The organism is Bacillus sp. RE35, assembly GCF_052146655.1.
GTDB classification, from domain to species: Bacteria; Bacillota; Bacilli; order Bacillales; family Bacillaceae_G; genus Bacillus_A; species Bacillus_A cereus.
The window spans coordinates 1,150,020-1,207,690 of record NZ_CP197377.1 but is presented as its reverse complement, the minus strand read 5'-3'; the positions used below and the strand labels follow the sequence as shown (position 1 = coordinate 1,207,690).

Genomic DNA, 57,671 nt, shown 5'->3' with positions numbered 1-57,671 from the left:
AAAACCTTTTCAAGTGAAAAAGGTAAATGAGCGCATCGATTTTATTAAGTTTATTAAAGAATTAGAACCGAAAAAAGCATTAAAAGAAATCATTCATGGTAAAGGAAAATATTTAGAGTACTTACAAAGTAACGATCGTTCTTCCTTTACGATGCATAAAGACATACAAGAAGAAATGTTGGAAGAATTACTGGAGTCTGCAACTCGTTTCACCGATATTCCAGCTTATTTACAATTTATTGACGAGGCGATTCAAGGTCAAAAAGAAATGGAAGCATTAAAAACAATGCCGCAAAAAGATGCCGTTTCACTTATGTCAATCCATAACGCAAAAGGCCTTGAATTTCCATGTGTCTTTTTACTTGGAGCGAGTGATGGAATCCTGCCCCACACTTCTTCTTTAAAAGATGCAAATGATCGTGTTACGGAAACTTCTGAAGCGTTAGAAGAAGAACGCCGATTACTGTATGTCGCCATTACACGTGCGAAAGAAGAACTTTATATTTCTTCTCCGCAATTTTTCAGAGGAAAGAAATTAGATATATCTCGTTTTTTATATACTGTGCGAAAAGATTTACCTGAAAAGACATCCACTAAATAAGGATGTCTTTTTTTTATATCACGTTATGTACATCCCTCCTATATAAATTCCTTGTTTTTATCGTGAGAATTAACGTAATATCAGCCATATTCCACTCATATTGTAATAGTGTATGTCAGAACTCACGAGAAGGAGTGAACATAATGAGCTGCAATTGTAATGAAGATCATCAACATGAGTGTGATTTCAACTGTGTATCGAATGTTGTTCGTTTTATACATGAACTACAAGAATGTGCAACGACAACATGTGGATCTGGTTGCGAAGTTCCATTTTTAGGTGCACATAACAATGCATCAGTAGCGAATACACGTCCTTTTATTTTATACACAAAAACTGGAGAACCTTTTGAAGCATTTGCACCATCTTCAAGCCTTACTAGCTGCAGATCTCCCATTTTCCGCGTAGAAAGTATAGATGATGATGACTGTGCTGTATTGCGTGTATTAACTGTAGTTTTAGGTGATGGTACCGCTGTACCACCTGGTGACGACCCAATCTGTACGTTTTTAGCTGTACCAAATGCAAGACTAATATCAACCTCCACTTGCATTACTGTTGATTTAAGTTGCTTCTGCGCTATTCAATGCTTACGCGATGTTTCTATTTAAAACTAAATAATGAGTTAAGCATGGATTGGGTGGCAGATAATTCTGCCACCCAATCCATGCTTAAAGAGTATTCTTATGTAAATTTCTTAAAATTGGGAACTTGTCTAGAACATAGAACCTGTCCTTTTCATTAACTGAAAGTAGAAACAGATAAAGGAGTGAAAAACATGTTCTCTTCTGATTGCGAATTTACTAAAATCGATTGCGAGGCGAAGCCAGCTAGTACACTACCTGCCTTTGGTTTTGCTTTCAACGCGTCTGCACCTCAGTTTGCTTCACTATTTACACCACTATTATTACCTAGCGTAAGTCCAAACCCAAATATTACTGTTCCTGTAATAAATGATACAGTAAGTGTCGGAGATGGCATTCGAATTCTACGAGCTGGTATTTATCAAATCAGTTATACATTAACAATTAGTCTTGATAACTCACCTGTTGCACCAGAAGCTGGTCGTTTCTTCTTATCATTAAATACACCAGCTAACATTATTCCTGGATCAGGTACAGCAGTTCGTTCTAACGTTATTGGTACTGGTGAAGTAGACGTATCCAGCGGTGTTATTCTTATTAACTTAAATCCTGGTGACTTAATTCAAATTGTGCCAGTTCAGTTAATTGGAACTGTAGACATTCGTGCTGCAGCATTAACAGTTGCACAAATTAGCTAGTAAAAAGCGGTATTTCTAATACAGAAATACCGCTTTTTATATATAATAAAAAACACTCATAGTAGCATGAGTGTTTCATTCTTCATATTGTTTTATTGTGTTCTTCTTTTTCCCACAATTGCATCCCTTTTTCTTCACAAATCCTTGTTGTTGTAATTGTTCTTGATATGCCTGTTGTTGTGCTTGGTGTTGTTGCTGTATATGATACCACTGCTGCAGGTCATATGAATTTTGCCTTGGATTATTGCTCACAGCAAACATCTCCTCTACTGTCAATTCTGTCTATTTACTATATGAACAACTCTTTATTTCCGTTCCCTCATTCTTTTAAACTCCGCTTTTTCTCGTATTATGAAAATATATTATTCTCCCATAAAATATCCTGTAATCGTTTCAATGATTGCTGCTGCTCCTGCAATAGCTAATAATGCAAGTAACGGTTCTGCAACGATAGGAATCCAATTATATAAGACTAATAAAAAAGCACTAACCCATACACCTGTACACCAATAACAGCTTAACAATTCGCCAATCCACTTTCTTAATCCTTTACCTTTCACTTTTGTAAACGTTGATACACTTCCATCCGGCTCCGTAATCTCTAATTCATCAATAAATGGTCTTCGCAAAAAGGCTGTAATTTTATCATAAACAATTAAACGAGTGAGCCTAAAAGCAGCTAACGCAAAAATAAAAAATAAAAGCCAGCTTGTAAACAGCATGATTCCACCTTCCCTTATCCTCTTTCGCCTATTTAAAAAAAAAGGTCTTGAGATTGTGACCAAATCTCCTCGACTCCAATATCTTATTAATGTAAATACAAACAAGAAGATAAGGAGTGACATTAATGAGTTGTAACGAAAATAAACACCATGGCTCTTCTCATTGTGTAGTTGACGTTGTAAAATTCATCAATGAATTACAAGATTGTTCTACAACAACATGTGGATCTGGTTGTGAAATCCCATTCTTAGGTGCACACAATACTGCATCAGTAGCTAATACACGCCCTTTTATTTTATACACAAAAACTGGAGAACCTTTTGAAGCATTTGCACCATCATCAAGCCTTACTAGCTGCCGTTCTCCAATTTTCCGTGTGGAAAGTGTAGATGACGATAGCTGTGCTGTACTACGTGTATTAACTGTAGTTTTAGGTGACAGTTCTCCGGTACCACCTGGTGACGATCCAATTTGTACGTTTTTAGCTGTACCAAATGCAAGATTAATATCTACAACTACTTGCATTACTGTTGATTTAAGCTGTTTCTGTGCGATTCAATGCTTACGCGACGTTTCTATCGTAAAGTAAACTAAAAAACTATTGGGGTGGTAGAAGCTTTCTACCACCTTTACATATTTAAAAACCGGCCATACTAATCGATTGGATATCATCTATAGACAGCCTAATATCTCTCATACTATTTTGCGGCATAATAGATACAATACCATTTCGATACGATATGATCGATCCAACATATGAGACTGTAGCTGTTTTTATTCTGCACCTTACTTTCGGAATGTAATGAGGGCGGTTTAGTAAAAAATGAATTTTTTCATCATTATTCATATCCTTAAATGATTTATTATACGGGACAGTTCTTACTGGTTCTGGTTCTTGCTCTTCTTGCTCTTCTTGTTCTTCTTGTTCTTCTATTTTTTCTTCCACTTGCTGCTCTTCTTGTTGTTCTTGTTCTATTACCTCTTCCACAGCACTACTTACAATATTTTCTTGTCTATTACTTTTCTCTTTTTGATCTTCATTTTCAAAGTTTGTCAGGATAATCCTTTTTATTTTCGGTGCAGCAAGTTCTAAACTTACTTGCGTGATATATAACAACGGTTTTCCAACTGTTGAACTTTTATTTTTATTCTTCACACTCGTCCCTCCCACTTCCATACGTAGCTAAATAAATCGTGTACTATTATAGTTATATTCATCACGTGGTAAGAACTTTCGTTAAAAATCGTTCTTTCTCAGAACAAATAAAAAGGACAATCTCAGCATTTAGAGATTGTCCTTTAAAAATTAATATTATATTTATCCTAGGATATGATACCCTGAATCAACATGAATGTTTTCTCCTGTTACACCGCGTGCTAAATCACTGAATAGGAATACTGCTGTATCGCCAACTTCTTCTTGCGTTGTTGTACGACGAAGTGGTGCGCGCTCCTCAATTTCTCTTAAGATTGAGTTGAAATCGCCTACACCTTTTGCAGATAACGTACGAATTGGTCCTGCAGAAATAGCGTTAACACGAATACCGTGTTGACCTAAATCGTTCGCTAAATATTTCACGCTCGCTTCTAATGAAGCTTTCGCAACACCCATAACGTTATAATTTTTCACAACGCGCTCGCCGCCAAGGTATGTTAACGTTAAAATATTTCCGCCTTCTGTCATTACTTTTTTTGCTTCTCTTGCTACAGCTGTTAAAGAGAATGCACTAATATTTTGTGCAAGTAAAAATCCATCGCGAGAAGTATCTACAAATTCACCTTTTAAGTCATCGCGATTTGCAAAAGCAATACAATGTGCTACACCGTGAATAGTACCTACTTCTTGTTTAATTGTTTCAAAGCAAGCTGTAAGTTCCTCATCATTCGTTACATCACAAGGTAATACAAGTGATTCTTGTCCTTCTAATGTGTCCGCTAATTCACGAACGTTTCTTTCTAAACGTTCTCCTGCATATGTGAATATTAATTTTGCACCTGCATTATGCAAAGAGCGAGCTATTCCCCATGCAATACTTCTTTGGTTCGCAACGCCCATAACAACAAATGTTTTCCCTTGTAATAGTTCCATGATATATCCTCCCAGAAATACTTATACTTGTTATTAGTACCTGATACTATAATTATAGTACCATAAAACCGCTTAAAGGCAAACAAAAAAGTCATTAACAGAAATTTGTTAATGACTTTTGGTTTCTATAAAAAACCGCTCTAATCCTTCTTCCCAAGACGGCATTTGTGAAAAACCATTTAATCTTAGCATGTTATGTTGAAAAATAGAATATTTGGGCCTCGCAGCCGCAGCCCCGAATTCTTCCGTTGAAACAGGTAATACATTCACTTTCATATTGGCGTACGAAAATATCTTTTGTGCAAATTCAAACCAAGAGCATGAGCCTCTGTTTGATACGTGGTATGTACCGTATAAAGAAGTATGAATGAGCTTATTAATAACCATATTCAAATCCGCCACATACGTAGGAGAGCCAACTTGATCCGCTACAACAGATATTTCATCTCTTTCTTTTCCTAATCGCATCATCGTTTTCACGAAATTATTCCCATATTTACCATATAGCCACGATGTGCGAACGATAAAATATTTATTATGTAACTCTTTGACGAACTGCTCCCCCGCATACTTAGAGGCCCCATATATATTTATCGGCGCTGGACTATGAAATTCGTCGTATCCATCTGGTCTGGCGCCTTGAAATACATAATCAGTACTAAGATAAACTAGCTTCGCCCCTACTAATTGTGAAGCAACCGCTACATTTCGAGCTCCGATTGCATTTATTCTATATGCAAGATCCTGTTCTTTCTCCGCATGATCTACTTTCGTATAGGCAGCACAATGAATAATTATATGTGGTTTTATTTCTTGTACCACTTGTTGTATTCGGGATATATTTGTCACATCTAATAACTTTTTATCAAATGGATATATATCATATTCTTCAGAGTCTAACTCTTCAAATAGTTGCTTTCCTAATTGACCGTTTGCTCCTGTTATGATAACCCTCTCTTTCATTTAACATGCCCCTTACTGGTCTTTTAGTGGTTTCCACCATTCCTTATTCTTTTCATACCATTTCACCGTCTCTTGTAATCCTTGTTCAAACGTATATTTCGGTTCCCAATCAAATTCATTCTTCATTTTCTCTGCATCAATCGCATAACGACGATCGTGCCCTAAACGATCTGTAACATATTCAATGTCTTTTTTTGTTTTTCCTAAAAGAGTAATAATTTGTTCCACAACTTCTACATTTGTTTTTTCATTATTTCCACCTATATTATATACTTCTCCTACACGTCCCTTATGCAAAACAACGTCAATCGCACTGCAATGATCCGTTACATGTAACCAATCTCTTACATTTAACCCATCACCATATAACGGTAGTTTTTTTCCTTCCAGTGCATTCGTAACCATTAACGGAATTAATTTTTCGGGATACTGGTACGGCCCATAATTGTTAGAACAACGCGTTACTATAACCGGTAATTGATATGTTTTATAGTAAGATAGAGCTATCATGTCCGCGCTCGCCTTACTTGAAGAATATGGACTATTTGGAGCTAACGGCGTTTTCTCTGTGAACTTCCCTGTTTTTCCTAAAGAGCCATACACTTCATCCGTTGATACTTGCACAAGTTTTATATGCGAATATTTTTTAACTAGTTCTAATAAAGTGACCGTCCCAATTACATTTGTATCATAAAAAGGAATCGGATTTTCAATACTACGGTCCACATGTGATTCAGCTGCAAAATTTACAATCACTTGTACATCCCGCTCTTTTATAACGTGTTCTAATAGCTCTCCATTTTGAATTTCTCCCTTTACAAAAGAGTAATTCGGGTGATCCTGAAGAGATTTTACGTTATTTAAATTCCCGCTATATGTTAATGCATCGTAATTAATAATTTTATACGTTTCATAACTTTGTAGCATGTAATGAACGAAATTACTTCCAATAAATCCAGCCCCACCTGTTACTAATATATTCATAAACAACGCTCCTACTTAAAAACTATCTTCATATTCCTCTAATAATGGTAATATCTGATCCTTATCGGACAATATAGGATCGGTTACTGGCCAAGGAATTGCTAAATCTTTATCTTCCCAAAGTAATCCTGAGTCATGCTCTGCGCTATAATATTCATCTACTTTATACATAACGATAGTATGCGGAACAAGCGTGCAAAATCCATGCGCAAACCCTTTTGGCACTAGTAATTGCCGATGGTTATCTGCACTTAAAATATATCCTTTCCATTGTTTAAATGTTGGTGATTTTTTTCGTAAATCAACGATAACATCATAAATTGCCCCTTGCATAACTTGAATGAGTTTCGTTTGTGCTTTCGGTTTTTTTTGAAAGTGTAGTCCCCGAATCGTTCCTGCCTTAGCCGAATAAGATACGTTATCCTGTACAAATGAATACGTTATCCCTAATGTTTCTAGCACCTGCTTATTATAACTCTCTGAAAAAAAGCCACGCTCGTCTCCAAACAACCTCGGTTCTAACAATTTTGCATCGGTAAAATTTGTTTCTACAACTTTCATATTCTCACCTATTCTCCGTTAAACTGTTTCCCAAAATTAATATCACGCGCTAACGTATTCGCCTTTTGAAGCGAAGCATGAGTTCCCGCATCAGTCCACCAGCCGTTCATTTCATTATAAGTAAGTACCCCTCGTTTTAAATACCAATTATTTATATCTGTAATTTCAAGTTCTCCCCGTGCAGAAGGTTTTAATTCTTTAATATAAGAAAAGACTTTCGAATCATACAAATAAATTCCCGTAACCGCATAAGAACTTTTCGGCTCTTTCGGCTTTTCTTCAATTTCAACTATTTTTCGGTTTTGAATATGTGCTACGCCAAATCTTTCGGGATCTTCTACAGATTGCAATAGCACTTTCGCACCTTCTTTTTGATTTGCAAACTCTTCAACATACGGAAGAATATCATCTGAAAAAATATTATCCCCTAATATAACTACCATACGATCATTCCCGACGAAATCTTCACAAAGCCCTAACGCCTGTGCGATCCCGCCCGCTTTATCTTGCACACGATACGTAAAGGAAACCCCAAATTCATGACCACTCCCTAAAAAGCTAACAACATCCCCCATATGCTCTTTACCTGTAATAATCATAATATCTGTAATATCGCATTGTTTTAGCTTATATACCGCATGATAAATCATTGGATACCGACCAACAGGAAGTAAATGTTTATTCGTTACTTTCGTTATTGGATATAATCTCGATCCAGTACCACCTGCTAAAATAATTCCTTTCACTTTGCATCTCTCCTTTATGATGGAGATAATATATCTTTGTAATGTTCTACAAACACTTTCCGGTACTTCTCATATGTATCCGCATCAAACTCATCCCCGTTGTAATGAATACACCATAAATTTGCTTGATTTGGGATACCAATTAAATAACCAGCCCTTTGAAACTCTAAAGACTGTGACACATCATAAAAGTGAAACCCTTGAAACAAATCTTCTCGCCACGGAATATCATACTGCGTTGCCATGAATAAACCATCAATTGCCTGAACTGACAAAAATGGTTGATTACCATAAAAAACCTGATCTAAATTTAATAGTTGATAATTCTGTCTTCTATACTCAATCACTTTCCCTACTAAATTTTTTCCTTCCCACCATATCCCGTTATTCGGTAAAAACTGAGCCCCAGCGACTCCTATTAAACCAAGCTTTTCATTTTCTTTAAAAAGAGATATAAGTGTAGAAAACATGTCTCGATTAATAAGATATGTATCTTGATGTATATACACTTTGTATTTCGCTGGATATGAAAGAGCTCGGTTGTATGCACTTGCCATACTTTGCGCATCTCGTATCGGAAAAATTTGCACGACATAACCAGGGGGAACAAAAATGTTTCTTATTTGGCTCTCACATTGTTTGAAAAGCTCCTCATTATTTACACAAACAACGACTAATATTGTATGATCTTTCATTTTTGTCCCCCCTTTTATTCTTCCTTATTTACATCTGACATATAGTGTTCCACAAATATTTTCCGATACTTTTCATAGTTCGTCATATTCACATCAAAATGATAATGGATACACCAAGCATCGCGCTGTACAGGTACACCGACTGTATATCCTGCTTTTCTAAATTCAAATGATTGAGATACATCATAAAAATCAAATCCGTCAAATAAGTCTTCTCGCCACGGAACATCATATTGTGTCGCCATTAATAAACCATCAATACATTCTACAGGAATAAATGTTTTTGATTCATGATACGGTTGTTCTAAACTTGCCATATAAAACAAATCATTCATATAACCAATGACTTTCCCTACAATTCCACGCCCTTCGTTCCATACGCCAGTCGGAGGAACATATTGCGCTCCAACCATCCCAATCATCCCAAGGTTTTCATGTTCCTCAAATAATTGAAGTAATCCGTATAAAAAAGCCCTATTTATAATAAAAACATCTTGATGTAAATACACTTTATACTTCGCTGGATGCGAAATGGCTTGATTGTATCCACTCGTCATACTTTTCGCATTTCGAATCGGCATAAATTGGACAATATACCCTGGCGGTACTAACAATTGCAATATATGTCGCACGCAGTTTGCATACAATTTCCGATCATTTATACATGTAACAAATAATATTGTTTTGTCTGCAGCACTCATAATTGTGATTTTTCAGCTTCAATAATATACTGAAATACAACTGTCTCAGCCATGAAGCCACTTCCAAGACGATATTTTTTACAAATTCCATATAACTCCTCAATAAGCGGCTCATACATTTTATGATCAACATATACACGATCTACTTTACTAATTGAATATCCTGCTTTTAAAAACATTCTTAGCATTTCATTGAATGTAAAGAAACGAATATGTGTTTTATCTAATAAACCATATTCTGTATACGTCCAATTTCCAGCAAGTAAGGGAGCTAATACTGAAATATGAGCAACGTTTGGTATACTTGCTAAAATCACACCATTTTGCTTTATATATGGCTTAACCTTTTCAATCACAGCCCACGGATCAAATAAATGCTCTAATACATCCCCAAATAGGACGCAATCAAATTGCCCCTCCTCATAAGGAAGATCTATTTTTTCTATATCCCCTAAAATAACATGATCTAGTCTTTCCTTCGCTTTTTCTGCCGCCTCTGGAAATGCCTCTATTCCTGATACACGTGTACCGTTTTCTTTAATAGCTGCTCCCAATGCACCGCTCGAACAACCAATATCAAGAACTTCTTTCCATTCCTTTTTTATATGCTTTAATAAATTCGGATTCGCTGCATTATAATAATGCTCGGATTTTTCTTCATATAAAGAACTTTTTTCGCGATTCATTTCACACACTCCTTATGCAAATTGAATTAGAAATATAAATCTCATATGAATTCTATAAAGTGCAGATTTTGTTCATCCCCCAATGATTATTAGCCCGCAAATAGCAGTATAAAATCTTTTATTTATATTGGTTACGTTACTGATACTCTAATATATAACCAATCTATTAGAGTTAGAATAGCGATAAATCATTTCTAAAAAACGAAACCTATTACACTTTATATGGTTTATCAAAAACTCCCCGAAAATATTTACGGTTATATTCAATTGCAGCATTATTCGGAACATAAGAAGCTGCTAATTCATTGTAATAATACGCTTTATCCTGCTCCCCTAACCTGCTATAACAAATACACATTTGTAAATAGGGTAGCCATGTGTAGCTAGCTGGACTATGGAAAGGACTTTCCGTTGCCATTGGTACTTCCGTAGCAAGTTTAAACCAAAATATCGCTTCATTATATTTTTCTTGTTCCATATATATATATCCTATTCTTGTACAATTCTCTCCTCTAGGGACGTCATACCGAAACGACTTCACACAAGATTCGATTGCCTTCTCCCACATTCCGAGCTTTGCATAGCAATCTCCTAACTTACCACATGCATAAATTTTCTCTTCATACCATCCTTCGTCTTGATTAAGAAATGTTTCATATAGAAGAACTGCATCATCATATTTTTGGTTATCCGTAGATTCATTTGCGTAATAAAATAAATCTCTCGGACTTAATTCTTCACCTGCCGCTACAGTATTTTGAAAAATTTTCAAATTACGATTTGTTACTTTTTTTTCTTTTTTATGTGTAATAGCAACATTACTACTAAAAACCTCACCAGAAATAGCTAAATACTCATGAACCTTTCCAAACCATTGAAATTGTTTTTCACGCTTTACAAGTCGATTTCTTTTTGTACAATATAAAGGTTTCCCGTTAGAATCCATTGCAAGATGATAAGGCATCGAAACAGCATCAATTTTAGGATCTAATTCTCTTTTTAAAAGTTTCAATGCTTCTTGAGCATCTTCTAATAAGACATCATCTGCATCTAGCCACAATATATACTCTTGCGTCGCTTTTGAAAAAGAAAAATTTCTTGCTGCTGCAAAATCATCAATCCACTGGAAATCATATATGTTAGAAGTGTATTTCTCTACGATTTCTTTCGTTCGATCGACGGAACCTGTATCAACTACTATAATTTCATCCACAATTTTTTCAACTGTTTCTAAACAACGGGCTATTGTCTCCTCCTCATCTCGAACAATCATACATAAACTAATTGTAATTCCTTGCTTGTTCAACATAATCACCCTCTTCCAAATCAATCATATGTTATACATATACTAAACTTTCCATTTTTTTAAATTGTTCAAGTAGTTTAAGATTTCTTTTCAATAATTCAAATGTCCGTGTCATTTTCTTTCGGTTTTGCATCTACTATATAATGAACGCTTTATGGAGGTGAATTTATGTCAAATAATAATTATTCAAATGGATTAAATCCCGATGAATCTTTATCAGCTAGTGCATTTGACCCTAATCTTGTAGGACCTACATTACCACCGATACCACCGTTTACCCTTCCGACTGGACCGACTGGACCTACGGGGCCGACTGGACCTACAGGGCCAACTGGACCTACGGGGCCGACTGGACCGACAGGGCCGACTGGACCGACTGGACCGACTGGACCGACTGGTGGCACTGGGACTACTGGACCTACGGGGCCGACTGGTGACACTGGGGCTACTGGACCTACGGGGCCGACTGGTGACACTGGGGCTACTGGACCTACGGGGCCGACTGGTGACACTGGGGCTACTGGACCTACGGGGCCGACTGGTGACACTGGGGCTACTGGACCTACAGGGCCGACTGGTGACACTGGAGCTACTGGAGCTACTGGACCGACTGGGGCTACTGGACCGACTGGACCGACTGGACCATCCGGACTAGGACTTCCAGCAGGATTGTATGCATTTAACTCCGCTGGAATTTCTTTAGATCTTGGACTAAATGCTCCAGTACCATTTAATACTGTTGGATCTCAGTTTGGTACAGCAATTTCTCAATTAGATGCTGATACTTTCGTTATTGCTGAAACTGGATTCTATAAAATCACTGTTATCGTATATACTGCGGCAATAAGTGTATTAGGGGGGCTTACAATCCAAGTAAATGGGGTATCTGTACCAGGTACTGGGGCTACTTTAATCTCAGTTGGAGCACCTATCGTTGTTCAAGCAATTACGCAAATTACGACAACTCCATCATTAGTTGAAGTAATCGTTACAGGACTTGGGCTATCATTAGCTCTTGGTACAAATGCATCTATTATTATTGAAAAAATCGCTTAATTTTTTACTTAGCAGTAAAACTGATATCAGTTTTACTGCTTTTTCAATTTCAAATTCAATCATGAAACATTCGCTATCTACATAATCATATTGTTGTATGACATTTTGCAGGAGGCACAAATATGGAAAGTAAATCTGCTGTTCAGCTTTATCTCGAATTGCTAAAGAAGACCATTTTATTTGAAATATGGTTAGAATATGAGGCATACTTACCCGCATCTCTACATATTTCAAAAGAACTAGAATTCGAACCAGTTACAGTCCCCCTCCCTTTATTCATTAAGCAATATGCTGAAAACCATAACTTAAAAATTGTAAAACCAAATGTTTCTAAAAGTGAACGTCATGATGGAATGGATTGGCCAAGAGCAGCACATAGCATGATTGGTCGAGAACGTATGAACCAATTACAAGAGGCGATGGAAACCGTTGTTCGTGAAAATATAGAAGGTGATTTTATTGAAACAGGTGTATGGCGCGGAGGATCATGCATTTTTATGAATGGTTTTTTACAAGCAAACAACATTACGGATCGTAATGTGTGGGTTGCAGATTCATTTGAAGGTTTGCCAGCACCGAATCTAGAACAATATCCAAAAGATTACGGTGATTATTTACACACATTCGATTACTTACGCGTCTCTTTAGAACAAGTACAAGAGAATTTCAAAAAATATGATTTACTAAATGATCAAGTGAAATTTTTAAAAGGTTGGTTTAAAGATACTTTACCAACAGCACCAATTGAAAAAATAGCAATTGCACGGCTTGATGGTGATATGTACGAATCCACAATGGATGGTCTCGTGAACTTATATGATAAAGTTTCTAAAGGTGGCTATATAATTATCGATGACTACGGGCTACCGCCATGCGCTGAGGCTGTGACAGACTTTAGAAACCAACGAAATTTAAAAGCCCCTATTACTAAAATTGATGTATTTGGCGTTTATTGGAGAAAAGAATAAAAAAAGATTTAATCTATAGGAGATTCCATTTTCACTCATTCTTCTCTCACTTCTAATCCAATTAAGTATTCTTTTTCGGAATCTCCTTACATATAACAATTGTTTTCCTGTATTCTCTCACTACAAATTGAAAATTTTATTAATAGATTTACTGCATCTTCTCATACAAGAAAGGGGTATACTCATGAGTGAACTTAACAAAGAAATGACTTTACTCCCCCCTCCTGAACTCGTCCAATATGTAGGTGGCGACTTCAAAAAGGTTGGAAAAGAGTTCCTAAAGCATTTTATTCAAATTGGTGCTTTAAAATCAAATGAAAAAGTATTAGATGTAGGCTGCGGTGTCGGCCGAATGGCTGTACCATTAATGAATTACTTAAATGATGATGGAGCGTATTATGGATTTGATTTGTTTAAAGATGGAATTACTTGGTGTCAAAATAACATTTCAACTATGCGTAATAATTTTCACTTTGAACATGTTGACATATACAATCAATTCTATAATCCGGAAGGAAAAGAAGATGCCTCTCAATATCGTTTTCCCTATGAAGACGGAACATTCGATTTTATCTTTTTAACTTCTGTATTTACACATCTTCTCCCAAAAGAATTAGAACATTACGTATCTGAAATTGTACGTGTATTAAAAAAAGACGGGAGATGTTTCATTACATTCTTTCTTATAAACCCTGAATCATCCTATTATTTAAATGCAGGACAAAGTACATTAGGTTTTTATCATCGAATCGAAAATTGCTACGTTGTAAATAAAGATATTCCGAATTTCGCAGTTGCTTATCCTGAGACAGATATTTGCAATCTATTGAATAAGTACGGCCTAGAAATAATCAATAAGCCGCATTACGGTTTATGGTGCGGCAGACATGAATATACAAGTTACCAAGATATTGTTCTAACAAAAAAAAGCTTCTGAAAGGAAGTTATGTATGATGAATGAAAAAAACCCACCTCTCGTTTCCATCCTTATTCCTACTTATAATCGGCCTCATTATTTCAAAATTGCTCTAGAAAGTGCATTGGCACAAACTTATTCAAATATTGAAATCATCATCGGAGATGATAGTACAAATGATGAAACAGCAACTTTAATACGCGAACAATACTTACCAAATTATAAAAATATAACATACATTCGAAATACCCCTACTCTAGGACAATTTCACAATGACCTTATGCTCATAGAAAAATCAAATGGTGAGTATATAAATTTTTTAATGGACGATGACGTGTTTTATAAGCATAAAATACAAAAAATGATGACCTATTTTGAGCAAGATCCCAATAAAAATCTTGCTCTTGTTACTTCTTATCGAGTACGCATTGATGATCATGGAAATCTAATAGGTGATTCCCATCCAACACAAAGGTTATATAGTGAAGACACCCCATTAAACGGGATATTTTTAGGTAATTGGATGTTAAAGGGCGGACACAACATTATCGGTGAGCCTACAACTACTTTGTTCCGAAAGGAATTGCTCACTGAACCTTTTGGCACCCTTAAAGAGCGACAATATTCTTGTAGTGTTGATATGGCCTCATGGATTTCTTTACTTTCTAAAGGAAATGCAATATACATTTCTGAGCCTTTAAGTCAATTTCGCTACCATGCTGGACAACAAATACACAATAAGCTCCTTCAAGGTTGTGAAGATTTCACACACCTTGTTATAACAGCAAAAGAATATGGCTTTTTACAAAATACTACGGACTATAGAGCAGCTCTACTTAGTGCTTACCAATGGTGTAAAAGTTCCTTAAAATACTATCTTCATCAACTAGATATTTTTCCTGACGCACATGTACGTCTCTCTCATTGTTTGGATATAATTATTAAAGAGCTAAACAATTAAACTACTCTGCAAAATTAAAAGTGTATGGACTATATGTGAATCATTCGTATAGTTCATACATTCTTTCTCATACTATAAAGTGAAACTTTAATCAGCTCTCACCAATCGGGCTTTTACGGGCAGTTGATCCCCCACCTAACTTCTTCGCTTTCGCTGAATTTTGAGGTGGGGGTCTTACTGCCCATTAATGCGGGATAAAATCCATTACTATAAAGAGCAGTAGAAAGGAATACCTACATTGAAAGATCCAAATTCTCAATATCAAATAGACTACGTATTACTATTTATTTTATTTGCCATTGGGATTGTTAGTTGTTGTGCTATTGCAAGTGCGCAAGCCTCTTTACCGCCATTTTTACAAAACGTCAATTTTGTACTAAAGCAAATCCAATGGTATTTCATTGGATTTATAGCCATTGGTGTTATTATGATTATCGACTTCGATCGTTATCAAAAAATTGCTTGGTATTTGTACAGCTTTGCAATGGTACTACTTATTGGACTAGAACTTCAAGTACCAGGTGCCGTTACAATTAAAGGCGCTACCGCTTGGTACAGGCTCCCAGGCATCGGAAATTTTCAGCCTTCTGAAATTATGAAATTGTTTTTAATTATCGTCATTGGACGAATTATAGCAAATCATAATGAGAAATATTTTTCCCAAACGATACATGACGATTTTTTACTACTTGGAAAAATATTTGCGACAAGCTTGCCACCACTACTACTTATTGCAAAAGAACCAGATTTAGGAAACACAATGGTCATTTCAGCGATGCTTGCAGCAATGATACTAGTTTCTGGCATACGATGGCGTTTTATTTTTGGATTAGTTTCAGGTACTTTCGTTGCTGGATCTACATTAATATATATTTTTTTTACTCACACAGATTTCTTTAAAGCACACATTTTAAAAGAGTATCAATTAAATCGCTTCTACGGATGGTTAGCACCTTACAAATATGATGCACAAGGCTATCAATTAAGACAAGCATTCTTAGCGACTGGATCCGGAGAAATGCAAGGAAAAGGGTGGGAAAATGGACAAGTATATTTTCCAGAACCACATACAGATTTTATTTTCACTAATGTCGCTGAACAATTTGGCTTTCTAGGCGCAAGTGTCATTATTTCTCTTTTTTTCTTACTCATTTTTCGAATGATTCATATTGCTTTAGAAAGTAATGACCCTTTCGGTAGTTACATTTGCGCTGGTACAATCGGAATGTTTACTTTCCAAGTATTCCAAAATATCGGGATGACAATCGGATTACTTCCCATTACAGGGATAACATTACCTCTTATGAGTTACGGAGGAAGTTCACTGCTTACATACATGATTGCGATTGGATTCATTTTAAATGTTCGCTCAAGAACGAAAATCTTTATGTTTAAATGAACAACACAAAAACGCTATATTTTTATCTCTATCCTTTTTTAGATATACTAATGAAAAATACGATGGAGGTTTAAATATGAAATATGACATTATAGGAGATATTCATGGATGCTTCCAAGAGTTTCAAAATTTAACAGAGAAGCTAGGATATAACTGGAGTAGCGGTCTACCGGTTCACCCTGACCAACGTAAACTTGCATTCGTTGGCGATATTACAGACCGTGGTCCTCATTCATTACGTATGATTGAAATTGTATGGGAACTTGTCATACATAAAAAAGAAGCTTATTACGCTCCTGGAAATCACTGTAATAAACTATATCGATTTTTTCTTGGGCGTAATGTAACAGTCGCTCACGGACTTGAAACAACTGTTGCTGAATATGAGGCACTCCCTTCTCATAAGCAAAACATTATAAAAGAAAAGTTTATCACTCTTTATGAACAATCACCGCTCTACCACATACTAGATGAAAAAAGAGTAATCGTATGTCACGCTGGGATTCGGCAAGATTACATAGGAAGACGAGATAAAAAAGTACAAACCTTTGTATTATATGGCGATATTACAGGAGAAAAGCATGCCGATGGCTCACCTGTCCGTCGCGATTGGGCGCAAGAGTACAAGGGGCAAGCTTGGATTGTATATGGACATACACCAGTAGCAGAACCTCGATTCGTCAATCAGACAGTCAATATTGATACTGGTGCTGTATTTGGTGGCAAATTAACCGGATTACGTTATCCTGAAATGGAGACTATCTCTGTTCCTTCTTCTTTACCTTTTGTCGCTGAGAAATTCCGTCCAATTTCATAACTACCTTACTTAGCGAAAGATTACCGTATTATTTAGGCAGATCTCATATAAAACTAGGTAAAGTAATTAAAAAAAGATGCAATAAAGTGCATCTTTTTTTAATTACACTACATATAATGTCGCAGGAGGTGACAGAATGAAGAAAAAATCTTCTAAACAAAAAAGAAAATTTCCCCCTTTATATCTGCCCATGTACGGAATTAACAACTGGTGTAGTATTCGGGCTGCAGCGATAGAAGAACTGGAAGAACAAGAGTCATCAAAAAAAAGCAAAGTAAAACCAACATATGTCTCTTTAGAAAATGCTGTGATGAGCCGCATAATCGATCGCAGAAAAATAAAGATGCAACAAAAAAATAAACAGCTCTCAAATCAAGATGAACAGGTAATACATTCTAATCAAACAGAAGAAAAGACGGAAGAAAATATTTCTGTAGCAATAAATAAAAAAGTGGAACCAGAAATTCCAGCTGCTATTATAAACAAAGTAAAAAAAATAAAAGAGGCATTGGCTTCATCGAATGATATACAAACTGAAAAACCACTCATAATTGAGACACCTACACCTGAAAATACAAAAGTTAAAAGGGGCGGCCGATATGCATATGCGGAAGGGCTTCACTCTCATGCGGAGGGCATGGCAGCACATGCGGAAGGCTTATTAACACACGCAAAAGGTTCTTTCTCTCATGCAGAGGGATCAAACTCAAAAGCAACTGGACATAGTTCGCATAGTGAGGGAAGTGAAACGACAGCAGGCGGAGCTTATTCTCATGCAGAGGGTAAACAGACGATTGCTTTAGGCGAAGCAGCACACGCAGAAGGAACCGCAACTATCGCTAACGGATCCTCTTCTCATGCGGAAGGTCATCATACATCAACAGCTCATTTTGCAGGTAGCCATATTATGGGGCGCTTCGGCACTGCAGAAGAAGCTTATTCTTGGTTTATTGCAAATGGTGTAAGCGACACCGACCATAATATCGGGGCTAAATGGCTTGCCCATAATGGAGAAATGTACATTGAGGGTGCGTCTTACAATGCAAGTGGAACGGATTTTGCACAAATGTTTGAAACCGAAGATCATAAACCTATTGATGTCGGTTATTTCGTTACATTTAGTAGCGAAGAAAAAATTCGGATAGCTACTTCACACGACTCGTTCATTTTAGGAATATCTAGTGCAACCCCTGCCCTTATAGGAAATAGCGGGGCTTTAAGTTGGGAAAAACGTTATAAAACAGATAACTTTGGAAAACGCCAATATGTATGGACGGAAACCGAAGAAATACAACCTCTTTTAAATACAGAATGGGATCCAACTCGCAAATATGTAGCAAGAAAAGATCGCGCCGAGTGGCTTCCTGTCGGATTAATTGGACAAATGTTAGTACGTGATGACGGCACTTGCGAAGCACATGGATTTTGTCTTCCAAATGACAATGGCATTGCTACAAAAGCCGAAAATGGATTTTTCGTTATAAAGCGTACGGGTGAAAACCAAATTTTAATATTATTCCGCTAAGAAAAAAGGGAACAAAATTCTTTATAATATAAGAATTTTGTTCCCTTTTTAAGTATGCCGCAACACTTCTTGCATATCGCTTGGAAGCTTTATAGTGAAAGACATCTCTTTCTCTAAAATAGGATGATAAAACGTCAAAGATTTACTATGAAGTGCTTGCCGTTTCATTTCATCCCTTCTCCCTCCATATAAGCTATCACCAAGTAATGGATGTCCTATATGAGCCATATGCACACGAATTTGATGCGTTCTTCCTGTCTCAAGCTCAAGCGCTACATGTGTCTTATGATATGTACTATCAATTACTTTAAAATGAGTAACTGCCCTTTGTCCATCCTCACAAACCATTCGCTCAATAATGCTATCAGATTTTCGACCAATTGGTGCATCAATCATTCCTTCTCGTTCTACAATCTTTCCGTGAACAATTGCTTCATACGTTCGTTTCACAGCTTTTTGTTGATGCTGCTTCGATAAAAGATGATGCACGAAACGATTTTTTGCAATAAGCATAAGCCCCGAAGTATCACGATCTAAACGTGTTACGATGTGCACTGTACTTGCAAGATGCTGCTTATCATAATGAGATAACAGCGCATTGGCAACACTTCCTGCCGGATGTTCTCTAGACGGAATCGTTGACATATTCGCCTCTTTATTAATGATAAGAACCGCGTCATCTTCATATATAATGCATAAAGGAATATCTTCTGCCATCATCCCTTCACTTCTTTCCTCCACTGGAAAAAAGACACGTAATTCTTCACCAGCACGCAACTGATGACGAACACTCGCATGTTGACCATTTACTTCAATTGCTCCGCCATGAAACTTTATATCCGTTAAAGCGGCTTTAGAAATACCTTTCGTTTTCAAAAATTCCCTAACTAAAGTTCCCTCTTCAGCCGGCCCTATATCCCATTTCAATGTAAATCTGTTCAAATATATAACCCTTTCTATTTATCTGCAACAAACGAGTCACGAACTCGTTTCCAGAACGGGAATGGGCGGAAACGAACAAATCGTACTTTCTCGTTTGCGACGCGATACTGGATTGATTTCACATCTTGATGAACCATCGTTAAATGATCCACTGTAATTTGTAAGTTCATTCCTGCAGCTGGCTTTAACACACATGTATGATGCTTCGGCAATACGAGTGGCGATCCTACAGTACGAAATACACGATTGTTAATGGACGCCATTTCTGCAATTTGAATCGCTTCAATAGATGGGTGAATAATTGCTCCGCCAAGCGCTTTATTATACGCGGTACTTCCTGAAGGAGTAGAGATACAAAGGCCATCTCCGCGGAATGTTTCAAAATATTCTCCGCGTATTTCTACTTCTGTTACTAATGTACCTTCTGCACTTTTTACAGTCGCCTCATTCATCGCTAAATACTGTGACTCTTTACTTCCATTCACATAGCGAATAATAACTTCTAAAAGCGGATATTCCACCACTTGGAATGGTGTTTTCGCAATCGCAATTACTAATTTCTCTACTTCTGTTGGTAACCAATCTGCATAGAAACCTAGATGTCCTGTATGTACACCAACAAATGCTGTTTCATCCAATCGATTATAATAACGATGAAACGCATATAAAAGCGTTCCATCTCCCCCAACAGAAATTACAATATCGGGTTCCTTTTCATCCATTATAAATCCAAAATCTAGCAAGTACTCTTTCATCGTGCTTGCCAGTGTATCTGATGATTGATCTCCCTTTGACATAATTGTAAATTTCATCGCCCAACACCCTTTAGTTTATGATTCGGAATCTTTCGTTTCTTGCTTTCTTGAAAAAGCCTTTTGCGCTTCTTGAATTTCAAGACGAATAGAAGACATTTCTTCATCTAATAAAAACGCCGCTTCAGCTGCACGTTGCAATCGTATTTTAATATCTTCAGGAAAACGTCCACTATATTTATAATTTAAAGAATGCTCAATTGTTGCCCAAAAGTTCATTGCTAGCGTGCGTATTTGGATTTCTACCAATACTTTTTGTTCACCTTGAATCGTTTGAACAGGATAACTAATGACAACATGATAAGAACGATAACCGCTATCTTTCTTTTGCGTGACATAATCACGTTCTTCCACGATTTCAAAGTCATTTCGTTTTCGAAGATATTCTACAACAGGCTTAATCTCATCAACAAATTGACACATCATTCTAAGCCCAGCAATATCCTGCATATCTTCTCTCAATCGGTCTAGCGGTACATTTCTCTTCTCCGCTTTATCAATAATACTTGCAACCGACTTTACCCTTCCTGTTACAAACTCAATTGGAGAATGCTCTGTTAACATTGCAAATTGAGTACGCATTCCTTTTAGTTTCACTTTTAGCTCTGCCACCGCTTGGTGGTAAGGTGCTAAAAATTCTTCCCAATTTCGATTCATTTCAACCACCACCAAAATCAATCCATTTGCTTATAGAAATACTTTTTCTACAGCAGTTACTAATTCTTCTCCGTAATTTGCATTACCTTCAATATTTTCAACTAAATATTCTACTTCTTCTTTTAATCCTTCTAATTCCATTTCAATGTCATTCACGCGAACGAACATAACCACATCGTTATTCATCGCTTCATGCATTGCTTCCCAGCATGTGTGCGGAATACTTACATAAATGAAAGATGATTCATTTTCTAAGATATATAAAAATGATAAATTGTCTGAGTCTACAAGTACGTGATTACGCGCACTTAACTCCTTTACCTCTATTTCACTATTTTCCGCACAAAAAATAAGAGCATTCTCTCTCTTTTCTACGCTCTTAACTTGGATTTTATTTTGCATGCTCTAACTCCTCCATCTCAACTTCCTGTCTTACTTAACAGTATTATTGTATCATAACATGGACGCAAACAAATAAAACATTGAACCAAATTTATGAAAAAGCGATAATGTGTAAAGAATTATTTTTCAAAAGGAGATTATACAATGACACAAGAAATTGAAATTGAATTCAAAAATATCGTTACAAAAGAAGAATTCGATACATTATGTAAATCGTTTTCTATTGAAGCATTTACAAAACAAGTGAATCACTACTTTGAAACACCTGACTTCTCGTTAAAAGAAGCTGGCTCTGCACTTCGTATTCGTCATAAAGGAGAAACTTATACGTTAACGTTGAAACAACCTGCAGAAATCGGTTTATTAGAAACGCATCAAGTCGTAACAGAAGACGAAGCAAAAATGATGATGGAAACAAACACAATCATTCAAGGAGCAGTAGTAGATCAATTACACAAATTACAAATTCCTGTTTCTGCTTTAACATATATGGGTAGTTTAACAACAGAAAGAGCAGAAACATTATTTAAAGGCGGAACGCTTGTCTTTGATCATAGTTTCTATTACAATCACGATGATTATGAAATTGAATTTGAAGTGCAAGATGAAGAAACAGGAAAAGCTGCATTTATTCATTTATTAACGCAACATAACATACCTGTTCGCCATACAAATAACAAAGTAAAACGCTTTTTCCTTGCCAAACAAAAAAAAGCACGCTAAAGTGAAAATTCCACTAGTGAATATGTTTCACTAGTGGATACATCTCACTAAAAAAGTTTACACCCGTAGAATAAGCAAAGAATCTTTGAGAAAGCTGTTTATTTGCCCTCTCGAACATTCCATTGCTACAATAGATATACATTTCATGGAAAAAGGAGTTTATAAAGGATGAGCAAGCAACCGATGACACCATTTGAAGGAATTGGCGGTGAACAATGCATTGCAATATTAGTAGATACATTTTATTCCTATGTCAGTAAACACCCTGACTTATCTCCCATCTTCCCGGAAGATTTAACAGAAACCGCTAGGAAGCAGAAGCAATTTTTAACACAATATTTAGGTGGTCCTAATTTGTACACTGAAGAACATGGTCATCCTATGTTAAGGGCACGCCATCTTCCGTTTGAGATTACTCCAAAACGAGCAGAAGCTTGGCTATCATGTATGGAGCAAGCAATGGATGATACTGGAGTTCATGGTCATATAAGAGAGTTTGTTTTTGAACGTTTAGCATTAACCGCTCAGCATATGGTTAATACTCCAAACGAAACAGGTGAAGTGTAATGGATAAGCAGGAAGCAAAGCATATAAATATGCCATCTCCTTCCGCATGCGAGCATAAGTCTGTAGAAGCATATTTATTTATTGATCCACTTTGTAAAGATTGCTGGGAAATTGAGCCTTTTATTATTAAACTATGGCTTGAATACGGGAAATACTTCTCTATTCGTCATATCGTAACAGGAAAAGTGGATGGAACGAACGCTTCCTCACACAAATGGAATAAACCTGCTAATATTCGATTTGTGTGGGAAAAGACAACCAGTTTACAAGGTTTTTCATGTGATGGAAAGGTACATATGCAAGAAGCATCGTCAACACCATATTTAGTTTCGATGGCAATTAAGGCAGCGGAGTTGCAAGGCCGAAAAGCAGGTTCGAAGTTTTTGCGAAAACTCCAAGAATACATTTTCCTTGAAAATGTATCAAACCCTGACTGCGAACTATTACTTGCATGTGCGAAAGATAGCAATATTGATGTAGAAGAATTTAAAAAAGATCTACATTCTGCTAGTGCAAAAAAAGCTTTCCAATGTGACTTGAAATTCACGAATGAAATGCATATTACAGAAATACCTTCCCTCGTCTTTTTTCATGCGAACTCAGATGAAGAAGGTATTAAAATCGCTGGAAATTATTCCTACGATGTATACGTACAATTATTGAAAGAACTTGTAAAATGTGAAATTGAGCCAGAACCATTACCACCTTTAGAAGTGTTACTAGAAGCAACACAATTTATATCTTCAAAAGAAGTAGCATTTATTTATGATTGTCCGCAACAAGAAATTGAACGCGAACTAAAAAAATTACAACTGAAACGAAAAGTACAAATGATAGAAGTAAAATGCGAACGTTATTGGAAATGGATAGCAAAAGAAAAAGACCTGGTGTAAACACCAGGTCTTCTTCTTTACGGCTTATAAAAATATTAAAGGGGATGGGAGAAATTTTCACGTTCAAACAAAGGGGTATATGTTTGTATGTGAATTCGTTCACGCTTATTATATTACAAGATTCGACGTCAGATGACAACCCCTTTTGTCGAATTTCACACTTTTGTCACATTCTAAACGTTTTCATTTTTGAATAAGCTATAAAAAAGGTCATTTAGGGGGTTTATTTATGAAAAAATCTTATATTGCTCTTCTCTTTCTAGCTGTCATCGTTTCTTTTTTCTTGTACATCCTCTCTCTACTACAAGCTTTTCCTAAAATTATTGCCTTACCTCTTTTATTCGGAATCATCGTTATCACTCTCTCTTATTTCAATTATAAAAAACGATTCAAAGGGTTTTAATTTTAAAAATCAGTCGTAAAACTATCCTTTCAGTTAGAAAAACAAAGAAATTCACCTTTCTCTCCGACAAATATCGACATTGAATCTATTCAACAAAAAGACGAGGATACAATCCCTCGTCTTTTTTCATTACTTTTCTTCAAATAATAATGCTTCTAATTCATTTAATTTCTCTTCAAATACTTGTAGTGCCTCTTTTACTGGTTCAGGAGATGCCATATCTACTCCTGCTTTTTTCAGCACTTCAATTGGATAATCAGAGCTTCCTGCTTTTAAGAACTCGTTAATATAACGTTCTACTGCTGGTTGTCCTTCTTCTAAAATCTGTTTAGATAGAGCTGTCGCTGCACTAAATCCTGTTGCGTATTGATATACGTAATAGTTGTAGTAGAAGTGTGGGATACGAGACCATTCTAAACCAATCTCTTCGTCGATTACTAAAGCGTCACCGAAATATTTCTTATTTAAATCATAGTAAATTTCCGTTAACATGTCTGGCGTAACAGCATGTCCTTCTTGTACTTTCTTATGAATAATATGTTCAAACTCTGCAAACATCGTTTGACGGAATACAGTACCACGGAACCCTTCTAAATAATGATTTAATAAATATAGACGCTCTTTCTTATCTTCTGTCGTTTTTAATAAATAATCATTTAGAAGTGCTTCATTACAAGTAGATGCCACTTCTGCTACGAAGATGGAATAATCACCATATACGTGCGGTTGTGTTTTTCTTGTATAGTAACTATGCACCGAATGACCAAACTCATGAGCAAGTGTAAATAAATTATTTACATTATCATGCCAGTTCATTAAAATATACGGATTTGTTCCATATGCACCAGATGAATATGCCCCGCTTCGTTTTCCTTTATTCTCATACACATCTACCCAGCGATTTTCATATGCCTCTTTCAAAATATCAACATATTCATCACCAAGTACGTTTAAAGATTTTAATAAAAGGTCTTGCGCTTCTTCGTATTTCACATTCATTTTCACTTCTGGTACAAGTGGTGTATATAAATCATACATATGAAGCTCATCAAGTCCTAGTGCACGCTTACGAATATCGATGTAACGGTGTAATAAATGTAAGTTGTCATTTACTGTTTCAACGAGTTGATCGTATACTGCTTCTGGAATATTATTATTGCTCAGTGCAGCTTGGCGAGCAGAATCATATTTACGAACACGCGCATTGAAATTATTACGTTTTACTGCTCCGCTTAACGTACTTGCGAATGTGTTTTTAAATTTTCCGTACGTTTCATATACAGCTTTAAATGCATCTTTGCGAACACGAGGATCATCACTTTCTAAAAACTGAATGTAACGGCCATGTGTAATTTCTATTTCTTCTCCGTCTTCCCCTTTAATAGATGGGAATTTTAAATCCGCGTTATTCAACATACCGAATGTATTGCTTGATGAACTCATTACTTCAGATGCTTCCGCTAATAAAGCTTCCTCAGCTTCTGATAATACGTGCGGGCGTTGACGTGTAATTTCTTCTAATGCATGTTCATATACACTTAAATCTCTATTTTCCTTCAAGAATGTTTGCAATGTACCTTCTGAAATCGATAAAATTTCAGGCACAATATACGCTGTGCTACTAGATACTTGTGAATATAAATTTGTTGCACGATCATTTAATGCTTGATATACAGAGTTTGTTGTATCTTGATCGTAACGCATATGAGCATATGTATATAACTTACCTAATCGCATTGATATTTCATCTTCATATTGCAATGCCTCAAGTAAATTGTCCGCAGAGTCACCAAGTTTCCCTTTAAATTCAGTTAACTTCGGTAATAGCTCTTTAATAGCTTGGAATTCTTTTTCCCATTCTGCATCCGTTTGGAAAATATCTTCTAATCGCCACGTACTTGCTTCTTCAATCTCGTTGCGATCTGGTAATGCTTTCGCTTTGTTTTGTTCAGACATTCTTTAAGCCCTCCTTTAAATATCTCTACTTAAGTACAATTCGTTTTTTCTTATGTAATTCCTTCACAATCATTCTTTATTATATCCGCTTTTCCTCCTCTCATGTTAAAATTTGCCTCAAATAAAGATAGCGCATGTATTAAGCAAATCTCATCATGTTTCATAATTTCCTCCTCTGTTTTTAACATCACGGCATCCCTTATTTTTCGGTACGTATAAGTTCCCACTTTACGTAAAACACCTATATAGCATAAAAATGTCATATATTCAGTAACTGCCATTTTCCATATGTGCTGCGAAAAGTACGGAAGTATCCGCCTTTTCGTATACCTTTTTACATAACTACACACGTATTGAAGAGAAATACACTCTCCCACTGCAAGCTCTCCTATACACTTCATATATAGAAAAGCTTGCCATATAAATGGGTTTGTTTGAAAAGCAAATCCAGAAGGGAGTGGAACACCAATTTCAGAAGGAAAGCTCGCTGGGGTACATTTAAATTGATATAAGAGGCGTAATAATGACTTATAATTATAATTCCAAATCGGTAAGGCATTTTGGCGAAAGTTTTTCTTTCTCTTCTTCCACTCTTCACCCAATCTTTCTTTCCCGAAAGGAACAGGAGAAAAAAGCATTTCAAAAGTAGTCGCATCAGTTGGTAAATATATAGTATGTGAGAAAAAAACATTTGTAGAAAAGGGAGTGACAAATGCACATTTCATAAATGATTTTTGTTTCGGACAGAAGAAAATAAGAAGTGGCTGAGGATAAGATTGTAAGGAGAAAGCCATAAGTGAGGAAAATTTCATCCAATATGCAGATTGCTTTTTCAATTGATTTCCACCAACGATCCAAATGACCTGTATACCAGCTTGCCAATACGAATATGTTCTTTTGTACAGCTGCTCTATAGCGAGGTTTGCACACTGGTATTCAATTGCAATTTTTCTACCCGCCCTCTCTACAAAAACATCTGGTCGCTGCTTAATTTCTGGGAGGTAGTACTCTATATCCACCTGAAAGTTTTGACGTTTGAACCATCTATATAACAATTCTTTGCCATGCATATGATACTTTGATTCCGCTTCATAAAAGGCAAGACATGAATCCACTTTTTTATGAGCAAAATGCCAACTTTTTTGTTTCCCTAATTTCATTTGCACTTCCTTTCCGCAAGCTACACAAAAGAATCGTTCCTGTTGGCGCATACGGCGCAAAAGCTCTTCATTACAATTATAGAGTAAATGAATTTTTTCTCCGTTTTCTCTTTTAGCTATAAATATCGGAATCACACCCTTTCAGCTCCTTATATTCTACAATTTATTACAAATTCCTTTTAAAAAAGAGATGTCCCAATTTCGGACATCTCTTTTTATAATAATGGCGATAATAACCGGTACGTTGATTCAACAATTCGTCTATGCAGACGCCTTTTATGAAAACGATCGACGTGAATTTCACTGGATTCTTCTAAATCGTCTTTAAAGTCTTGAACAAGTCTTTTAATGCTATCTGTATCATATAAAAAGGCATTTACTTCAAAATTCAAATGAAAACTTCTCATATCCATATTAGCTGTCCCAATTGAAGCTAAATCAGAATCAACGATGACAATTTTACTATGAAGAAAACCTTTTTCGTATTCATATATCTTTACTCCTGCGTCTAAAAGCTCTGGGAAGTACGATCTCGATGCGTAAAAGACAGTGCGCTTATCAGGTTTACTCGGCATTAATAAACGAACATCAATACCAGCAAGTGCAGCAACCTTTAATGCGGATAAAATATCATCATCCGGAATAAAATACGGCGTTGCAATCCAAATAGATTTCCGAGCAGAAGCGATCATTGCGAAATATAAATGCTTAATCGTTTCCCACTTATTATCGGGGCCACCTGCAACTAGCTGCACTCCTCCCCAATGATCACCCTCAACTGCTTTTGCTTGTAAATATTCAGGGGCTAGCACAGCCTCTCCAGTCATATAAAACCAGTCTTGAAGGAAAATAAGTTGTAAACTTTGAACCGCTTCACCACGTAAATACAAATGCGTATCTCGCCAAAAGCCAAAATATTTATTTTTCCCTAAATACTCATCACCGATATTTAATCCGCCTACAAATCCTTCGTTCCCATCAATCACAACAATTTTCCTATGATTTCGATAATTAATCTTATCGTTTAAAATCGGAAAGCGCACAGGAAAGAATGGAATCATTTCTACACCTGCATCGTTTAATTCTTCAATATACGATTTCGATAACTTAAAACTTCCAACCGCATCATATAAAAAGCGAACAACAACGCCTTCTTTCGATTTTTGTATTAAAATATCTTTAATTTCTGTTCCTAATTTATCATCACGCACAATGTAATATTCCATATGAATGTGATGTTTCGCTCGTTTTAACCCATTTAAAATAGCCCGAAACGTTTCATCTCCATTTGTTAATGTCCTCGTTTCAGTTTGAAATGAAATATTTAAAGCTCCTAATCGATCCGCTAAACGAAATAACAGTTCTTGATGCTTATGATTGCGTAAAATTCGTTCTTCGTAATCTTCATGCCCTTTATATTGTAAAAACGCCTGTTCATCAAGTAACGCCTTCTTTTGGAACATTCTTTTTCTTCGAAAATTTTGTCCGAATAATAAATAAGCAAAGAAACCAAATACCGGAAAAATTCCTAAAACAATTAACCATGTAAGTGTTTTAGATGGATGTCGATTTTCTAAGAAAATAACGCAACCAATTAAAAACGCAGATACTGTAAATAAAATACTAATAATACCTAAAATCGAAACATCTTTTATCCCAATCACATCTGAATAAAATGCTACATCAATAAACATACGTAACGAAACAAATAATGCGAACAATAGCAGTATAAAGAAAATCAGCTTTAACGTATTTTTCATCTCTTACCTCCTAACTAAGAAAGCTTTCCTATTCTTCATATAAAAAGCCGATTTCATACTACAGAAATCGGCCTACGTTTTAGCAGGAAAATTATTGCGAATCGTTTCAAGCGCATGCTCTTTCACAATTTGTTTTCCATACTCACTTACACGATGAATTGTTAAAGTTGATTCTTCTCCATATTCTAAAATAATACTTAAAATACGATCGATTTCTTCTTCATCATGTAGCACTTCATCGAATTCCACATATACATAATAGCGGTCCTCAAATGAATACAGCTCATCTTTTATATCTTCAAAGATAAGACGATGACTTAATGAAATGACATCTTCAAAATCATTAAATTTAATTAAAAAGCCAAACGTACCATCTTCATTAAAGTTTGTTCCTGTTTGTTCTTCTACCTCTTCGACTAATTCTTGTTGGAATAATGATTCGATGCCTTCATCTAGAGGAATATCTATAATTTTGTCTACCCCTATCGGTAGTTCCAGCTTTTGTCCGTCCTTTGAAAGCTCTGCTTTCGTGACAAGTACTTCAATCCCTTTATCGACTGCTTGCACTTGAATCCATAACGGTCCATCAATAAAGAAATCGTCATGATCACGAGCTTCGTCCATCATCTCCCAAAAGAGCTCTTCACTTCGTTCGCGATCATACCAAATTTCTTCACGATTAAATCCTCTATCCTCTATATCAATGTACGTAATAAAAAATTTCATCGTATGATCATTAATTCTTTCAATATCCAAAATACAACTCTCCCTTCCTGCTTAGAATTGTTATGAAGGGATTCCCCACTCATATGACAAATCAATAGATTCTTGTACTCTCATTTTATGATAAGATTCTCCAGAATGGAAATAAAATCGATTTATTTTACAAAAATAGTTATATGCCTATCTTTACTCGATAAACTACATAAATATATTATTATAGCGATTTCTTACTTACAAAAAATTTGGACATACATTTCCACATTCCCCCGTACACTGTAATAAAGTGAAACTTCTATTAGAAGAGATTATTTAACAACAACTTTCTTCATCACATACATATAGTTCGCTTATTAAAACATCATAAATGGAGGCAGACGAATGGACTTAGAGTTTTTAACATCCGTACTAATGATTGTCGGTATCGATGTTGTATTAGGTGGTGACAATGCAATCGTCATCGCACTAGCTAGCCGAAATTTACCTGAATCGAAACGAAATAAGGCTATTTTGATCGGTACTCTTTTAGCGATTGTACTAAGAATCATCCTTACTATACTAGCTGTCTATTTACTCGACATTCCATTTCTACAATTGATTGGCGGGGTTTTACTTACATTAATTGCAGTCAATTTATTAACCGATAATAGCAACGATCTTTCTTCTATTCAAGGAAAAACAACTTTATTTCAAGCTGTGCGGACAATTGTTTTCGCGGATCTCGTTATGGGGTTTGATAATGTTATTGCCATTGCAGGTGCAGCTCACGGGAGATTTTTACTCGTCATAATCGGCTTACTCATTTCTATCCCGATTATTATTTGGGGCAGCAAACTTATTTTAATACTTATGGAACGATTTCCATTCCTCATTTATTGCGGTGCAGCGATTCTTGCCTATACTGCAGGAAAAATGGTTACACATGAAGACAGACTTGCAACCTTTTTTCATAACAATCCAAGTTTCACTACAAGCATTCCTTATTTGTTCATTTTCACTATTTTATGCATCGGCTTTATCGTACAACAAGTTCGATTACGCAATGTGAAACATTAAAAAAAACCTTCTACTATATAATAGGTAGAAGGTTTTCATATTATTATAATTAATTTACAAGACGTTGTGCTTCACGTAATTGGAACGTTCTTACTGTACGTGGTAAGAAACGACGAATTTCGTCTTCGTTGTAACCAACTTGAAGGCGTTTCTCGTCAATCATAATTGGACGACGTAAAATCCCTGGATAGTCACGAATCATCTTATATAAATCTTGAAGTGGTAAAGACTCTAAGTTTACATTCAATTCTTGGAAAACTTTCGAACGAGTAGAAATAATCTCATCCGTTCCGCTTTCTGTCATACGTAAAATCTCTTTAATTTCCTCAATCGTTAATGGATCTGAGAAGATATTACGTTCTGTATAGGGAATATGATTTTCCTCTAGCCATAATTTCGCCTTTCTACAAGACGTACAGCTTGGAGAACTATATAATGTTACCATACAAAGCTCACTCTCCTTAAAGAGTACAAATTCTGTACTAAATACAGTTTTAATTTCTAACTTCAGCAATTTTTCGCGATAACTTGTCTTATTGAAAAGTACAAAAATCGCATTTCATGTAAGCAACAACTTATAATAAACAACAATTACTTTTAATAAGTAACTTCTATAATCATTATACAATAGATTTTGCAAGAAATATACAGTAAATTTCCTGCTAGTTGAGAAAACTCTTCCGTGTATTTCACTGCTATGTAACATGATTACGCTCACTTCAGCTGTACTTTAACAATAACTTTCAATCCTTTTACTACTCACTTCTCATAGATTTTTCATATAATATATAGTTATTTATCTATAATCTTCCCTATGAAAAAGAGAACGTTTTCTTACTTTTTCTTGATAAATCAATTAAGAAATGTAAGACTATACAAATGAGAATAAAAAGGAACATTTGTTCTTATTTTAACAAATATCCTCCCTCCTGTCTACACGATTTCTAAAGTAAATTAAATATTTTTCTGACATTTCTTTCTTTTTCATTTTTTATCTCATACAATAAACATACAGACAGGCAAAGGGGGAGTTTTCAAATGATTGCTTTTTTTATTGATTTTATTACGGTTGCTGCCCTCATCATCGGAATAACAGCATTGATTGGTGTCATTACAAATAGCATCGGCGAAAAGCTCTTTGGTGGAAAAGAAAAAATGAAGTTTGTTAACAAAAGTTTGGATGTACAATCTGGCTGGAACCAAGTTGGCGGAAAAGGCATTTATAAGAAACGAACGTATTAAAAAAAAGCAGGCGATCACCTGCTTTTTTTCTTACTTCTCTACTGACGCCCATTTAAAGCTTAAATCGCCGCCATATTTATGGTTATACATATTTTTAATTGAATCTCTTTGTAAATATGCTCTACCACGTTGATATACTGGAACGATCGCAGCATCATCAAGTAACATTTTTTCTGCTTCTAATAAGTTCTTCCAACGAGCATTTACATCGCTTCCATCTTTTTTCGCCTTCATAATGATTTCATCGTATTTTGGATTAGAGTACTTCATCTTATTTTGTGACCCATCTGTTACAAACATATCAAGATATGTAATTGGATCTGGGAAGTCCGCACTCCATCCAGAGAATGACATGACATAATCGCCCGCATCTTCTAATTTTAGTTTTTGTGCGAATGGTTGTTGTTTAATTTTTACTGTTAAACCTGGTAAATTCTTTTCTAATTCACCTTTTAAATATTCACCAGTTTTCTTTGATAACTCTACATCTTCATTTAATAATTCTAATTCGATTTCATTTTTACCAAGTTCTTTTTTACCAGCTTCCCAATATTTCTTCGCTTCTTTCACGTTTGGTTTTACAATATCCCCGTTTACAGCACGGAAATCTTTTTTATCTGGTCCTTTAATGAAGTTATCAGGAATTAATCCTGTTGCTGGCTTAGAACCGTTATTTAATAATGTATCCACGAATGGCTTACGGTCAAAAGCAAGTGAAATTGCTTTACGAATATTTTTATTTGCTAAAGCTGGATCTTTTTGATTTAAACGAAGGAAGAATACAGATGTATCTTCTACTGTTTGGAAATCTGGTTTTCCTTTATATTTATCAATAAACTCCGCTAATAACGACGCTCGATCAATTGCATTTGTTTCATATAAGTTAATTGGCGTAGATGTATCTTTTACAATATTAAAGTTTACTTCTTCAATCTTCACTTCTTTATTGTCCCAATATGACGCGCTCTTTGTCATTTTAAAGCTACGTTCATGTTGCCAATCACTTAATGTAAATGGTCCGTTATAAAGCGTTGTATTCGCTTCCAAACCAAACTTCGTACCTTGCTCTTTCACAAACTTTTCATTCACAGGATAGAAGATTGGATATACCATTAAATCTACAAGGTATGGAATTGAATTATCTAATTCCACTTCTAATGTATAATCATCAATCGCCTTTACCCCTAATTGATCCGGACTCATCTCTTTTTTATTAATTTTCTCTGCATTTTTTATATCATACATAATGTACGCTGATTTCGCAGCTGTATCTGGGTTAATCGCTCTTTGCCATGCGTATACGAAATCTTTTGCCGTCACAGGATCACCATTTGACCATTTTGCGTCTTCACGTAATTTAAATGTATATTTTTTACCATCTTCTGATTTTTGGAATTCCTTCGCTACACCAGGAACTAGCTTATCATCTTTTCCTAAACTGTATAAGCCTTCCATCGTATTACCCATTACTCTTGAAGAAACTGCATCAGCTGATAACGCTGGATCCATCGTTGGAATTTCTTGCGTTTCAATTAAGTTAATAACTTGCTTCGCACCGCTTTTCCCGCTATCCCCTTTTGCGTTCGCTTGCGGTTCATCTTTTTGGTAGCTACATGCCCCTAACATCATGCTCATTGCTACTGTTGATACTACAAAAACTGGCATCTTTTTTTTCATACTTCCACCCTCCATAAAAATGTTAGCCCTTTCATTTTCAAACAGAAAGAAATATATATATGTTCTAATAATTCATATTATACACACAAATATATTTTTTGTATATTTATATTTCTATTTCATTAAAATTTCCTGTTAAAAAATAAATCTTTGTAAACGTTTCATATTGCTGATTATTCTTACTAAAGTGTTAAAAACAATATTTTTTTATACTTTTCTAAATTATCAGAGAAAAATGAATTTTATATCTCATAATACTTTATGTATAATTATCCTTTTGTTTTTATCATAAAATAGCACTCTCTTCATAATAAAAATATGTAGGCTAAAATGAGTGCAAAGGTTAAGAAAGTATGTTACGATACATTTTGCTAAAAATAGATATCGGTAAAGAGGGGACGGACATGGCAGCAATTCAGGCAAAAAACGGGCCTACTGAGAAATTAAGTTTATTCTTATTAACATGGCCTATTTTTCTAGAAGTTTTTCTTTTTATGTTAATGGGGATCGCTGATACTTTCATGTTAAGTGCATTATCAGACGATGCTGTATCTGGGGTTGGTGCAGCGAATCAATACCTCCATATCGCTATTTTGGTACTAGAAGTCATCGGGAACGGCGCAGCTATCGTCGTATCTCAATACCTCGGTTCCAAACGCTTTATGGAAGCATCTAAAATATCAGCATTAGCCGTCACATTAAATTTAATAGTTGGGCTCGTTATAAGCGCTGGTTTTCTTTTATTTTCGAAACATATGATGCTCGCAATGAACTTACAAGGCGATGTACTAACGTATGCGCAAAACTACTTATCTATCGTCGGAGGAGCCATCTTCCTACAAGCTATTATTAACTCATTAGCCGCAATTATCCGTGTACACGGTTTCACAAAGCAAGCGATGTTTATTTCACTCGGAATGAATATGATTCATATCGCTGGAAACTATGTACTCATTTTCGGGAAATTTGGTTTCCCTGAGCTCGGTGTACAAGGGGCTGCCATTTCTTCTGCTGTCAGCCGACTTATAGCGCTTATTGTTTTCTTCTGGTTACTATACCGCGTTATGGAATATCGTGTAAAATTACAATATTATTTCACCTTATCAAAAGAATATATCGGGAAAATTTTAAAAATCGGGATTCCATCTGCTTTTGAGCAAGTTATGTATCAAGCTTGTCAAATTGTCTTCTTATACTATGCAACATATTTAGGAACGGAATCGTTAGCGGCTAGACAATACGCTACGAACATTTCTATGTTCACTTATTTATTCGCTATTGCAATTGGTATGGGAACAGCCATTATTATTGGCCGCCTCGTTGGTGGTGGCGAAAAAGATGAAGCATACGAACGCTTGTGGAAAAGTGTAAAATGGGCGATTGGTGTAACTTTATGTATGGTCGCTCTCGTTATTACATTCCGTACACAATTAATGGGACTGTTTACAGATAATCCGTACATTATCGGGTTAGGCGCAAGTGTTCTTTTACTAAGTGTACTACTTGAAACGGGACGTACGATGAATATCGTCATCATTAATTCGCTTCGTGCAGCTGGTGATGCAAAATATCCTGTTTTAATCGGTGCATTCTCTATGGTGTTAATGAGTTTACCACTAGGTTACTTTTTCGCCTTTCATTTAGATATGGGGCTCGTTGGTATTTGGCTAGCAATCGCCATCGACGAATGGACACGTGCCATTATTATGTTCTTCCGCTGGAAAAGTAGAGCGTGGGAGCGTTATGCACTTGTTAAACCTGAAGAACAAGAGGAGAATGTTTCTGTTCAAGTTCAGTAATTTTGCATATGGATATCACTAATGATACATGAGATTTATATCGGCGATTCTTTAAATATATCGACTGACCGACAAATGTATACAATTCTTTTATATAGTAGAAAAAGAGCCATCCTTCCATAACAGAAGAATGGCTCTTTTTCTTATTGATAAATCTCTTTATATTTCTTGTACTCCGCTTCCGAACATAGTACGAAATGTCCCGGGCGAATTTCACGCATTGTTGGTGCTTCACTACCATAATTATGTTGTGATGGATCATATACGATACGTTTACGATTGCGCTCATAATCTGGATCTGGAAGTGGAATCGCTGATAATAGTGATTTCGTATATGGATGAATTGGATTCGCATATAATTCATCACTTGTTGTTAACTCAACGATTTGGCCACGGTACATTACACCAATACGATCACTAATGTATTTTACCATTGATAAATCATGGGCGATGAATAAGTATGTTAAACCTTTTTCTTTTTGTAACTTTTTCAGTAAGTTTACAACTTGCGCCTGAATCGATACGTCAAGTGCTGAGATCGGCTCATCGGCAATGATAAATTCTGGGTCTACAGCAAGCGCTCGAGCGATACCGATACGCTGACGTTGTCCACCTGAGAATTCGTGTGGGAAACGGTTTGCGTGCTCTTTATTTAAACCAACTGTGTTTAATAGTTCATGAACACGGTCCATGCGCTCTTTTTTACTTTTCGCTAATCCGTGAATATCAATACCTTCTGCGATAATATCCCCTACTGTCATACGAGGATTTAATGATGCGTATGGATCTTGGAAAATCATTTGCATTTTACGGTTGAATTTCTTCAGTTCTGCGCGTGATTTCTTACCATGTACGTTTTCACCATCGAACAATACTTCACCAGCAGTTGCATCATATAAACGAATAATCGTTCTTCCAGTTGTCGATTTACCACAACCTGATTCTCCTACAAGACCAAATGTTTCTCCGCGGTAAATATCAAATGAAATATCATTAACCGCTTTGACAACACCACCACTCACGTCGAAGTGCTGCTTTACATTTTTTACTTCAATTAATTTCTCACGTTGTTTAGTCATGTTGTTCACCTGCTTTCATTTGAAGAATGCGTTTTTCAACGACTGCTGGCGGTTTTACTTCTGGAGCTTGCTCGTGAAGTAACCAAGTTGCCGCATAGTGCGTATCACTTACTTTAAATAAAGGTGGGTCCATTTCAAAATCAATTTTCAGTGCCTGTGGGTTACGTGGTGCAAAAGCATCTCCCTTTGGCGGCTTCAATAAATCTGGAGGCGTTCCAGGGATTGCATATAACTCTTCTTCTGAACCATCTAAACTTGGCATAGATGCGATTAAACCCCAAGTATATGGATGTTTCGGATTGTAGAAAATTTCATCTACAGTTCCAATTTCAACAACTTTACCAGCGTACATAACTGCCACTCGGTCCGCAACGTTTGCTACTACACCTAAGTCATGCGTAATGAAAATGATTGCTGCTTCTGTTTTTTGCTGAATGTCTTTCATAAGTTCTAAAATTTGCGCCTGAATCGTAACGTCTAGCGCTGTTGTCGGCTCATCGGCAATTAATAATTTCGGGTTACAAGCTAACGCCATCGCAATAACTACACGCTGTCTCATACCACCTGAGAATTGGTGAGGATATTGTTTTAAACGAGCTTCTGGATTTGGAATACCTACAAGGTCAATTAATTCTAAAGCAACTTTACGTGCATCTGCTTTACTCATCCCTTGGTGTTTAATTAGACCTTCCATAATTTGATTTCCAATTGTCATCGTTGGGTTTAATGATGTCATTGGATCTTGGAAAATCATCGCGATATCTTTACCGCGTACTTGCTGCATTTCTTTTTCTGTTAATTTCGTTAAGTCACGACCTTCAAATACGATTTCACCATTTTTAATGCGTCCAGGAGGATTCGGAATTAATCCCATTAACGCTTTAGAAGTAACTGATTTCCCTGAACCAGATTCTCCTACAATCGCCAATGTTTCTCCTTTTTTCAAATCAAAAGTAACGCCGCGTACAGCTTGTACTTCACCTGCATGTGTATCAAAGGAGACTTGTAAATCTTTTACCTCTAACAATGTTTTCATCTTTGCCTCTCCCCTCTTTTACTTACGCATTTTTGGATCTAACGCGTCGCGTAATCCGTCTGCCATTAAGTTAAACGCTAAAATTAATATACTGATGACAACCGCAGGGATGAACATCATATGCGGATACGTTTGAATAGATTTATAACCATCATTTACAAGAGAACCTAGTGACGCAAATGGCGGCTGAATTCCTAAACCGATGAAACTTAAGAACGCTTCACCAAACACCGCTGATGGAATTGTAAACATTGTCATTACGATAATAGGTCCCATTACGTTTGGAATTAAATGTTTCACAATTAATTGTGTATTTGTTGCACCTAATGTACGAGATGCTAATACATATTCTTGGTTTTTTAACTTTAAGATTTGTCCACGAACAATACGCGACATCCCTATCCAACCTGTAATCGCCATCGCGAGTGTAATTGACCAAATACCAGATCCCATAATGATTACCATTAAAATAACGATGATTAAGTATGGAATACCGTTAATAATCTCCATAATACGTTGCATAATGTTATCTACTCTACCGCCGTAGAATGCTGAAATACCTCCGTATGCAACCCCAATTACTAAGTCAATTGCTGCTGCTAAAAGAGCGATATATAATGATACGCGTGTACCTTCCCATGTTCTTGTCCATAAGTCACGGCCAAGATCATCTGTACCAAACCAGAAGTACTCTTTAATATCACGTTTTTCATATTGGTCAACACCATATTGATCTGTACCGTCAAATGGTAACCAATGAACATTTTCAATAACTGGAATTTTTGGTGGTAATTTCGCTCGACCTAAATCTTGCTCTTTATACGAGTGTTTACTTACCATCGGTCCAAAAATCGCTAATAGTGCAATGATAACTAATAATACAAGGCCAAGCATCGCACCTTTATGTTGGAATAAACGTCTTCTTACATCTTGCCAAAACGTTAGGCTTGGACGGGCAATGACTTCATTATCAACATTATTTTGATTGGCTTGTTGAAATAAATCTGGAGATAATTTTTGTACATCTTTCATCATTTTTTCCCTCCCGCTAAACGAATACGAGGATCAATAATTCCGTATAAAATATCGACAATGAAAATAACTAAAATGAAGATTGCACTATAGAAAATCGTAGTTCCCATAATAACTGTATAGTCATTTAAAGTAATCGATTTAACGAATTGTTCCCCAAGTCCTGGTACAGCATAAATTTGCTCGATAACAAGTGTTCCTGTAATTAATGCCGCAACCATTGGTCCTAAAATTGTTACAACTGGAATTAACGCATTACGAAGTGCATGTTTGACAATAATAACGCCTTGGCTAATTCCTTTCGCTTTCGCTGTTAAAATGTAATCGGCTTGCATAACTTCAATTAATTCTGCACGAGAGAAACGTGCGATTGTTGCGATAACTCCCATCGATAATGCAATTGTAGGCATTACAGTAAACTCTGGTCCTTTCCAGAATGCTACTGGGAACCAGCCAAGTTTTACCCCTACGAAATATTGCAGTAATGCGGCGAATACGAATGATGGTACCGACATTCCGAGTACCGAAATAACTGTTGCACTATAATCTACCCACGTATTATTACGAAGTGCGGCAACAATACCTAAAATTAAACCGATAAATGTTCCTAATATAATCGCTTGTAAACCTAATTGGGCTGATGGTCCAATACGATCCACAATCATGTCTGTTACTGGGCGGTTATCATATTGGAATGATACCCCTAAATCACCTTTTGCTAGGTTACCTAAGTAACGTGCGTATTGAACTGGTACCGGATCATTCAATCCGTATTTTTCAAGAATGATTTCTTTTTGTGCCGGTGATAGCTTCTCCTGGTTTTTAAGCGGAGAACCCGGAAGTAATTTCATCAAAAAGAAAGTCAGTGTAGTAATTAAAAATAATGTCAAAGCCATGTACACGAAACGTTTTAATACATAACGTCCCATATCAAGCACCTCCCCGTTTTTCTCAAAAGCAATAAGATAGTTTAAAATATTCTTACTTTTATTTTTTTAAAATAAGAGCATATGCCCATCATAGGCATATACCCTTGTAAACGATGGAAAAAAAGATTATTTTTGTTCAACAGATGCCCATTTGTAAGTTAATTTACCACCATAGTTAATTGGGATAATATCTTTTACGGCACCTTTTACTACATACGCTGAACCTTTTTGGAAGATTGGAGTGATAACTGCATCCTCTTTAATTAACATCTTCTCTACTTCTAGAAGGTTGTCCCAGCGAGCTTGTAAATCTTTTGTATCTGTTTTAGCTTTTAGGATTAACTCATCATATTTCTGATTAGAATACCCTGTTTTATTTTGAGAACCATTCGTAACAAACATATCTAAATATGAGATTGGATCTGGGAAATCTGGTCCCCAAATACCAAACGCAATATCATATTGCTGAGAATCTTCTAATTTATTTTTTTGTGCGAATGGTTGCTGTTTAATTTTAATTGATAAACCTGGTAAGTTCTTTTCCATCTCACCTTTTAAGAATTCCCCAACTTTTTTAGCATCTTCATTATCAAAGTTTAAGAATTCTAGTTCGATTTTATCAGTTCCAAGCTCTTTCTTCGCTGTTTCCCAAAGCTTTTTCGCTTCTTTTGGATTTGTTTCAACTAGCTTTCCATTTTCAGCTCGGAAATCTTTTTTATTCGGACCTTCAGCGAAATCTTTTCCAACAAATCCGTAAGCTCCAATTGCACCGTTATTTAAAATAACTTTTGCAATGTTATCACGGTCAAAGGACATTGAAATTGCTTTTCTTAAGTTTTTATTACTTAAGTACTGATTACTTTGATTAAATCTTAAGTAAGCAACCCCTGCTTCTTTTCTTGTTTGGAACTCTGGGCTTTTTCTAAACTTATCAACAAATTCAGACGTTAAAGCCGCTCGATCAATCGCGTTTGTCTCATATAAATTTACATCAGTTGCTGTATTTTTTACAATATTAAAGTTGATTTCTTCGATTTTAACCGTTTTATTATCCCAATATGAAGGATTCTTCTTGAATTGGAAACTTTGTTCATGTTTCCAATCACTCATAACGAATGGACCGTTATATAATGTTGTATTTGCCTCTAAACCAAATTTATCCCCTTGTGCTTTTACAAAGTTTTCATTTAGTGGGTAAAATACTGGATAAACTGTTAAATCGATAAAGTAAGGAACGGGATTGTCTAATTCTACTTCTAATGTATAATCATCAATCGCTTTTACACCTAATTGGTCAGCAGGTAATTCTTTTTTATGAATTTTCTCTGCATTTTTAATATCGAACATAATGTACGAATACGTTGCTTTTGTATCTGGATTTACTGCTCTTTTCCATGAATACACAAAATCTTTAGCTGTTACAGGTTCCCCATTCGACCATTTCGCATCTTTTCTTAATTTAAATATGTATTTCTTCCCATCATCTAGCTTTTCGACATCTTCTGCAACTCCAGGCATTCTCTTTTGATCTTTGCCAATACGATATAAACCTTCCATCGTATTATTTAATGCTGTAGAAGATGAAGAATCAGATGCCAATGATGCATCCATTGACGGAATTTCAGATAACTCTGTTAAATTAAGAATCTGTTTTCCGTTACTACTACTCGTAGCGTTCTCTTTCCCTTTTGCTTTTGCGTCATCTTTTTGGTAGCTACACGCGCTAAGCAACATACTTGCAGTTAAAGTTGATGCAAGTAATAACGGTATCTTTTTCTTCATGTTGTGTTGCCTCCCCTAATTGCACTTCCTGTACCCTCACTTGTTAAAAAGTAGAATTGAAAGAATAATCTTCAAGTTTCTACAATTTTCATTATACATATAATATAACAATTGTGAATATAGTTTTTTGTTTTTTTGTTAAAATTTTTAATAAAATATTTATATTTTTAATTTTTCGTAAAGGGATACATTAACATTGCTACCATCATCTTAAAATCAGACCTTTAATTGCGTATAATTTTCAAAAAATTAATCCTAGTACTTATTATAGCTTTTATAGTATAATAATTCTAGTAATATTTTGACGGAGGGGAATATTTTGAATAAAGTTTTTTTTCATACTTGTATACTAATTTTTATAGCGATGATTGCTTCTAGTATTGGTGCATTCCTCATTTCATCTCAATTTTTGTTGAACTTTGTCAACATTTTGTTTTATATTGCACTGTTTTTTATTCTTATCGGCGGTTTTTTATACATATTTCAAAATGGTTTTTTCAATGTAACCATTTACGCATTCCAAAGAGTATTTGGTACGAACAAAAAGATTGACTCTTTAATTGAAGAAGTCGAGGAACCTACAGATAAGAAAGAACGTATTTATAAAACATATTCATTCAAATGGACATATCCAATTTGTATTACAGGTATCTTCCTTGGGTTGTTCTCGACCCTCATTAGCTTTACTATTTTGATGTAGTTTGCAAACACTATCCCATATGATATAATAATCAGCAAAACATTTTGTTATAAAACTTTAGTTCTTTCATATTAAAAGAGCTCAAGTAACAATAAATAAATTTATATGTATGCGATGATAAAGAAGAGTACATATTGAGGCAATTTCAGAGAGCTTGTGGTTGGTGTGAACAAGTAATTGTACAGTATGGAATGGGCTTTTGAGCACCAAACCGAACCGAAAGTAGTAGGCTTTGGCGTTATATCCAAACGTTATTATGGATTAGAGAGATTTCACAGTAGTGAAATAATTAGGGTGGTACCACGGTCCATTCGTCCCTATAGTTTTTGGGATGAATGGGCTTTTTTGTTTGCCTTCTCTTCCCCACATCACGCATTCTATTTTAGGAGGAATTACTTATGTCAGTTATCTTTTCTGGTATTCAACCAAGTGGAACGATTACACTTGGAAACTATTTAGGAGCAATGAAGCAGTTTACAGAGCTTCAAAATGAACACGACTGTTATTTCTGTATTGTAAACCAACATGCGATTACAGTACCTCAAGATCCCGTCGGGCTTCGTAAAAACATCCGCAGTCTTGCTGCACTTTATGTAGCATGCGGCATCGATCCTGAAAAAGCTACTTTATTTGTACAATCAGAAGTACCAGCACACGCTCAACTAGGATGGATCATGCAATCTGTTGCTTACGTTGGAGAATTAGAACGTATGACGCAATATAAAGATAAAGCTTCTGGTAGAGATTCAGTTCCAGCTGGATTACTTACGTATCCACCATTAATGGCTGCTGATATTTTACTTTACAACACTGAAATCGTGCCGGTTGGTGATGACCAAAAGCAACATATCGAATTAACACGTGACTTAGCAGAGCGTTTCAACAAACGTTACCGCGAAATCTTCACAATGCCTGAAATTCGCATTCCAAAAGTAGGAGCTCGCGTTATGTCATTAACAGAGCCTACGAAAAAAATGAGTAAATCTGATCCGAATCCAAAATCAATGATTAGTATGCTTGATGAGCCAAAAACAATTGAAAAGAAAATTAAGAGTGCTGTAACTGACTCTGAAGGTATTGTGAAATTTGATAAGGAAAACAAACCTGGTATCTCTAATTTATTAACAATCTACTCTTCATTCTCTGGAAAAACAGTTGAAGAAATCGAAGCAATGTACGAAGGAAAAGGATACGGCGACTTCAAAGGCGACCTAGCGCAAGTAGTCGTAGAAGCTATTCGTCCAATCCAAGACAAATATAACGAACTAATCAACTCACCAGAACTAGACGAAATCCTAGACAAAGGTGCAGAAAAAGCAAACCGCGTTGCATTCAAACAACTACGCAAAGTAGAAAACGCAATGGGACTAAGCAGAAAACGTAGGTAACATATAAAGCGGAGGCAGCTCGTTCAGCTCTGACTGGATAAGGTTCTTTCGCATAGAAGACGCTTTTTGTCTTCTTATGCGGAAGGTTCTTAGACACGAAGAGCTCGCTGCCGGAGCTGGATTTCTACAAAAAGCGGAGGCGACTGCTTAGCCCTGACGGCTAAGGTTCTTTCCCACAGAAGGTGCTTTTTACCTTCTTGTGGGGAAGGTTCTTAGACGCGAAGAGCTCGTTTAGAATGTGAGGGGGATGGAGCTCCTGACGTAGAGGCGCTTTTTGCCTCGCAGGGAGGCGCGAAGCCACAGAACATTCTTGCCGCTGGAACTAGATTTCTACAAAATTAAAAAACCGCCAATTGGCGGTTTTTTAATTTACCTTTTGCTCATTTTCCATTTCCCATAACTTTTCAAAAAATGGCTGTCCTTTTACGAGACGCTCGCATAATTGTTCGTGCTTATCAGACCAGCCAGCTTTCGCTTCATCATACAGCTTAGCCCAAATATCTTCAAATTCCATATGTTGAACCATTCCATATGCTGATGGATCCCACTCTGTGAACCAATAGCGAATTTCTGCTGTGTTTTTCGTTGTATGTAATTGATCTAACGCCATAAATAATAATTGTTTTAGCTGTCTTTCTTTACGAGTCAAGCCATTCATAATGAAAGGCGATGGTGATAAAATATGATGTTCTTTTTCTGTTTCTTCTACTTGGAACTCATACTTTTCTGCTTGTACGTTTTCTACCATCTCATATACCATCTGCTCTTGGCGTGGTATAAGTCTACTTTTGCGAATTGGTACATTGTAACCAATTGTGTCAATGGCAATAATGCCTTTCCCATCTGTAACAACAAAGCAATACTCTTGCTGCAAACGTTCATGATTTTTACGAATATAAGCCTTATGATGTACGTCTTCCAGCATTTTTTGCGGAAGCTCTAACAATTCGTTCTCGATGTAATGATATAATGTGGCATCTACTTTTAATAATGGCACTTGATCTAATAGCTCAATCGTATCATCTTTCCGCCATTCGTAAAAATGACAAACGTTATACCCATTCTCTTCACCTTCAAACCAATTTACCCATACATCATGTAGATATAACATTCACTACCCCTCACTTCACTACTGTTTGTACCAATCATTATGTTCATTTTTGCTTAACTTTATTCCACTTGAGGAAATATATTCTAATTATTATTTTTTCTTCTATTAATACTAAAAAAACAGGAAATAGAATTCCTGTTTTTTTATATATGAAATGTATTTGCTTTATTCAATATTTCTTTTGCATCTATAGATAATAAAGAAAGTGTATCTTCTCCTTCCAAAGTTACACAATCTTTGACAATATGAAATCCAAGCGCATAGCCAAGCATCTTCGGATAAGAGTGAAAGCCATTTAATAAGATGTCATGTTCCCTTGTTCCTCGTTTTATACTTATTCTTTCATGTACAACATTTTTCCAATAATAAACAGCCTCTTCTTTTGAAAGATACGCCGTCCACGGTGCATTGTTTTTTTCTGTATACCTTTCTGTTACTGCTTGTTCCGCTAGCCCTTCCATAATCATCGTATCAAGTAATGTATATTCTGTTTCTTTCGTCTCAATTTGATGTAACCTGCATATGTGATGATATTCATGCGCCAATAACACTTTTAATTCTTCTACCGAATTCCGCCCACATACGAATAAGAAAATAACATGACGCATAGATAATCCAGCCCTACCGTTATACTCTTCTTGTACAGTTCGATTATAGGAATCTGATAATAAAATAAAGACAGGGACATCTGGACCTTTTAACCAATTTTTCAGTTTATCATACTCCAGGCTCAATTCTTTCCAAATTTCCTTTTCCTCTAATTCTTTAATTTCCTTTTCTCCGCGCATGATCGGGCGATACATCCCTTTTGAAATTAAAAAGCGATACAACCTTTCTTTTGGCAACGGAATATACTTCGTAAATTTCTCACAAAGTTTTTCTGGCCGTCCATAATATAAATGTAGCCATTCAGCTGTTTCAACAATCCCCATCTTTATCCCTCCTTTTTCTTATGTATATGCTACAGGAGAAAAAGGCGTAAAAATAAATAAGGAGTTTTTTCGCAATCTATTGCGAAAAAACTCCTTATTTCATCGATTATTTATACGATTTAAATACTAACACTGCGTTATGACCACCGAATCCTAATGAGTTACTTAATACTGCATTTACTTCTTGGTGTCTCGCTTGATTTGGTACGTAATCTAAGTCACATTCTGGATCTGGTGTCTCATAGTTAATTGTTGGAGGAATTACTCCGTCTGTAATTGATTTAATAGAGAAAATCGCTTCAACAGCACCAGCTGCTCCTAATAAGTGACCTGTCATTGATTTCGTTGAGCTAATCGCTACTTTATACGCGTGCTCGCCGAAAGTTTCTTTAATTGCCATCGTTTCATATTTTTCATTCGCATCAGTACTTGTACCGTGCGCATTAATGTAATCAATATCTTCTGGCTGTAGGCCTGCATCAGCTAAAGCTTGACGCATTGCACGCACTCCGCCTTCCCCACCAGGAGCAGGCATTGTAATATGGAACGCATCTCCAGTTGCACCATAACCAGCAATTTCCGCGTAAATGTGAGCACCGCGTGCTAATGCGTGCTCTAATTCTTCAAGAATTAGAATACCTGAACCTTCACCCATTACGAAACCGCTACGGTTTTTATCAAATGGACGGCAAGCCGTTGCTGGGTCTTCATTAAATGTTAATGCTTTCGCTGAGCTAAATCCTGCGAATGCCATACTTGTTAGCGGTGCTTCTGCTCCGCCTGTAATCATTGCATCAGCATCACCACGCTGAATTGCTTTAAATGCATCACCAATTGAGTTTGCACCAGATGCACAAGCCGTTACAGAACAAGTGTTAATTCCTTTTGCTCCTGTTGCGATTGATACTTGACCTGCTGCCATATCTGGAATCATCATCGGCACGAAGAATGGGCTCACGCGGCGTGGGCCTTTCTCAGTAAAAATCTTAAATTGTTCTTCGTATGTTTCCATACCGCCAATACCAGATCCAATCCATACACCAATTCGAGGTCCGTTTTCTTCTGTAATTTCAAGCTTTGCATCTGCAACTGCCATTTTCGCTGCTGCTACTGCATATTGTGTAAAGCGATCCATACGGCGCGCTTCTTTTTTATCAATATATTTCTCGACTTCAAAGTCGTTAATTTCCGCTGCTACTTTTGCTGGAAATAGTTCTGGATCAATTCTTGTAAGTCGCCCGATTCCAGATACACCCTTTTTAATGTTTTCCCACGCTGTTTCAACATCTGTTCCGACCGGTGTAACAGCTCCTAGTCCTGTAATTACGACCCTCTTTTTTTCCATACAAAATACACTCCTTTTTTTCTCTCAGTCCTTATTTACCCCAACGAAGAGCGACTGCTCCCCATGTTAATCCGCCGCCAAAACCAACAAGTATAATTAAATCACCGTCTTGAATACGTCCGTTTTGCAATTCCTCTACCATTGCAATCGGAATTGAAGAAGCTGATGTATTACCGAACTTCTCAATCGTCATACTCATTTTTTCTTGTGGTAAATTTAACCTCTCTCTTGCAGATTCCATAATACGAATGTTTGCTTGATGCGGTACTAAGAAATCCACATCTTCTTTCGTAAGACCAGCTTTATCTAAAACGCGAAGACAAGAATCACCAAGTTGACGAACGGCAAATTTAAACACTTCTCTGCCATTCATCATAACATACTCGTCTTGATAAAGGTGCTTGCCGCCACTTCCGTCTGCTCCTAATTCAAAAGATAGAACGCCTTTACCTTCTGAAACAGCTCCCATTACGACAGCACCGGCTCCGTCTCCAAATAGTACTGCTGTATTTCGATCGTTCCAGTCTACAATTTTAGATAGTTTATCACTACCAACTACTAATACATTTTTATACGTTCCTGTTTGAATAAATTGCTGCGCTGTAATCATTCCGTACATAAAACCAGCACATGCTGCACTTAAATCCATTGCGGCTGCATGTTTCGCTCCTATTGCTTCTTGAATTACACAAGCAACTGCTGGAAAAGCACGATCTGGTGTTACTGTTGCTACTAAAATAAGATCGATATCCTCTCCGCTAATTCCTGCATCTTCAAGTGCTTTTTTAGAAGCCTCTACGGCCATATATGAAGTATCTATTGTATCATCGGCAATGCGTCTTTCTGCAATTCCCGTTCTCGTACGAATCCATTCATCGGATGTTTCCATTATTTTCTCTAAATCGTGATTTGTGACTACTTTTTCTGGCACATATCTTCCGATCCCTAAAATGCCCACGTTCACATCGCAGCCCTCCGTTTTATATCAATTATTATGACTTGGTACTAATTTTAAAACATAAATGTATTTTTGTCTAGAATATATTTCGCATAAAACAGAAAGCTAACGCATTATTCACGTTATTTTTCATTAAAAGAAACAGAAACATACCTCTCAAATATAAAAAGACTCAAACCGCTTCTATTTACAGTTCGATCCTCTCTTTCATCTAAAAAGATGCTTTTTTATTCTTTATCTGCTTTCCTTCTAAACTAGAGAGTTCTCCTCACTACTTTTCCTTTATCCTCTTCATATCTCTGGTTTTCCACCAGGCAAGAATAAAAAAGGCCCTGACCGCTTCTATCCACGGTTCGGGCCTCTCTTCCATCTTAAAAAGATGCTTTTTATTCTTTATCTGCTTTCCTTCTAAACTAGAGAGTTCTCCTCACTACTTTTCCTTTATCCTCTTCATATCTCTGGTTTTCTCCCAGGCAAGAATAAAAAAGGCCCTGACCGCTTCTATCCACGGTTCGGGCCTCTCTTCCATCTTAAAAAGATGCTTTTTATTCTTTATCTGCTTTCCTTCTAAACTAGAGAGTTCTCCTCACTACTTTTCCTTTATCCTCTTCATATCTCTGGTTTTCCCCCAGGCGAGAACAAAAAAGGCCCTGACCGCTTCTATCCACGGTTCGGGCCTCTCTTCCATCTTAAAAAGATGCTTTTTATTCTTTATCTGCTTTCCCGAGCTCATAGGCCTCGTTCATAACTTTCATTAACAACTCTAACACCGGCTGTGCCTTCTCCATATCAAGTGCAATTCCATTATCATCTAAAATTGCCTTTGCTTCCGGTAAATGCTTCATTGCGATTTGTAAAAACTGCATGCTTTTTTCGTTCATATTATGCTCTTCCTCTCCATTAAAACTTTCACATACAATAGTGTAACACGCGTACTACCCTTCGTATAACTCTTTATATTTTTTCATGTGTGCCAGTTGCTTATTTAAACCGTATTCTAACGGAGTATTTCTTTTTATTGAAATTACCTTGATAGCCTCATCTCTTACTTCGTTATTATTTTTATTTACTTTATCATCCGCGCGTAAAAGATTCATACCTTTTTCCCATAATGACTGTTTACCACTAAGTAAATTGTATATACCAAGATGCGCCCCGTTCGTTCCATTTTCCCATAAGTATTCACATACATCTTCAACGTAAAGTAAATCATTCCCCTTTTCCTCAATCGTACAACGGCACTCTTTTTCACCTAATTCTGATAAAATAAGCTGATGAAACATCATAAAGGACGGTTGCCACGGTCCATATAATGTTGGAACTCGAAATACACTATATTGTAAATTCCCTTTTTTCAATCCTTCTTCTACTTTCAAAAATAGTCGCTTATTTTCGGATTCATCTGTACTGCCTACTTCAATAGAAGAAATTAAATTTAACTTCACTTTTTGTTCTTCACACATTCTTATAATTCGCTTTAAATATTGTAATATGACTCTTTCATTCCGAAATCCACTTTGCTGATTTGGCTCATATAAGCAAAAGTAAACAGTATCGAATCTCTCTTCCTCAACCGATCTCCATCCATCTTCATCTCTTATCGAATAATACGTAAATAATGCATTTCGCCCAATTAATAATAACTTCTCTTCATTAATTTTCGTCATACTATCGAATTCATCAAAATCAAGACCATATACTTCCACTTCTTCTGCAATCATTTTATTTACAAGGTGATAACCTACAAACGTAAGTGCACCTACAATTAGCACGCGTTCCATACCACCAACCCTTTCCCTCTGAAACAAATAGCTCCTCATTTATGTATATGGGAGCTTCATAATTCTTCTTCATATTTTTTAAAGAAATCGGTCGTTTGCCTAACCATTTTATATTTCACATCTTGCAGATGGAACAAGACAGAAGTATCACATTGATTTAGTTGCCTCATTTTCTCATATCTACGCAACTGCTGTTTTCTTCCTCTTTTTTCTTGTGTTGATACGAAAATTTTAACAGGTACACAAGATGGAAGAAGCGTAAATGATTTCTTATTTATTTTTGATTCTAATTCTTCTTCTTTGGCATCATACGCCAAACTTAATTCCTTCACGAGTCTCTTGTAAAAAAACTTATGCTCTTTCTCAAACTCCACATATTCTGGTAAATCTAAACACGGATTTAACATAATGACAGAGCGTATACACTCAGGGTATTTGTTCATCATTTCGAGTGCTACAAGTGCTCCCATACCATCTGCCATAATGTGTATTTTCGCATTCAATGTCTCTTTTCTCAACACAACGTCATATAAACGTTTCGCTAGACGAACAGATTGGTCGTTTCCCCAATGTCTTCCGTATAAATTAGAAGAAAAGACTGTGTAGCCTTGCTCAATAAGGCCATGTAAAAAATAAGATCTACCCGCATGCTGTGTCCATAAACTTGTACCATTCTCAATAAAGTAGTTATAATCACCGAGGAGCATAACAGAAAATCCATTTGGCTTCTCCGGTAAATAAATGACACATGGTTCTTTTTCTAAGTAAAAAAAACGTTCCGTAATACTCATTTTTCCCCCGCCTTATTTTCTAAACATATAAAACCACTCTTTTATAATGTATGAACGGAATGCAAATTTGCGTTGAAAAATCTACAAATATTTTTCTATATTCTTTTTTCAATTGTGTTACAATAAGGACAGATTGAACGAATAGAGGTGTAAAATATGCGTTTCATTTGGGCATTAATTTGGTCGTTCTTACTTGTACATATGATGAGCTATGTAATCGGCTCTATGACTGGCGGTACATACGACTTTAACCAAGCGTCTATTTTCTCAGTTGTTCTTGCTGTGTTAGTACTAGCAATTTCAGCTGCAATTCCAAACGAGCCAGTAGAACAACACTAAAAAAAGAGTCCGGATTTTATCCGAACTCTTTTTTATTTTTATTTCACATGAACGACTAACTCGTTATTTTCTACATCAACAACTACGTGACTATTATCAGTAATTGTTCCTGCAATTAATTCTCGTGCTAATTTCGTTTCCACTTGACGCTGTACGTATCGTTTTAATGGACGAGCTCCGTACATTGGGTCGAAACCTGCTTCCACAACAAATTCTTTTGCTGCATCTGTTAATTCTACTGTAATGTGACGGTCAGCTAGACGACCTTGTAGTTCTTTTACAATTTTATCAACAATGCCTTTAATTTCATTCGTTGTAAGAGGTTTGAATAAAATAATTTCATCCACACGGTTTAAAAATTCAGGGCGGAAATGTCCTCTTAATTGCCCCATTACAAGGTCTCTTGATTCCTCTTTAATGGAACCATCTTCTTCTAATCCATCTAGTAAATGAGCAGATCCAATATTTGAAGTCATAATAATAACTGTATTTTTAAAGTCCACTGTACGGCCCTGTGAATCTGTAATGCGTCCATCATCTAACATTTGTAATAAAATGTTGAATACTTCTGGATGTGCTTTTTCAATTTCATCTAATAAAACAACGGAATATGGTTTACGTCTTACCGCTTCTGTTAATTGACCGCCTTCTTCATATCCTACATATCCAGGAGGTGCACCAATTAAGCGAGACACGGCGTGTTTTTCCATATACTCAGACATGTCAATGCGAATCATTTGCTCTTCACTATCGAATAAAGACTGGGCTAACGTTTTTGCAAGTTCTGTTTTACCAACACCTGTTGGTCCTAAGAAGATGAAAGAACCAATCGGGCGGTTCGGATCTTTAATACCAGCGCGAGCACGAAGAACTGCGTCTGACACTAAGCTTACTGCTTCCTCTTGTCCGATGACACGCTCTGATAAGATTTGCTCTAAGCGTAATAATTTCTCGCGTTCACCTTCCACGAGTTTCGCAACAGGAATACCAGTCCAGCGTGAAACAATATCTGCAATTTCTTCTTCACTTACTTCCTCACGTAATAAACGATTTTCTTGTTTATTATGCGCGCCCATTTCTTCCGCTTCTTTTAACTCTTTTTCAATTGCGGGAATTTTCCCGTGACGAAGTTCGGCTGCTTTATTTAAATCGTAATTGCCTTCTGCTTCTTCTAATTCACGACGCAAACGTTCTAAATGTTCACGTAAGTCACGAACTTTGTGAATGTCTTCTTTTTCTTTCTCCCATTTCGCTCTCATGCCACTTGCAACTTCTTTTAAATCCGATAATTCACGTTGCAATGTTTTTAGACGCTCTTGGCTACCACGATCCGTTTCTTTCCCAAGAGCTGCTTCTTCAATTTCCAGCTGCATAATGCGGCGCGTTACTTCATCTAATTCTGTTGGCATAGAATCAATTTCTGTACGAATTGTTGCACACGCTTCATCAACAAGGTCAATTGCTTTATCAGGTAAGAAGCGATCTGAAATATATCGATCTGATAAAACTGACGCTGCTACAATCGCACGGTCATGAATATTTACACCGTGATAAATTTCAAAGCGTTCTTTTAATCCACGTAAAATGGAAATTGTATCTTCAACAGTTGGTTCTTCTGCTAATACTTGTTGGAAACGTCTTTCTAGCGCTGGATCTTTCTCAATATATTTGCGATATTCATCGAGCGTCGTCGCCCCGATACAATGCAGTTCACCGCGCGCAAGCATCGGTTTTAACATATTTCCTGCATCCATGGCTCCCTCTGTTTTACCAGCTCCAACTATTGTATGAAGTTCATCAATGAATAGTAAAATGCGTCCTTCACTCTTTTTAATTTCATTTAATACAGCTTGCAGACGCTCTTCGAACTCACCACGGAATTTCGCACCTGCTACGAGCGCACTCATATCTAACGCAAAAATCGTTCTATCTTTCAATCCTTCAGGTACATCCTTTTTCACGATACGCTGTGCTAGCCCTTCAACGATTGCTGTTTTACCAACACCTGGCTCCCCAATTAAAACAGGATTGTTTTTCGTTTTACGTGAAAGAATACGAATTACACGTCGTATTTCACTATCACGGCCGATTACAGGATCGATTTTCCCTGCTCTCACTTCCGCCACTAAATCACGGCCATATTTTTCTAACGCTTCATAAGTTGCTTCTGGATTTTGACTCGTCACTCTTTGATTCCCCCGAACTGTCATTAAAGACTGTAATAAGTTATCTTTCGTAATATGCAATCTTGTAAATAATTGATTTATATCGCCTTTTTCTTCAGAAAAAGCAAGCAATACATGTTCTACTGAAATGTAATCATCCTGCAGTTTTTCTGCTTCTTTTCCTGCTCTTACAAGAAGTTGTTGCAGAGCGCTCGTTACATACAATTTTCCAACTTCTGCACCGCTCCCCGTTACAGAAGGTTTCTTTTTAATTAAACTTTCAGCACCTTGCTTTAATGCTTCTATATCAACATTCATTTTTTGAAATATACGTACTGCTAATCCATCTTGCTCTTCTAATAATGCAAGTAATAGATGAACAGTATCCACCTCTTGGTGATGATGAGATACCGCTAAAGATTGGGCACTCATAATCGCCTCTTGTGTTTTTGTTGTCATTTGATTTAAGTCCATCTTTACAGCCCTCCAAAAGTTTGACTTTCTTTGACCTTTGATTTGATTATACGCCAACTTACTTTTTTATACAATAATTTTGCCTATGTATTTTCAAACTTATTATTTGAAAAAGAAAAAGAGAGCATTCATTATACTGCTAAAAAATACGGTAAATGAAATTACAATGTGTAACGACAAAAAAGCCGCAATAATGATTGCGGCTTCTGTTACGGTTTTCTTTTATATGTCCACTGGCGGTTATGATTCGTGTTATCCGGAAACTTTTCACCGGCAGTTAATTTCACCATTTGCGGATCTTTCACCATACTTCCCGTTTCACCAATTTCTACGTAAATGCCATCATTCGGCGCTTTTTGTCCAGAACGAAACCTGCGATTTTGTCCCATCTTCATTCTCCTTCCATGACGTCTTGCCTCATTAGTATATCCATTTTAAAAGAAAGCTTTTCTGTCATGTTTAGGAAACAGTACTACATCTCATTCTTGTACATATATATGAATGACACAAGCGTAAGCAGGGATTTCTTTCCTACCTGTAGAAAAAAAAAGAAACCAACCTACTCTAGGCTAGTTTCAAAGGAGAGTCAAACATATACGAGAAGATTACATGTTCATTATATGCCTCATCACACGAGCAATGTAACCCTTTTCACAATTTGTACATAATGAAAGAAACATTGTTTGAACTTTCTAAAAAGATGTTGACTTTTCTTAATTTCCAACGATAAATAGTAGACACCACAGCACTTTGAGACGTAAGATGGATATATAGTGAAATTTCCATCTATGGTGATTTCACCGAGTCTAACCTCTTATTTCTGCATATTAAAAACGGAAATACAGATAGATACAAAAAAATTATTATAAGAGGTGAAATTATGAACAAACAACATTTAATCGCATTAGACTTAGACGGCACTTTATTAACAGACAACAAAATAATTTCCACTCGAACGAAACATACAATTGCAAAAGCAAAGGAACAGGGACATATTGTCGTTATTTCAACAGGACGTCCATTCCGTGCTAGTTATGATTACTATAAAGAACTTGATCTTAACACACCTATCGTAAACTTTAACGGCGCTTACGTACATCATCCTCTTGATTCAAACTGGGGAACACATCACTCTCCTCTTGAGCTAGCAACAGCGCAAGAAATTGTCCGAGCTTGCTTTGATTTTGGCGTAAAAAATATATACGCGGAAGTAATGGACGATGTGTATGTTCGTGAAATTGATGAAGATAAAAAACATATTTTCGAATTCGGCTCTCCTAAGATTTTTACGGGAGACTTATTAAATATTTTAAACGATCATCCAACTTGCTTATTAATTGACGCACATGACGAGCATTCTACTGCAATTCGTCAACATTTAACCGATATGCATGCGGAAGTAATCGACCATAGAAAATGGGGCGCACCTTGGCCGATTATTGAAATTGTGAAAAGCGGATTAAATAAAGCAGTTGGATTACAAAAAATTTCTAGTCATTACAACATTCCACAAGAGCGCATTATCGCTTTCGGTGATGAAGATAATGATTTTGAAATGATTGAATTTGCTGGTCACGGCATCGCAATGGGAAATGCCATCCCTGAATTAAAATCACTCGCAAACCATACGACGTTAACGAACGAAGAAGATGGTATTGCTTTATATTTAGAAGAGGTTCTTGGGTTGTAATCTAAAAATTCCCTACTTATAGTTTCCTGCCAAATGTCCATACTATAAGTAGACGCATGAGACATTGCGTCGATTGTTTTCAGCTAAATAAAGGGGGTTTTTCGAATGGGTAAAAAGAACAAATCAAAACGTTTTATCCAACAAGGAGCCGATGCTGTTATGAAGCATGATGCAAGATTCCCGTACAGAGGTACATTAGCTGAGGCAGAAAAAGCAAGAAGTAACTCTTCTTTTGGAGGGGTTTAAATGGGGAACTTACTATTCCAACAAGCTAGAGACGCTGTTGAAAATGCCGTATCTTGTTCAAGCGGTACTGAGCAACAAGATCTCGTGTATAGAGCAAAAAATGCTTTGCAATCCGCTTACGCAAACTCTTCAACTGCTGAAAAAGTTCAGCTCCGTGAAATGCAAGAGCAATTGCAAAACATTACGAATTTACATTAAAAAAGAGGACCAACTTTGGTCCTCTTTAATCTTTCCGAAACAATCCGAATACCCCAACTGTTTGCAGTATATTTGTAAATGCACCTGGGTCCACTTGTTTAATAATCCTCTCTAATTCGTATAACTCATAACGGGTAATAACCATCATTAACATTTCTTTATTTTCATTTGTATAAGCACCTGTTGCTGGTATCGTTGTAATCCCTCTTACTAATCGCGAGTGAATCGCCTTTCTTACGTCTGCCCCATTCTTCGTAACAATTAATGCTGTAATCTTTACATGACGAGTATGAATTGCATCAATAATTCTCGTTGATACATATAAAGTCACTAGCGTATATAACGCTTTTTCCCATCCATATACATAGCCAGCAGCGATAATGATAATTGCATTAAAAAAGAAAAAGTATGTACCGACAGGCTTATCTTTTATTTTTGATAAAATCATGGCGATAATATCTAATCCACCTGTAGAAGCACCCCACTTTAAAGCAATCCCTACTCCAATTGCCGAAATAATCCCGCCAAAAATCGCATTTAATATGATATCATTCGAAACCGCTCTAACAGGGATGATTTCTAGAAACAAAGTCATAAATATAACACAAAGAAAACTAAAAAAGGTGAAGGCCTTTCCAACCTTTTTCCACGCTAAAATAACGACAGGAATATTAAATAAGCTAAACAATACTCCCGTAGATATGTGAATCGATAAAAAATCACCTAATATTTGTGATAATAATTGAGACAATCCAGCAAAGCCGCTCGCATACACTTTTGCTGGCGTTAAAAATAAATTCATCCCAATCGCGTTTAATAAACCTGCGATGATTACAACGATTAACTTCTTTATAAGTTCAGTATAATTCAACTTCAAATCCATTTCGAATCCACCTTTACCCTTCATAAATGCACCGCTATACATAGTCTTTACGAAAAAGGAAATGATAAACGTACAACGTTTAGAAATGGAGTTGATACATATGCCACATACGAGTGATAACGACAAAAAAGCACGTGATAATAACGCAAAACGCACACAAAAAAATGAGCAAGAGCAAAAAAATATTCAGCAAGGTAAACGTGCATACTCTAAAAAGACCGATCACCTTTGATTCCATCGTACATCAACAATTATGTTGATGTACTTTTTTACATTTTAAAGGAAAAAACATTAAAAATTCACTTCATGTTCACTTCTATATTCTACAATAGCGATAACATATTTGGATGAGGTGTTGGCATGAGAGGGAAACATATTTTCATTATTACTGCACTAATAAGTATATTGATGCTATCTGCTTGCGGACAAAAGAATGGCTCAGCTACAGTCGCTACAGCAACAGACTCCACCATTACAAAGGATAACTTCGAAAAACAATTGAAAGATCGTTACGGAAAAGACATGCTATACGAAATGATGGCACAAGACATCATCACAAAAAAATATAAAGTACCTGATGAAGAGGTAAATAAAGAAGTAGAAAAAGTAAAAAAACAATATGGAGATCAATTCAAAAAAGTATTAGAAAATTATGGTTTAAAAGATGAAGAGGATTTCAAAAATCAAATTAAGTTCAAACTTGCTATGAATGAAGCGATTAAGAAAAGCATTACAGAAAAAGACGTAAAAGACCATTATAAGCCAGAAATTAAAGCGAGTCACATTTTAGTAAGTGACGAAAATGAAGCGAAAGAAATAAAGAGTAAACTAGATGCTGGTGCTTCATTTGAAGAATTAGCAAAACAAGAATCACAAGATCTGCTATCAAAAGATAAAGGTGGAGACCTTGGATACTTCAATTCAGGTACAATGGCCCCTGAATTCGAAACCGCTGCCTACAAACTAAATGTTGGACAAATTAGCAATCCCGTAAAATCATCAAACGGTTATCACGTTATTAAATTAACTGATAAAAAAGCTTTAAAGCCTTATGATGAAGTGAA

At 36.2% G+C, this 57,671-nt stretch carries 63 protein-coding genes and 1 other annotated feature (2 of these 64 cut by a window edge); of the genes, 26 read left to right on the top strand and 37 right to left on the bottom strand.

Annotated features, from left to right (window positions below; genetic code table 11):
* The 3 genes from ACTL4X_RS06320 to exsF form a co-directional block, all read left to right on the top strand.
* Nucleotides 1-601: the final stretch of an ATP-dependent helicase gene (locus ACTL4X_RS06320; protein ID WP_000191197.1), read on the top strand. Its footprint begins 1,466 nt before the window's first position; the window shows 601 of its 2,067 coding nt (coding positions 1,467-2,067); its start codon lies off the left edge, out of view; its stop codon occupies nucleotides 599-601.
* Nucleotides 602-744: 143 nt separating this feature from the next.
* Nucleotides 745-1,212 (top strand): spore coat protein CotY, encoded by a 468-nt coding sequence (gene cotY, locus ACTL4X_RS06315; RefSeq protein ID WP_001277719.1) that lies wholly within the window; start codon nucleotides 745-747, stop codon nucleotides 1,210-1,212.
* 167 nt (nucleotides 1,213-1,379) lie between these two features.
* Complete coding sequence (gene exsF / locus ACTL4X_RS06310; RefSeq protein ID WP_000492939.1) at nucleotides 1,380-1,883, top strand: exosporium protein ExsF; 504 nt, start codon at nucleotides 1,380-1,382, stop codon at nucleotides 1,881-1,883.
* A 75-nt stretch (nucleotides 1,884-1,958) separates the two neighbouring features.
* Here exsF and ACTL4X_RS06305 read toward each other — a convergent pair whose 3' ends face one another.
* Both ACTL4X_RS06305 and ACTL4X_RS06300 read right to left on the bottom strand, forming a co-directional pair.
* Entirely contained in the window at nucleotides 1,959-2,144 is a 186-nt protein-coding gene (locus tag ACTL4X_RS06305; protein WP_029948404.1) for a hypothetical protein, read from the bottom strand.
* A 101-nt stretch (nucleotides 2,145-2,245) separates the two neighbouring features.
* The gene (locus ACTL4X_RS06300) at nucleotides 2,246-2,605 is read right to left on the bottom strand and encodes a DUF1360 domain-containing protein (RefSeq protein WP_000899662.1); all 360 of its coding nucleotides are present in this window, start codon (nucleotides 2,603-2,605) and stop codon (nucleotides 2,246-2,248) included.
* 125 nt (nucleotides 2,606-2,730) lie between these two features.
* Between ACTL4X_RS06300 and exsY the strand changes: the two genes are divergently transcribed.
* On the top strand, nucleotides 2,731-3,195 hold the full coding sequence (exsY, locus tag ACTL4X_RS06295; protein WP_001277744.1) for an exosporium assembly protein ExsY: 465 nt from the start codon (nucleotides 2,731-2,733) through the stop codon (nucleotides 3,193-3,195).
* Nucleotides 3,196-3,243: 48 nt separating this feature from the next.
* Here the strand turns inward: exsY and ACTL4X_RS06290 are convergent, their stop codons facing one another.
* From ACTL4X_RS06290 to ACTL4X_RS06245, 10 genes are all read right to left on the bottom strand, one after another.
* Nucleotides 3,244-3,783 (bottom strand): spore coat CotO family protein, encoded by a 540-nt coding sequence (locus tag ACTL4X_RS06290; protein ID WP_086402118.1) that lies wholly within the window; start codon nucleotides 3,781-3,783, stop codon nucleotides 3,244-3,246.
* Between the two features lie 141 nt (nucleotides 3,784-3,924).
* A complete protein-coding gene (gene fabI / locus ACTL4X_RS06285; RefSeq protein WP_000421886.1) occupies nucleotides 3,925-4,695 on the bottom strand; it encodes an enoyl-ACP reductase FabI in 771 nt (256 codons plus the stop codon).
* 108 nt (nucleotides 4,696-4,803) lie between these two features.
* The gene (gene rfbD, locus ACTL4X_RS06280; protein ID WP_048538157.1) at nucleotides 4,804-5,658 is read right to left on the bottom strand and encodes a dTDP-4-dehydrorhamnose reductase; all 855 of its coding nucleotides are present in this window, start codon (nucleotides 5,656-5,658) and stop codon (nucleotides 4,804-4,806) included.
* Between the two features lie 12 nt (nucleotides 5,659-5,670).
* On the bottom strand, nucleotides 5,671-6,642 hold the full coding sequence (gene rfbB, locus ACTL4X_RS06275) for a dTDP-glucose 4,6-dehydratase (protein WP_001024171.1): 972 nt from the start codon (nucleotides 6,640-6,642) through the stop codon (nucleotides 5,671-5,673).
* Nucleotides 6,643-6,657: 15 nt separating this feature from the next.
* A complete protein-coding gene (gene rfbC / locus ACTL4X_RS06270) occupies nucleotides 6,658-7,203 on the bottom strand; it encodes a dTDP-4-dehydrorhamnose 3,5-epimerase (RefSeq protein ID WP_000869415.1) in 546 nt (181 codons plus the stop codon).
* An 8-nt stretch (nucleotides 7,204-7,211) separates the two neighbouring features.
* Complete coding sequence (locus tag ACTL4X_RS06265) at nucleotides 7,212-7,949, bottom strand: sugar phosphate nucleotidyltransferase (protein ID WP_000676157.1); 738 nt, start codon at nucleotides 7,947-7,949, stop codon at nucleotides 7,212-7,214.
* 14 nt (nucleotides 7,950-7,963) lie between these two features.
* Nucleotides 7,964-8,644 carry a glycosyltransferase family protein gene (locus ACTL4X_RS06260; RefSeq protein ID WP_000651524.1) on the bottom strand — a complete coding sequence of 227 codons (681 nt, stop codon included), beginning with the start codon at nucleotides 8,642-8,644 and terminating at the stop codon, nucleotides 7,964-7,966.
* 14 nt (nucleotides 8,645-8,658) lie between these two features.
* The gene (locus ACTL4X_RS06255; protein ID WP_001271188.1) at nucleotides 8,659-9,345 is read right to left on the bottom strand and encodes a glycosyltransferase family protein; all 687 of its coding nucleotides are present in this window, start codon (nucleotides 9,343-9,345) and stop codon (nucleotides 8,659-8,661) included.
* Nucleotides 9,342-10,031 carry a class I SAM-dependent methyltransferase gene (locus ACTL4X_RS06250; protein ID WP_001078432.1) on the bottom strand — a complete coding sequence of 230 codons (690 nt, stop codon included), beginning with the start codon at nucleotides 10,029-10,031 and terminating at the stop codon, nucleotides 9,342-9,344. Before ACTL4X_RS06250 ends, ACTL4X_RS06255 begins: the two co-directional genes overlap by 4 nt.
* Before the next feature lie 211 nt (nucleotides 10,032-10,242).
* Nucleotides 10,243-11,340, bottom strand: a complete 1,098-nt coding sequence (locus ACTL4X_RS06245) for a glycosyltransferase (RefSeq protein WP_000932913.1) — start codon at nucleotides 11,338-11,340, stop codon at nucleotides 10,243-10,245.
* 165 nt (nucleotides 11,341-11,505) lie between these two features.
* Here ACTL4X_RS06245 and ACTL4X_RS06240 point away from each other — a divergent pair, with 165 nt between their 5' ends.
* From ACTL4X_RS06240 to ACTL4X_RS06210, 7 genes are all read left to right on the top strand, one after another.
* On the top strand, nucleotides 11,506-12,393 hold the full coding sequence (locus tag ACTL4X_RS06240; protein WP_088322298.1) for a BclA C-terminal domain-containing protein: 888 nt from the start codon (nucleotides 11,506-11,508) through the stop codon (nucleotides 12,391-12,393).
* A 122-nt stretch (nucleotides 12,394-12,515) separates the two neighbouring features.
* Nucleotides 12,516-13,361 carry a TylF/MycF family methyltransferase gene (locus tag ACTL4X_RS06235; protein ID WP_000444381.1) on the top strand — a complete coding sequence of 282 codons (846 nt, stop codon included), beginning with the start codon at nucleotides 12,516-12,518 and terminating at the stop codon, nucleotides 13,359-13,361.
* A 184-nt stretch (nucleotides 13,362-13,545) separates the two neighbouring features.
* Nucleotides 13,546-14,298: a class I SAM-dependent methyltransferase gene (locus tag ACTL4X_RS06230; protein WP_001292843.1), complete on the top strand. Its 753-nt coding sequence runs from the start codon at nucleotides 13,546-13,548 to the stop codon at nucleotides 14,296-14,298.
* Nucleotides 14,299-14,311: 13 nt separating this feature from the next.
* Complete coding sequence (locus ACTL4X_RS06225; RefSeq protein WP_000980807.1) at nucleotides 14,312-15,238, top strand: glycosyltransferase family 2 protein; 927 nt, start codon at nucleotides 14,312-14,314, stop codon at nucleotides 15,236-15,238.
* Between the two features lie 238 nt (nucleotides 15,239-15,476).
* Nucleotides 15,477-16,637: an FtsW/RodA/SpoVE family cell cycle protein gene (locus ACTL4X_RS06220; protein ID WP_000654702.1), complete on the top strand. Its 1,161-nt coding sequence runs from the start codon at nucleotides 15,477-15,479 to the stop codon at nucleotides 16,635-16,637.
* Nucleotides 16,638-16,713: 76 nt separating this feature from the next.
* Complete coding sequence (gene prpE, locus ACTL4X_RS06215; protein WP_000872698.1) at nucleotides 16,714-17,454, top strand: bis(5'-nucleosyl)-tetraphosphatase PrpE; 741 nt, start codon at nucleotides 16,714-16,716, stop codon at nucleotides 17,452-17,454.
* A gap of 136 nt (nucleotides 17,455-17,590) precedes the next feature.
* Nucleotides 17,591-18,979 (top strand): peptidase G2 autoproteolytic cleavage domain-containing protein, encoded by a 1,389-nt coding sequence (locus ACTL4X_RS06210; RefSeq protein WP_000730517.1) that lies wholly within the window; start codon nucleotides 17,591-17,593, stop codon nucleotides 18,977-18,979.
* A 48-nt stretch (nucleotides 18,980-19,027) separates the two neighbouring features.
* On the opposite strand, the gene ACTL4X_RS06205 is transcribed toward ACTL4X_RS06210, so the two are convergent.
* The 4 genes from ACTL4X_RS06205 to ACTL4X_RS06190 are packed head-to-tail and all read right to left on the bottom strand — an operon-like array spanning nucleotide 19,028 to nucleotide 21,792.
* Entirely contained in the window at nucleotides 19,028-19,921 is an 894-nt protein-coding gene (locus ACTL4X_RS06205; protein ID WP_001079134.1) for an RluA family pseudouridine synthase, read from the bottom strand.
* Nucleotides 19,922-19,935: 14 nt separating this feature from the next.
* A complete protein-coding gene (locus ACTL4X_RS06200; protein ID WP_000673190.1) occupies nucleotides 19,936-20,733 on the bottom strand; it encodes an NAD kinase in 798 nt (265 codons plus the stop codon).
* Nucleotides 20,734-20,751: 18 nt separating this feature from the next.
* Nucleotides 20,752-21,390, bottom strand: a complete 639-nt coding sequence (locus tag ACTL4X_RS06195; protein WP_001081482.1) for a GTP pyrophosphokinase — start codon at nucleotides 21,388-21,390, stop codon at nucleotides 20,752-20,754.
* 30 nt (nucleotides 21,391-21,420) lie between these two features.
* Entirely contained in the window at nucleotides 21,421-21,792 is a 372-nt protein-coding gene (locus tag ACTL4X_RS06190) for a hypothetical protein (protein ID WP_001180003.1), read from the bottom strand.
* A 144-nt stretch (nucleotides 21,793-21,936) separates the two neighbouring features.
* Here ACTL4X_RS06190 and ACTL4X_RS06185 point away from each other — a divergent pair, with 144 nt between their 5' ends.
* From ACTL4X_RS06185 to ACTL4X_RS06170, 4 genes are all read left to right on the top strand, one after another.
* Nucleotides 21,937-22,515 carry a CYTH domain-containing protein gene (locus tag ACTL4X_RS06185; RefSeq protein ID WP_000191121.1) on the top strand — a complete coding sequence of 193 codons (579 nt, stop codon included), beginning with the start codon at nucleotides 21,937-21,939 and terminating at the stop codon, nucleotides 22,513-22,515.
* Nucleotides 22,516-22,683: 168 nt separating this feature from the next.
* The gene (locus ACTL4X_RS06180; protein ID WP_000043390.1) at nucleotides 22,684-23,082 is read left to right on the top strand and encodes a globin domain-containing protein; all 399 of its coding nucleotides are present in this window, start codon (nucleotides 22,684-22,686) and stop codon (nucleotides 23,080-23,082) included.
* Nucleotides 23,082-23,975, top strand: coding sequence for a ClpXP adapter SpxH family protein (locus tag ACTL4X_RS06175; protein ID WP_000360645.1), 894 nt, complete (start codon nucleotides 23,082-23,084; stop codon nucleotides 23,973-23,975). The genes ACTL4X_RS06180 and ACTL4X_RS06175 overlap by 1 nt, the downstream gene beginning before the upstream one ends.
* A gap of 229 nt (nucleotides 23,976-24,204) precedes the next feature.
* Nucleotides 24,205-24,378: a hypothetical protein gene (locus tag ACTL4X_RS06170; RefSeq protein WP_000750355.1), complete on the top strand. Its 174-nt coding sequence runs from the start codon at nucleotides 24,205-24,207 to the stop codon at nucleotides 24,376-24,378.
* A 129-nt stretch (nucleotides 24,379-24,507) separates the two neighbouring features.
* Here ACTL4X_RS06170 and pepF read toward each other — a convergent pair whose 3' ends face one another.
* The 4 genes from pepF to mecA form a co-directional block, all read right to left on the bottom strand.
* Nucleotides 24,508-26,334: an oligoendopeptidase F gene (gene pepF, locus ACTL4X_RS06165; protein WP_017656431.1), complete on the bottom strand. Its 1,827-nt coding sequence runs from the start codon at nucleotides 26,332-26,334 to the stop codon at nucleotides 24,508-24,510.
* A gap of 50 nt (nucleotides 26,335-26,384) precedes the next feature.
* Complete coding sequence (locus ACTL4X_RS06160; protein ID WP_086401878.1) at nucleotides 26,385-27,629, bottom strand: competence protein CoiA; 1,245 nt, start codon at nucleotides 27,627-27,629, stop codon at nucleotides 26,385-26,387.
* A gap of 80 nt (nucleotides 27,630-27,709) precedes the next feature.
* Nucleotides 27,710-29,254, bottom strand: coding sequence for a cardiolipin synthase (locus ACTL4X_RS06155; protein ID WP_086401879.1), 1,545 nt, complete (start codon nucleotides 29,252-29,254; stop codon nucleotides 27,710-27,712).
* Between the two features lie 72 nt (nucleotides 29,255-29,326).
* Nucleotides 29,327-30,010 carry an adaptor protein MecA gene (gene mecA, locus ACTL4X_RS06150; RefSeq protein WP_000350713.1) on the bottom strand — a complete coding sequence of 228 codons (684 nt, stop codon included), beginning with the start codon at nucleotides 30,008-30,010 and terminating at the stop codon, nucleotides 29,327-29,329.
* A 345-nt stretch (nucleotides 30,011-30,355) separates the two neighbouring features.
* Between mecA and ACTL4X_RS06145 the strand changes: the two genes are divergently transcribed.
* A complete protein-coding gene (locus ACTL4X_RS06145) occupies nucleotides 30,356-31,030 on the top strand; it encodes a TerC family protein (protein WP_000362607.1) in 675 nt (224 codons plus the stop codon).
* 49 nt (nucleotides 31,031-31,079) lie between these two features.
* On the opposite strand, the gene spx is transcribed toward ACTL4X_RS06145, so the two are convergent.
* A complete protein-coding gene (gene spx, locus ACTL4X_RS06140; RefSeq protein ID WP_000258267.1) occupies nucleotides 31,080-31,475 on the bottom strand; it encodes a transcriptional regulator Spx in 396 nt (131 codons plus the stop codon).
* Nucleotides 31,476-32,068: 593 nt separating this feature from the next.
* Between spx and ACTL4X_RS06135 the strand changes: the two genes are divergently transcribed.
* The gene (locus ACTL4X_RS06135) at nucleotides 32,069-32,272 is read left to right on the top strand and encodes a hypothetical protein (protein WP_000559971.1); all 204 of its coding nucleotides are present in this window, start codon (nucleotides 32,069-32,071) and stop codon (nucleotides 32,270-32,272) included.
* 30 nt (nucleotides 32,273-32,302) lie between these two features.
* Here ACTL4X_RS06135 and ACTL4X_RS06130 read toward each other — a convergent pair whose 3' ends face one another.
* On the bottom strand, nucleotides 32,303-33,949 hold the full coding sequence (locus ACTL4X_RS06130; RefSeq protein ID WP_000728609.1) for a peptide ABC transporter substrate-binding protein: 1,647 nt from the start codon (nucleotides 33,947-33,949) through the stop codon (nucleotides 32,303-32,305).
* Nucleotides 33,950-34,302: 353 nt separating this feature from the next.
* On the opposite strand from ACTL4X_RS06130, the gene ACTL4X_RS06125 reads away from it, so the two are divergent.
* Nucleotides 34,303-35,748 (top strand): MATE family efflux transporter, encoded by a 1,446-nt coding sequence (locus ACTL4X_RS06125; protein WP_002164600.1) that lies wholly within the window; start codon nucleotides 34,303-34,305, stop codon nucleotides 35,746-35,748.
* A 143-nt stretch (nucleotides 35,749-35,891) separates the two neighbouring features.
* On the opposite strand, the gene ACTL4X_RS06120 is transcribed toward ACTL4X_RS06125, so the two are convergent.
* The 5 genes from ACTL4X_RS06120 to ACTL4X_RS06100 all read right to left on the bottom strand — a co-directional run bounded on the left by ACTL4X_RS06120 (nucleotide 35,892) and on the right by ACTL4X_RS06100 (nucleotide 41,606).
* On the bottom strand, nucleotides 35,892-36,827 hold the full coding sequence (locus tag ACTL4X_RS06120; RefSeq protein WP_000166348.1) for an ABC transporter ATP-binding protein: 936 nt from the start codon (nucleotides 36,825-36,827) through the stop codon (nucleotides 35,892-35,894).
* Entirely contained in the window at nucleotides 36,820-37,863 is a 1,044-nt protein-coding gene (locus ACTL4X_RS06115; protein WP_000854346.1) for an ABC transporter ATP-binding protein, read from the bottom strand. The genes ACTL4X_RS06120 and ACTL4X_RS06115 overlap by 8 nt, the downstream gene beginning before the upstream one ends.
* An 18-nt stretch (nucleotides 37,864-37,881) precedes the next feature.
* Entirely contained in the window at nucleotides 37,882-38,898 is a 1,017-nt protein-coding gene (gene opp3C, locus ACTL4X_RS06110) for an oligopeptide ABC transporter permease (RefSeq protein ID WP_000974106.1), read from the bottom strand.
* Entirely contained in the window at nucleotides 38,895-39,824 is a 930-nt protein-coding gene (gene opp3b, locus ACTL4X_RS06105) for an oligopeptide ABC transporter permease (RefSeq protein ID WP_000534167.1), read from the bottom strand. Before opp3b ends, opp3C begins: the two co-directional genes overlap by 4 nt.
* A gap of 126 nt (nucleotides 39,825-39,950) precedes the next feature.
* Nucleotides 39,951-41,606, bottom strand: a complete 1,656-nt coding sequence (locus tag ACTL4X_RS06100; protein ID WP_000727217.1) for a peptide ABC transporter substrate-binding protein — start codon at nucleotides 41,604-41,606, stop codon at nucleotides 39,951-39,953.
* Between the two features lie 319 nt (nucleotides 41,607-41,925).
* On the opposite strand from ACTL4X_RS06100, the gene ACTL4X_RS06095 reads away from it, so the two are divergent.
* Nucleotides 41,926-42,306, top strand: a complete 381-nt coding sequence (locus ACTL4X_RS06095; RefSeq protein ID WP_001044997.1) for a DUF3899 domain-containing protein — start codon at nucleotides 41,926-41,928, stop codon at nucleotides 42,304-42,306.
* Nucleotides 42,307-42,411: 105 nt separating this feature from the next.
* Nucleotides 42,412-42,628 (top strand) — a binding site (T-box leader).
* 76 nt (nucleotides 42,629-42,704) lie between these two features.
* The gene (trpS, locus tag ACTL4X_RS06090; protein ID WP_000110982.1) at nucleotides 42,705-43,694 is read left to right on the top strand and encodes a tryptophan--tRNA ligase; all 990 of its coding nucleotides are present in this window, start codon (nucleotides 42,705-42,707) and stop codon (nucleotides 43,692-43,694) included.
* A 364-nt stretch (nucleotides 43,695-44,058) separates the two neighbouring features.
* Here the strand turns inward: trpS and ACTL4X_RS06085 are convergent, their stop codons facing one another.
* The 7 genes from ACTL4X_RS06085 to ACTL4X_RS06055 form a co-directional block, all read right to left on the bottom strand.
* Nucleotides 44,059-44,805, bottom strand: a complete 747-nt coding sequence (locus ACTL4X_RS06085) for a YjbA family protein (protein ID WP_050252206.1) — start codon at nucleotides 44,803-44,805, stop codon at nucleotides 44,059-44,061.
* 143 nt (nucleotides 44,806-44,948) lie between these two features.
* Nucleotides 44,949-45,737 (bottom strand): DUF2268 domain-containing protein, encoded by a 789-nt coding sequence (locus ACTL4X_RS06080; RefSeq protein ID WP_000513277.1) that lies wholly within the window; start codon nucleotides 45,735-45,737, stop codon nucleotides 44,949-44,951.
* Between the two features lie 106 nt (nucleotides 45,738-45,843).
* Entirely contained in the window at nucleotides 45,844-47,082 is a 1,239-nt protein-coding gene (gene fabF, locus ACTL4X_RS06075; protein ID WP_000412656.1) for a beta-ketoacyl-ACP synthase II, read from the bottom strand.
* A gap of 31 nt (nucleotides 47,083-47,113) precedes the next feature.
* The gene (gene fabH, locus ACTL4X_RS06070) at nucleotides 47,114-48,046 is read right to left on the bottom strand and encodes a beta-ketoacyl-ACP synthase III (protein ID WP_001100547.1); all 933 of its coding nucleotides are present in this window, start codon (nucleotides 48,044-48,046) and stop codon (nucleotides 47,114-47,116) included.
* 698 nt (nucleotides 48,047-48,744) lie between these two features.
* Entirely contained in the window at nucleotides 48,745-48,921 is a 177-nt protein-coding gene (locus ACTL4X_RS06065; RefSeq protein ID WP_001986215.1) for a ComZ family protein, read from the bottom strand.
* Between the two features lie 54 nt (nucleotides 48,922-48,975).
* On the bottom strand, nucleotides 48,976-49,848 hold the full coding sequence (locus ACTL4X_RS06060; RefSeq protein ID WP_002204825.1) for an NAD-dependent epimerase/dehydratase family protein: 873 nt from the start codon (nucleotides 49,846-49,848) through the stop codon (nucleotides 48,976-48,978).
* A gap of 29 nt (nucleotides 49,849-49,877) precedes the next feature.
* Entirely contained in the window at nucleotides 49,878-50,612 is a 735-nt protein-coding gene (locus ACTL4X_RS06055; RefSeq protein ID WP_086401880.1) for an alpha/beta hydrolase, read from the bottom strand.
* Nucleotides 50,613-50,768: 156 nt separating this feature from the next.
* Here ACTL4X_RS06055 and ACTL4X_RS06050 point away from each other — a divergent pair, with 156 nt between their 5' ends.
* Nucleotides 50,769-50,951, top strand: coding sequence for a YjzD family protein (locus ACTL4X_RS06050; protein ID WP_001211116.1), 183 nt, complete (start codon nucleotides 50,769-50,771; stop codon nucleotides 50,949-50,951).
* A gap of 38 nt (nucleotides 50,952-50,989) precedes the next feature.
* Here ACTL4X_RS06050 and clpB read toward each other — a convergent pair whose 3' ends face one another.
* Nucleotides 50,990-53,590, bottom strand: coding sequence for an ATP-dependent chaperone ClpB (clpB, locus tag ACTL4X_RS06045; protein WP_000365401.1), 2,601 nt, complete (start codon nucleotides 53,588-53,590; stop codon nucleotides 50,990-50,992).
* 209 nt (nucleotides 53,591-53,799) lie between these two features.
* On the bottom strand, nucleotides 53,800-53,979 hold the full coding sequence (locus tag ACTL4X_RS06040) for a YjzC family protein (protein WP_000531421.1): 180 nt from the start codon (nucleotides 53,977-53,979) through the stop codon (nucleotides 53,800-53,802).
* A 491-nt stretch (nucleotides 53,980-54,470) separates the two neighbouring features.
* Between ACTL4X_RS06040 and ACTL4X_RS06035 the strand changes: the two genes are divergently transcribed.
* From ACTL4X_RS06035 to ACTL4X_RS06025, 3 genes are all read left to right on the top strand, one after another.
* The gene (locus ACTL4X_RS06035) at nucleotides 54,471-55,280 is read left to right on the top strand and encodes a Cof-type HAD-IIB family hydrolase (RefSeq protein ID WP_001041232.1); all 810 of its coding nucleotides are present in this window, start codon (nucleotides 54,471-54,473) and stop codon (nucleotides 55,278-55,280) included.
* A 105-nt stretch (nucleotides 55,281-55,385) separates the two neighbouring features.
* Nucleotides 55,386-55,526, top strand: coding sequence for a hypothetical protein (locus tag ACTL4X_RS06030; RefSeq protein ID WP_000516816.1), 141 nt, complete (start codon nucleotides 55,386-55,388; stop codon nucleotides 55,524-55,526).
* Nucleotides 55,527-55,724 carry a DUF3813 domain-containing protein gene (locus ACTL4X_RS06025; RefSeq protein ID WP_000527407.1) on the top strand — a complete coding sequence of 66 codons (198 nt, stop codon included), beginning with the start codon at nucleotides 55,527-55,529 and terminating at the stop codon, nucleotides 55,722-55,724.
* Nucleotides 55,725-55,749: 25 nt separating this feature from the next.
* On the opposite strand, the gene ACTL4X_RS06020 is transcribed toward ACTL4X_RS06025, so the two are convergent.
* Entirely contained in the window at nucleotides 55,750-56,607 is an 858-nt protein-coding gene (locus ACTL4X_RS06020; RefSeq protein WP_000364431.1) for a YitT family protein, read from the bottom strand.
* A 100-nt stretch (nucleotides 56,608-56,707) separates the two neighbouring features.
* Here ACTL4X_RS06020 and ACTL4X_RS06015 point away from each other — a divergent pair, with 100 nt between their 5' ends.
* Together ACTL4X_RS06015 and prsA are read left to right on the top strand one after the other, a co-directional pair.
* Entirely contained in the window at nucleotides 56,708-56,839 is a 132-nt protein-coding gene (locus tag ACTL4X_RS06015; protein ID WP_001120851.1) for a DUF3941 domain-containing protein, read from the top strand.
* Nucleotides 56,840-56,967: 128 nt separating this feature from the next.
* Nucleotides 56,968-57,671: the 5' portion of a peptidylprolyl isomerase PrsA gene (prsA, locus tag ACTL4X_RS06010; RefSeq protein ID WP_086404543.1), read on the top strand. 154 nt of this gene lie beyond the right edge of the window; only the first 704 of its 858 coding nucleotides appear in the window; its start codon is at nucleotides 56,968-56,970; its stop codon lies off the right edge, out of view.

Coding starts and splice junctions, on each gene's coding strand:
- cotY (WP_001277719.1), top strand. CDS start 745: ATGAGCTGCAATTGTAATGAAGATCATCAACATGAGTGTGATTTCAAC.
- exsF (WP_000492939.1), top strand. CDS start 1,380: ATGTTCTCTTCTGATTGCGAATTTACTAAAATCGATTGCGAGGCGAAG.
- ACTL4X_RS06305 (WP_029948404.1), bottom strand. CDS start 2,144: ATGTTTGCTGTGAGCAATAATCCAAGGCAAAATTCATATGACCTGCAG.
- ACTL4X_RS06300 (WP_000899662.1), bottom strand. CDS start 2,605: ATGCTGTTTACAAGCTGGCTTTTATTTTTTATTTTTGCGTTAGCTGCT.
- exsY (WP_001277744.1), top strand. CDS start 2,731: ATGAGTTGTAACGAAAATAAACACCATGGCTCTTCTCATTGTGTAGTT.
- ACTL4X_RS06290 (WP_086402118.1), bottom strand. CDS start 3,783: ATGGAAGTGGGAGGGACGAGTGTGAAGAATAAAAATAAAAGTTCAACA.
- fabI (WP_000421886.1), bottom strand. CDS start 4,695: ATGGAACTATTACAAGGGAAAACATTTGTTGTTATGGGCGTTGCGAAC.
- rfbD (WP_048538157.1), bottom strand. CDS start 5,658: ATGAAAGAGAGGGTTATCATAACAGGAGCAAACGGTCAATTAGGAAAG.
- rfbB (WP_001024171.1), bottom strand. CDS start 6,642: ATGAATATATTAGTAACAGGTGGGGCTGGATTTATTGGAAGTAATTTC.
- rfbC (WP_000869415.1), bottom strand. CDS start 7,203: ATGAAAGTTGTAGAAACAAATTTTACCGATGCAAAATTGTTAGAACCG.
- ACTL4X_RS06260 (WP_000651524.1), bottom strand. CDS start 8,644: ATGAAAGATCATACAATATTAGTCGTTGTTTGTGTAAATAATGAGGAG.
- ACTL4X_RS06255 (WP_001271188.1), bottom strand. CDS start 9,345: ATGAGTGCTGCAGACAAAACAATATTATTTGTTACATGTATAAATGAT.
- ACTL4X_RS06250 (WP_001078432.1), bottom strand. CDS start 10,031: ATGAATCGCGAAAAAAGTTCTTTATATGAAGAAAAATCCGAGCATTAT.
- ACTL4X_RS06245 (WP_000932913.1), bottom strand. CDS start 11,340: ATGTTGAACAAGCAAGGAATTACAATTAGTTTATGTATGATTGTTCGA.
- ACTL4X_RS06240 (WP_088322298.1), top strand. CDS start 11,506: ATGTCAAATAATAATTATTCAAATGGATTAAATCCCGATGAATCTTTA.
- ACTL4X_RS06235 (WP_000444381.1), top strand. CDS start 12,516: ATGGAAAGTAAATCTGCTGTTCAGCTTTATCTCGAATTGCTAAAGAAG.
- ACTL4X_RS06230 (WP_001292843.1), top strand. CDS start 13,546: ATGAGTGAACTTAACAAAGAAATGACTTTACTCCCCCCTCCTGAACTC.
- ACTL4X_RS06225 (WP_000980807.1), top strand. CDS start 14,312: ATGATGAATGAAAAAAACCCACCTCTCGTTTCCATCCTTATTCCTACT.
- prpE (WP_000872698.1), top strand. CDS start 16,714: ATGAAATATGACATTATAGGAGATATTCATGGATGCTTCCAAGAGTTT.
- ACTL4X_RS06210 (WP_000730517.1), top strand. CDS start 17,591: ATGAAGAAAAAATCTTCTAAACAAAAAAGAAAATTTCCCCCTTTATAT.
- ACTL4X_RS06200 (WP_000673190.1), bottom strand. CDS start 20,733: ATGAAATTTACAATTATGTCAAAGGGAGATCAATCATCAGATACACTG.
- ACTL4X_RS06195 (WP_001081482.1), bottom strand. CDS start 21,390: ATGAATCGAAATTGGGAAGAATTTTTAGCACCTTACCACCAAGCGGTG.
- ACTL4X_RS06190 (WP_001180003.1), bottom strand. CDS start 21,792: ATGCAAAATAAAATCCAAGTTAAGAGCGTAGAAAAGAGAGAGAATGCT.
- ACTL4X_RS06185 (WP_000191121.1), top strand. CDS start 21,937: ATGACACAAGAAATTGAAATTGAATTCAAAAATATCGTTACAAAAGAA.
- ACTL4X_RS06180 (WP_000043390.1), top strand. CDS start 22,684: ATGAGCAAGCAACCGATGACACCATTTGAAGGAATTGGCGGTGAACAA.
- ACTL4X_RS06175 (WP_000360645.1), top strand. CDS start 23,082: ATGGATAAGCAGGAAGCAAAGCATATAAATATGCCATCTCCTTCCGCA.
- ACTL4X_RS06170 (WP_000750355.1), top strand. CDS start 24,205: ATGAAAAAATCTTATATTGCTCTTCTCTTTCTAGCTGTCATCGTTTCT.
- pepF (WP_017656431.1), bottom strand. CDS start 26,334: ATGTCTGAACAAAACAAAGCGAAAGCATTACCAGATCGCAACGAGATT.
- ACTL4X_RS06155 (WP_086401879.1), bottom strand. CDS start 29,254: ATGAAAAATACGTTAAAGCTGATTTTCTTTATACTGCTATTGTTCGCA.
- ACTL4X_RS06145 (WP_000362607.1), top strand. CDS start 30,356: ATGGACTTAGAGTTTTTAACATCCGTACTAATGATTGTCGGTATCGAT.
- spx (WP_000258267.1), bottom strand. CDS start 31,475: ATGGTAACATTATATAGTTCTCCAAGCTGTACGTCTTGTAGAAAGGCG.
- ACTL4X_RS06135 (WP_000559971.1), top strand. CDS start 32,069: ATGATTGCTTTTTTTATTGATTTTATTACGGTTGCTGCCCTCATCATC.
- ACTL4X_RS06130 (WP_000728609.1), bottom strand. CDS start 33,949: ATGAAAAAAAAGATGCCAGTTTTTGTAGTATCAACAGTAGCAATGAGC.
- ACTL4X_RS06125 (WP_002164600.1), top strand. CDS start 34,303: ATGTTACGATACATTTTGCTAAAAATAGATATCGGTAAAGAGGGGACG.
- ACTL4X_RS06120 (WP_000166348.1), bottom strand. CDS start 36,827: ATGACTAAACAACGTGAGAAATTAATTGAAGTAAAAAATGTAAAGCAG.
- ACTL4X_RS06115 (WP_000854346.1), bottom strand. CDS start 37,863: ATGAAAACATTGTTAGAGGTAAAAGATTTACAAGTCTCCTTTGATACA.
- opp3C (WP_000974106.1), bottom strand. CDS start 38,898: ATGATGAAAGATGTACAAAAATTATCTCCAGATTTATTTCAACAAGCC.
- opp3b (WP_000534167.1), bottom strand. CDS start 39,824: ATGGGACGTTATGTATTAAAACGTTTCGTGTACATGGCTTTGACATTA.
- ACTL4X_RS06100 (WP_000727217.1), bottom strand. CDS start 41,606: ATGAAGAAAAAGATACCGTTATTACTTGCATCAACTTTAACTGCAAGT.
- trpS (WP_000110982.1), top strand. CDS start 42,705: ATGTCAGTTATCTTTTCTGGTATTCAACCAAGTGGAACGATTACACTT.
- ACTL4X_RS06085 (WP_050252206.1), bottom strand. CDS start 44,805: ATGTTATATCTACATGATGTATGGGTAAATTGGTTTGAAGGTGAAGAG.
- ACTL4X_RS06080 (WP_000513277.1), bottom strand. CDS start 45,737: ATGGGGATTGTTGAAACAGCTGAATGGCTACATTTATATTATGGACGG.
- fabF (WP_000412656.1), bottom strand. CDS start 47,082: ATGGAAAAAAAGAGGGTCGTAATTACAGGACTAGGAGCTGTTACACCG.
- ACTL4X_RS06065 (WP_001986215.1), bottom strand. CDS start 48,921: ATGAACGAAAAAAGCATGCAGTTTTTACAAATCGCAATGAAGCATTTA.
- ACTL4X_RS06055 (WP_086401880.1), bottom strand. CDS start 50,612: ATGAGTATTACGGAACGTTTTTTTTACTTAGAAAAAGAACCATGTGTC.
- ACTL4X_RS06050 (WP_001211116.1), top strand. CDS start 50,769: ATGCGTTTCATTTGGGCATTAATTTGGTCGTTCTTACTTGTACATATG.
- clpB (WP_000365401.1), bottom strand. CDS start 53,590: ATGGACTTAAATCAAATGACAACAAAAACACAAGAGGCGATTATGAGT.
- ACTL4X_RS06040 (WP_000531421.1), bottom strand. CDS start 53,979: ATGGGACAAAATCGCAGGTTTCGTTCTGGACAAAAAGCGCCGAATGAT.
- ACTL4X_RS06035 (WP_001041232.1), top strand. CDS start 54,471: ATGAACAAACAACATTTAATCGCATTAGACTTAGACGGCACTTTATTA.
- ACTL4X_RS06030 (WP_000516816.1), top strand. CDS start 55,386: ATGGGTAAAAAGAACAAATCAAAACGTTTTATCCAACAAGGAGCCGAT.
- ACTL4X_RS06025 (WP_000527407.1), top strand. CDS start 55,527: ATGGGGAACTTACTATTCCAACAAGCTAGAGACGCTGTTGAAAATGCC.
- ACTL4X_RS06020 (WP_000364431.1), bottom strand. CDS start 56,607: ATGGATTTGAAGTTGAATTATACTGAACTTATAAAGAAGTTAATCGTT.
- ACTL4X_RS06015 (WP_001120851.1), top strand. CDS start 56,708: ATGCCACATACGAGTGATAACGACAAAAAAGCACGTGATAATAACGCA.